The sequence below is a fragment of the Neobacillus mesonae genome (genome assembly GCF_023715155.1).
GTDB lineage: Bacteria > Bacillota > Bacilli > Bacillales > Cytobacillaceae > Neobacillus > Neobacillus mesonae_A.
Genome location: NZ_JAMBNQ010000037.1, coordinates 1 through 52,924, shown reverse-complemented (window position 1 = coordinate 52,924; position 52,924 = coordinate 1). Strand labels below are relative to the sequence as shown.

The following is a 52,924-nucleotide window of genomic DNA, read 5'->3' as shown; positions in this document are numbered from 1 at the left end:
TTCCTACAATAAGATGTTTGATCGAAATTCTTTCAATTAGTTGATTTTGTTTGTCTTGCATTTTAAACTTCATAATAGAGCTTCCTCCTAAGATTGATTTTGTGTTGTGTGTGTATAATCATCTTACAGAGGGGCTCTATTTTTATCAAACGGTAAAAAGAGCTATCTACAGGAATTCTTAATTTTGCAAATAACGGGAAAACTTCCGCTTATTCTTTACTTCCAAGGGGCTGTAATCCAGCTTTTTCGCAGAGTCCGCTTATTCCTAAATAGAATAAACCACCAACATAGTTTACGAGAATAGCCTTAAAAAAATAATCAATTAACAAAATGTCGTTATTTTTTATTACGTATTCTTTTAATTTTTGAATACTATCTATATCATCTAAAGATTTCAATTCGATTTATTCGGAATATCCGCCGGCTTTACTATAATCAAACTGATTTGTATATTGGGAGTAACGGTCATCGTTAATAAAAATATTACCTAAGGTATATACGGCTTGATTTAAGGATTTATTTATTATTCTTAATAGCAGGTAAAGCAGAATATAATTTTTGAAAGTCCTGGTCAACCATTGTAATGCTATTAGGCTTAAATAAGTAAAGTTCCACTTCCTCTAAGGAGCCTTCTTTACTCCGGCGGTTTTCACTATGTAATATGCGCTGTAAATGTGAATGAGTAAAACCTATATGCGTTAATTGCTTAACAAAGGAAGAGTTTAAGTAATATTGATTCGGTTCATAAAACTTTTTGCTTTCTTCATACTTATCTCAGTTGAACTTTTTTGTAAAAACCCCTTTTAATTTGACTTGGAATGTAAAGCCAGGCAAATCTTTTCGTTCCACCGTAACGTTAATGTTTCTCAAATTGTTTTCGTTACTAACAGGCCGGTTTATGATATTAATATCAAATCCGTACTTTTCCTTTACATACTTTTGAACGTCATGATTAGGATTAGCGGTAGATTTACCACAAGCAGTCAATCACATAAGAAAACAGCAGCCTAACAATAATTGAATATTTTTCTTTTCATACGATTCTCCATTGGGAATTTTCTAAAGTAATTATCCAATAGCTTTTTTCAAACCTCAATACAAAAACATTGAAATTGTCCAGAATAAAAAGAAAACCCAAAATATTTGAACCTTATACAGAGTCCATATATTCAATAAAAGAGACCCATAACCACAGAAGAACCTTTTCAGCTCCTTTAAAACAGTATATCTCGTTTATATTTGAGAAAAACTAATTTTGTCTTTAGTGCAGCGACAAAGTCAACTTTCTTCATTATTGATATAGAAGGAATCTGTGCGCTACCATTAAGTGTGTATTATTAAGATGAAGGGATGAGAGCAATGGCTCAATCTAATATAAAAGTAGCTGTTCAGAAGTTTGGGAACTTCCTTAGTTCCATGGTATTGCCGAATATAGCTGCTTTCATTGCATGGGGGTTAATAACTGCACTCTTTATTCCAACTGGCTTCTTTCCGAATGAAAGCCTTGCCAAATTAGTTGGACCAATACTTACCTACCTGCTCCCGCTATTAATCGGTTATACAGGAGGTACGCTTGTTTACGCTCAGCGCGGTGGTGTCGTCGGTGCCATCACAACAATGGGTGTAATTGTTGGGGCAGATATCCCAATGTTCCTCGGCGCTATGATTATGGGACCGCTTGGCGGTTATATCATTAAAAAGTTTGACCAAGCGATTGAAGGAAAAGTAAAAGCCGGATTTGAAATGCTGGTGAATAACTTTTCAGCAGGTATTCTTGGCGGATTTGTTGCAATTTTAGCGTATTTAGCCGTTGGACCTGCTGTTACTGTGTTTACTGGCTGGCTTGTTAAAGGGGTCGATTGGTTATTAGCAACCGGGCTCTTACCATTAACAAGTATCATTATCGAACCTGCAAAGATCTTGTTTTTAAATAACGCCATTAACCATGGTGTACTTTCACCAATTGGGCTGGAACAGGCAAAGCAAACAGGTAAATCAGTACTATTCCTGCTTGAAGCTAACCCTGGGCCAGGTATCGGGGTTCTCCTAGCTTATTGTTTCTTTGGAAAAGGAAATGCCAAAAAGTCAGCACCAGGCGCAGCCATCATTCACTTTTTTGGCGGGATTCATGAAATTTACTTTCCATATATTTTAATGCGTCCAATGTTATTCTTTGCGGTCATTATAGGCGGAATGAGCGGTGTATTTACATTAGTACTATTAGGCGGAGGATTAGTTTCTCCTGCATCACCGGGTAGTATTATTGCAATTTTAGCTGTTACTCCACCGCATGCAAGCACCTATCTTGCCAATATTGCCGGTGTCCTTGTAGCTGGAATTGTTTCCTTTGTTTTATCTTCATTAATATTAAAAACAAGCAAGCAGCAGGATGAGGATATTGAAGAGGCTGCAAGAAAAATGCAGGAAATGAAAGGGAAGAAAAGTTCTGTTGCCAATGTTTTTGCAGCTGATTCAGGCGAAATGCCAGAAAACGTAAGCAAAATAATCTTTGCCTGTGATGCTGGAATGGGTTCCAGTGCAATGGGCGCATCACTTCTTCGTAAAAAAGTGAAAGAGGCTGGACTAGATATCTCTGTTACTAATACGGCAATCAGCAATCTGCCTGCAGATGCCCAGATTGTCATTACACAGGAAGAACTGACGCCAAGAGCACAGAAACAGGTTCCAAATGCCTATCATATTTCGGTTGATAATTTCCTTTCAAGTCCGGAATACGATAATTTAGTGAACCGGTTGAAAAACCCGGAAACAGCCGCACAGCAGGAAATTGTTGAAGAAGCAGAAGCCGTTGTTCCAGGTCCTTCTCAGCAGGACGATGATGCGTTATTGCGAGAGGAAAATATCTTCCTAAATCAAGAATTTTCATCAAAAGAGGAAGCAATCCGCTTTGCCGGCCGTGTATTGGCTGATGCCGGATATGTAAAAGAAAGCTATATTGAAGCCATGATTGAGCGGGATAAAATGACATCTACCTATATGGGGAATGATGTGGCAATCCCGCATGGAACGGAAGAAGCGAAAAAGGATGTTCTTGAATCCGGATTTACTGTTTTACAAGTTCCTAATGGTGTGGACTTTGACGGGAATAAGGTACGATTGATTTTCGGTATTGCCGGTAAAGATGGTACCCATTTAGAGATTTTATCTGGTATTGCAGTTACTTGCTCAGATATGGCTAATATTGAAAAATTAGTTGCAGCTAAGTCAGCGAAGGAAATCATGGATATCTTAAATGATAAATAGAAATGCGAAAGCGCCGCGTCAACATAAGGGTATAGTACAAGACGAGCCGGCAGAAGGCTGTTCTTTAACTTTCTAAGGATGCGTTTGTGACCTTGAGGGGCGTGGCTGCTTGCGCCGGATAGTTTTTCAAAGTTGAAAATTTCATTTATACACTTTCTTCTCTATCGAATAAATGGATGGAATAGAAAAGCCGCAGTCTGCTGTTTTTCTATTCCCTTTTTGCATATTAACTAACCCTGAAATGAGCTGGTAGCATGTATATAACGGCTAGGGAAAAGGCCATTATTGAATTGATCCTTAAAACATCAGGGAAACAGACAGCAGCGTCGATTGCTAATTATTTAAATGTAAGTCCCAGAACCGTACAGCGGGATTTAAAAGCAGTTGAAAAAGTTTTAAATACATTTGATTTGCACTTGGAACGTAATGGGGAAAAGGGCTTATTGATTGAAGGAAAGAATGAACGGATTTTTCGCCTAAGCCAGTATTTAGCCGGCAGCAGTCCGATTAATGAGACACCAAAGGAAAAGAAACTGCAGCTTTTGGTCGCATTAGTTCAGGAGGAGGCTTATAAGATTCAGGCTCTTTCAAGTGATATCGGAGTAAGTGTTACGACATTAACCACCTATTTGGATGAACTGACAGATTGGCTGGACCATTTTAATGTCAAGATCGTAAAAAAACGAGGTGTAGGGATTGATATCGCCGGCTCGGAGTCAGCCAGGCGAAACGCCCTAGCCAATTATATTCTGCTTCACTTTTATGATGAGCTATTTGAAAATCTATTTTTACTGGAAAAGGGAAAATTCCATCAAGAACTGGTGCTGCATTATTTTAAACCTGATTATCTTCTTGCCATCGATCGGTTAGTTAATACTATATTTGGCGGTTCAAGGCTTAGGCTTGCTGATAGCGATTATATTGGATTTGTCGTACATATTTGCATAACGATGCAAAGGACTGAAGACTTCCCGCTTGCTAAAGGGGAGGCAGCATTTTCTGATGAGCTGCAAGATGAATATCAGCTAATGATGGAAATAGAGCGGGACCTTGAAGGAATGTTTCCAATCCAATTGGTCAAAGAAGATATCATCTATTTAGCTGTAATTTTAAAAGGGTCAAAGTTACAGGAAGCGGATGAGATCTCCTATGACAGTATTGTTCTTAGCAAATTGGTTAAAAGCCTGATTGAGGATGTCTCCTCTCAGCTGCACATGGATTTAACTAATGATTTTTCCTTATATCAAGGTCTTTTGGCACATCTGGAACCAGCTATATATCGGATTAAACAACAAATAGGTTTCTTCAATCCCTTAAAAGAGGAAATCATTCAAAAATATCCGATATTATTTATGGCGGTAAAAAACAGTATGGAAAAGGTGCTGCAAGAGATTGGGGATTTTCCAGATGATGAACTTGCGTATATTGTCCTGCATTTTGGATCGGCTCTTGTTATGCGGGAAGAAAAATTATCCATTGATGCCCTGGTGGTATGTCCAACTGGGATTGGAACCTCCAAGATGCTTGCCAGCCGGATTAAAAAGGAAATCCCCGGAATTGACCATATTGATATTAAATCATTTAAAGAGGTCCAGCGGAAAAACTATCTAAAGGATTATGATTTAATTATTTCGACCGTAAAGCTTCCGTTTTTGGACGTCCATTATATTTTGGTATCTCCTCTCTTGACGGAAGAAAATATTCAAATGATTAAGAGCTTTTTAAGAAATAACTTGGAGACATTAACGGAGCATAAGCGGTACGCGGCAATACCAGAGGAAAAACCTCGTTCAAAAACAGGGATTGTTGAAGTACTGCAGGAGTTGAAAGTTGTACAGGAAAGCATTGAAGAATTACTGGGGAATTTTCGTTTCAGCAGGATATCCGCGGTACAGGATCATGAACAAATTGTCCAAAGAATGGTATATGCAGCAGAGAAAGAAGGGCTGCTGTCAAATATAGAGGATGTCTTAGCCTCCTTAAGAGACAGGGGAAAAAAAGGGGGGCTGGGGATTCCCGGAACAGGAATGGCTCTTTTTCACTGCAGGAATCGAAATGTTCATAAGCTTGTATTTCAAATCACCCATTTTGAACATCCTATTTTTGTAAGGGGCATGGACGGTAATGACATGCCTATAAAAAATTTATTACTTATGCTGGCTCCTGAGGAATTAGCAGTCAGACAGCAGGAAATAGTAAGTTTAATTAGCACAAGTTTAATTGAAAGCAATGAAGCAATCCTGGTGTTTTCCTCCGCAAATGAGGAGATGATCCGGGAAAGGCTGGAGACCATTTTTTTGGAATATCTTCATACAAATATTATAAAGGAATGATTGAAATGAAATTAGCCGTCCATTTTGGAGCAGGGAATATTGGAAGAGGATTTATTGGTGCACTTTTTTCACAGTCGGGATATCATGTTACTTTTGTGGATATTGCCGATCAAGTTATTAACCAGTTAAACCAAGAAAAGCAATATCAAGTAAAATTAGCAACCGACGCAAAAGAGAGCATGAAGATTAGTAATGTGTCAGGATTAAATAATGCAACACAGGAACAGGAAGTAGTGGAGGCCATTGGTAAAGCCACTTACCTTACAACAGCTATTGGGCCAAATATTTTGCCCTATATCGCTCCGCTGATGGCAAAGGGGATTACGGAAAGGGTAAAGAAAACGGACGAAAAGCTATATGTCATTGCCTGCGAAAATCAAATCTCAGCGACAGATTTGTTAAAAGGTTATATTTTCGAACATTTAGATGAAGAAACGAAGGCAGCATTAGCGGGAAAAGTCTATTTCTTTAATTCTGCCGTTGACCGGATTGTTCCTGTGCAAAATAATAAAGGCACACTGGACGTATTGGTTGAAACCTATTATGAGTGGGTTGTAGAAGCAAATGAAGAGATCCCGCATGTTGAAGGGATGAAGATTGTACCAGACCTTGCTCCATTTATTGAAAGAAAGCTTTTCACTGTTAATACCGGCCATGCCGTCATTGCATATTTGGGATACTTACAGAATAAAGAAACTATTGACCAGGCTTTAGCGGATGAGGAAATTGTAAAGCAGGTCCGGGCAACACTTGGTGAGACGGGAGCTTATTTGATTAAACAATATGGGTTAAATGCAGACGAACACCAGCAGTATATTGAAAAAATTATTACCCGTTTTAAAAATGCCCATTTACATGATGCCGTGACAAGAGTCGGCCGGTCACCATTAAGAAAACTGGGTCCAAATGACCGTCTTGTAAGGCCGTCCGTAGAAGCAGCAAAGGCAGGACTTTCTTACGAAAATCTTGCAAAGGCTATTGCTTCAGCGCTTTGTTTTGATTATCAGGAAGATTCGGAAGCCGTCAAGCTCCAAGCAATGATCAATGAAAAGGGTGTTGAGGCTGTCCTTCAAGAAGTATCAGGATTAGAAGCAAACAGCGAAATCACTAAAGAGGTTATAAAACAATACGAAGTGATTAAGAAATAATACTTGAAAAGCGGGCGGTTTTCGCCCCTTTTTTTTAAAAAGGGTATTTGTGCACCTTGGGTTTATTCTCAAGGTGTTTACTTATGGGGAGCGAATCACTGGTAATCGGAAAGTTGAAGATAATATTGGCGGCTGAAACAGGTTGGCAGGAGCACTTTGGGTAGCCAAATAAGGTTATTGGCGACTGAAGTTGGTTGGCGGGAGCACTTTGGATAGCCAATCCGAGTTATTGGCGACTGAAACAGGCTGGTGGGAGCACTTTGGGTAGCCAATGAAGGCTATTGGCGACTGAAGCTGGTTGGTGGGAGCACTTTGGGTAGCCAATCCGAGTTATTGGTGACTGAAACAGGCTGGTGGGAGCACTTTGGGTAGCTAATGAAAGTTATTAGCGACTGAAGTTGGTTGGCAGGAGCATCTTGGGTAGCCAATGAAAGCTATTGGCGACTGAAGTTGGTTGGCAGGAGCATCTTGGGTAGCCAATGAAAGCTATTGGCGACTGAAACAGGCTGGCAGGAGCACTTTGGGTAGCCAATCCGAGCTATTGGCGACTGAAACAGGCTGGTGGGAGCACTTTGGGTAGCTAATGAAAGTTATTAGCGACTGAAGTTGGTTGGCAGGAGCATCTTGGGTAGCCAATGAAAGCTATTGGCGACTGAAACAGGCTGGTGGTAGCACTTTGGGTAGCCAATCCAAGTTATTGGCGACTGAAGCTGGTTGGTGGTAGCACTTTGGGTAGCCAATCCAAGTTATTGGCGACTGAAGTTGGTTGAAAGGAGTACCCTGAGTAGCTAATGAGATTATTAGTTGACCAAATTTATTTGAAAGAACAAAACCTCATAACTATAACAATTCTCGCTTGAATCCACACTATAAATCACATCTAATTTACATCCCCCCCATAAAACTTTTTTTATTGTGATTTACTCCAAGATTTCTTTTGTAAAAAAACAATAAAAACACTATTAAACCTTGGTAATATAATAAAAATTACACACTATTTAAAAATCGTATGCATTGCATTGTTAATCCATTGTTAGCACTTCTGAGGTCGCGTGGGCAATATCAAGGTCGAAAAATACTTCAATGGCAAATGTCTTTTGGTCTCTTTCTGCAAGACGAGGTAAGAAAAAAGCTTTACAGGCTATAGCACACAAAGTTCTCAGGATTATTTATACTTTGTTTCTTAATAAGCAACACTCCTCTGAGCCACGTCAAGCTGGTTAGACGATCTGAAGACTTTCCACAACTATACTCAGTCAAGGTTGTGATTTTTTTAAAAATTGAAGTCACACACTTTATTTACTATTGTCTTTTTTCAAAAATGCCACGTTTAAAAGGGTTTCATCCCCATGATCTCAGGACCATCCATTTAAATAGCACACGTTTCGGAACTAAATTAAAACCCTTTATCAAGTGCTCGTCCAATCTATTTTCACAGAAAAGCGTAGCGCCTTGGTCAGCCTCAGGCATAGCATAAGACGCTCCTGAATAGAAGGCGTTCTTTGCCTTCAATTTAGGAGTGGCTGTAGACCATCGAGTGACGTGGCTGCTTGCGCTGGACAATTCTCAAAGTCGGAAACATATAAATTCTGATATTATAAAAAAATTTAACTAACAGCTTAACTCACATAGAGCTGATTTTATATGTGGGTTTCCCGGAACGCTTTTGGTACTTTTTTTACCAGCACTTTCATTGTTTCCGGGTGACACACCAGCCCATGAAGCTAAATGCCTAGATGTAGGAAACTGATTCATATCCCTTCCAATTTCCGCAATAATACAGGCTGCAGTATGGTCTTTTACTCCCGGTATGGATAATAGAATCTCCTTTTCTTCCTGATAAGAAGTAAGAATTGCCTCAATTCGTGTTTCTAGCTCTTGAATTGATTTTTCCAAGTACTCTATGTGGTTCCATGAGCTTTTGATCATGAACATTTGATGTGCATTTAATGTTCCAAAAAGAGATTCAGAAATGGTTTCAGCCTTCTTACGAAGTGAATGGTGTATATTTGCATCGACATCAGCTTTATCAAGATACCCTTGTTTTACTAGTTGATTTAACAGGTTGCGTCCTGAAACACCGAAAATATCAGAGATAACAGAACCAAGTTTAATGTTAGAACACTCAAGTACTTTCGAAATTCTATTTTTTTCCGAAGTTAAGTTACCAATCCATTTCTTCCGTAATCGAGTTAAATCACGTAATTCTCGGAGGTCTTGAGAGGGAACAAAGCTCTTTTCAATTAAACCATAACGAAGAAGTTTGGCAATCCATTCTGCATCAGAAACATCAGTCTTACGACCCGGAACATTTTTGATTCGTTGGGCATTGGCAATCGTAATGTCAAAATATCCTTCAAGGATATTATAGACTGGTTTCCAATAGATGCCTGTACTTTCCATGGCAATGTGGGTGATTTCCTTTTCCTCTAACCATTTCAACAAATCAAAAAGGCTTTTGGTTAAGGTTGAAAAAGACTTGATTTCTTTTTGGGTGACTTCATCACTAGAGCCAGTTAAAGCACAGACCACAATCTCCTTCTGATGAACATCCATTCCAGCACAATGAGTTAATAAAATATCCATATATAACAACCTCCATGATAGTTGTCTATGGAAAGTGGAATAGGCTTGGTCAAACAGCATTTTTCTGTACGTGATCATCTTCAAGAATGGAAGAGTCGACATAGGGGTGTACACAAGGCAAATTCTAAACAGTTTCTTATACAGGGTAGAGCCACCACAAAAGCGCACGTAAAAGTTACTTTCCATAGCATTTATCAGTATGGAAAAATGGACAAAAAAGTAAAACCCCGGTATAGATTAATTTTCATGCTGGGGTGTGAGTGTACAAATCATGTGAGTTTCTTATTAGCTATGGGAAGGAATCAGATAGAGGAGAAAAATAGATCTAGATATCAATGGCTGCATTGGATTATTTGCTGGGTATATCGATAAGCAGTATAGATTTCCTCTTTTGCGAAGAAAATAAACCAAATTACCAAATTTTTAAGGGTACAAGCAATCTATTTAACAGGTTATGATTAATTTCGTTGAAAACATTATATGAAAATATCAATCTGTTAAATAGGAGCTGATGTAATTGAAAAAATACTTCGTCACAACTGTTGCAGCTTTAGGGATTTTCGCTGCACATCATTCTCATCATGCAAATGCCGAGGGGACTACATATAAGGTCCAGCCGGGAGATTCACTTTGGAAAATCGCAGCAGCAAATCATCTGTCTGTTCAAAATCTTATGCAATATAATCATTTGTCATCATCGACAATCTTTGCTGGTCAAGAACTTTCCTTAACCAGTCCTCAATCAGTGAACAAACAGTCATCTGCATACACTGTAAAATCCGGCGACAGCCTGTCCTTAATTGCAAAAAAATATCATACAACGACAGCTGAATTAAAATCTGCTAACCATTTGGCTTCTGATTTAATTTTTGTCGGGCAGGTTTTAGAAATACCAAATAAAACCGTGGATCAGGCTCCAGACACAATGGCGTCCAGCAGAGAATATACAGTAAAGTCTGGTGACAGTTTATCGGTTATCGCAAAAGTTTATCGTACAACCGTAGAAGATATTAAAACGGTAAACCATTTAACTTCTGATTTAATCAAGGTTGGCCAGGTGTTAAAAATTCCAAATGCCTCTTCTTCCGGCCACCAGCCAATCACCAGCCAAACACCTAAATCCTACACCGTAAAATCAGGGGATTCCTTATCTGTCATTGCGAAAATCTATGGACTTACTGTCACACAATTAAAGGCCTATAACCAATTATCAGGTGATACCATTTATGTTGGACAAGTTCTAAAGCTGACTTCTGATGGTCCGTCAGTTTCAGAGCCAAAGGCACCGAAAGCTGCCTCTTCATTTAATGCAGATGCATTAATTACAGAGGCAAAGAAATACATTGGGGTCCCATATGTATGGGGCGGCAGTACACCATCAGGCTTTGACTGTTCAGGCTTTTTGAATTATGTATATACGAAACTAGGAATATCTGTTCCAAGAACTGTTGCGGCATTTTGGGCTGCAGGAACCTCTGTTTCAATACCGCAAAAGGGTGATATTGTCTATTTTAATACTACTGGCGGTCCTTCACATGCGGGTATTTATATAGGAGGCAATCAATTTATTCATGCTGGTACAAGCACAGGTGTAACTATTTCAGACATGAATAATTCATACTGGAAACCTCGTTATTTAGGGGCGAAATCTGTCAGGTAAAATGGAAGGACGGCCACCATCTTTAATCAAGAAAGATGGTGGCCGTCCTTATTTCTTTATACAATCAGAATGTTGAAATGCCCAGCCCAAGCAGCTGCGCCCCTTGAGGTCAAGTAACCTTCTGCCCTTAAAGTCAAAAACCAGACTTTTAGGACAGAAGATCATTTGCTATGCCGAAGGCTGACCACTTAGGAATGCTGCTAAGAATAATCATCGCAGCACAAGCTGTACTTGTTCCGAGGCCGTCTTGCCTTGCGCTTTTTTCATTAAAATGCCCAGTCACCGTTGCGGAAGATTGGGACAACCGTGCCATCTTGTTTAATACCGTCAATGTTCATTTTGTCAGAGCCAATCATGAAGTCGACGTGTACGGTGGACGTGTTCATACCGTTTTTTAATAATTCCTCTTCACTCATTTTGGTACCACCTTGGATAGTGGTTGGATAGGCTGCACCGATTGCTAAGTGATTGGATGCATTCTCGTCAAATAGGGTGTTGAAGAAAATGATACCAGATTGAGAAATGGGTGATGGGTCTGGCACAAGTGCGACTTCACCCAAGCCTGTGCCGCCTTCATTGTCAAACACCAGCTTCTTAATCGCTTCATCGCCTTTTTCAGCGGAAATATCAACAATCTTTCCATCTTTAAAGTGTACTTCAATGCCTTCAATTAATGTGCCGGCATAGCTTAATGGCTTCGTGCTGCGTACAACACCGTCCATCCGGTGTGTATCAGGAGCGCTGAATACTTCTTCTGTCGGCATATTCGCAATGAACTCTTCACCCTTTGGATTATAACTTTCTGCACAAGCCCAAATATGATTTTTCGGAAGCCCTAAAGTTAAATCTGTTCCAGGTGCCGTATAGTGCAGGGCATCAAATTGGATTTCATTTAATTTTGCCGCTTTTTCATTTAATGTCTTTTTATGTTCATCCCAAGCAGCAATTGGGTCATCCTCATAAACCCGGCAGGTTTTAAAAATTTGATCCCATAAGGCATCAACTTGTTCTTCAGAAGTAGAGAGATTCGGGAATACCTTCGCTGCCCATCCGGCACCTGCTGCTGCAGCGACCGTCCATTTCAGATCATCATTTTGGGTTGCGGTTCGCTGTGCTTTAAAAGCCTTACCAGCAATATTTTGATATGCAGCAACCTTTGCGGGATCTGCTTCATTAAGCAGCCCCGGGTCACTGGAGATGATGGACAATCGGCTGACGCGGTGATTTAAGACATGATCTTCAGATTCTTGAATTTCATAATCAGGAATATTGGTTAATACTTCTGTAGGCTGATGCAGGTAATGCATCTTTGTAATTTCATCATCAGACCATTTCACGATCACCTTTTCTGCACCTAAGGCATATGCTTCCTTAGTGACTAAGCGGGCTAAGGGAGCTTGATCAACATTAATGGTCATTTTTACCCAATCACCAGGCTGGACATTAATTCCTTTTGCTGCTAAGAGTTTTGCGTATTTTTTTAAGTTTTCTTCAAAATGAGGTAACACCATTTTTCATGCCTCCAAAATTTGTCTTTACCATATTATAGTAGCATAGTTCTCTATAGATACGCTTTTATCCCGCATTAACGGGGGGAGTAAAACACCTGCTTCAAGAGCAAACAGGATGTATAAGCGGAGGATGGAGGAAAACCCCAAAACCTTGCTGATTTACCATCACTTAATTCCTCACAGACTTTCTCTAACATTAGTTAATCGCTTCTAAAAAGGCCGAAACACTTTTGGTCATATTTATCGCTTCTTCGGAATTGCTTTTTGCCCCAAGAAGTTTGGTAATTTCCCGATGGGTTAATGTTTTACTTGTAAATGTTTGTACTATATTGCCGGCCTTTTCTGCCATTGTTACATATTTAGCAGTGGAATTCTTTTTAGGGCCTACTAGAAGCACTGGCGGCAAATGCTGTTGATTGCTATAGGTGATCGGGGATGCTGCTGCCCACCCTTGTCGATTATATCCAAAGACAGGTTTATATTTCTTGTTTCTCGGAATAAATTCCTCTAGATCAATCGGTCCATCTAGATTTACAACCGATTTTACCGCTGCCTGAGAAAGGCCGGCTTGGTTTAAAAAGTTCGGGTTCGTGGTAATAAGTGTGACCAAATGGCCTCCAGCGGAATGGCCCATTAAATTAATTCTAGTTTTATCTATATGATATTGTTCTGCGTGATCATAGACCCATTTAACGGCAGAGGAGACATCTTGGGCCATTTGAGTGTATGGTACTTTAGGAGAGAGGCGGTAATTGACCGAAACAAAGACATATCCTTTATTGGTGAAAAAGGAAGGCTTACCAGCAACATTACTTTTATCTCCCCTCATCCATCCTCCGCCATGTACATAAACAATAACAGGATACACTCTGCCGCTCTCAATATGAGGTGAATAGATATCCAGCTTTTGTTTAGAACCATCCCCATATGAAAGATTCATCTGTTTGAATTCTTTACCCAAAGCCTGTGGATGGCCGGATAAAATAGTGATAAGAAGAATGGACAGTAACATAATAAATCGAAAAAATCCCATCTTAATATACTTCAAACATATCACCCTTTCTTTTCTTTTAGAATGTCCTAAAAAGGAATGTTTATCCTGTATTAACGGGCAGTAAGATAACGCTGATTGGGACTCCGATTTATCAGAAATTTCTTTCCTTAGTCCCAAATCCATAATTGTCAAATAAATTCCCCTATGTTAAAATAAAGAGTAGCTATTAATCTATGATTTGATAATTTCATATTTTTATTTTATAGGAGGAGTCTGTCACCAAGGGATACCTATGTCCCTTGGTGACAGGCTCCTTTTTTATATTTTTTTAAAATTAAAAGGGGGAAATTGCATAATGATCATTGGTTTATCTATCATCTTGCTGCTCGTACTACTCTTGCCATTTACAAAATTTGTCGAGCGTAACTTGGAAGTATTTTTATTTATCATGGGAATTTCTGCTGTATTGGTAAGCCAGGTGTTTTCTTGGCCGCTTGTGAAGGAAGCTCTTGTTCACCCAATCAGCATTACGCTGGCTGTGTTATTTGCGGGTCTCTTGTTCCGCTGGTTCCAAAGTCCTATTGAAAAAGGAATTGTATGGATTAGCAATGTTATGCCTTATCGCTTGTTCATCGCACTGTTTGTCATTATCCTTGGGCTGCTTTCAAGTATAATTACCGCTATTATTGCAGCGATTATTCTTGTGGCTGTAGTCAGTGTTTTACGGCTTGATCGAAAGTCTGAGATTAAATTAATTGTCTTAGCCTGTTTTGCCATCGGTTTGGGTGCTGTGTTAACGCCAATTGGTGAACCTCTCTCCACTATTGTGGTAAGCAAATTAAATGAGGATTTCTTTTATCTATTTAAATTAGTAGGTATGTCTGTCGTCCCTGCTGTCATTATTTTTGGGATTGTTGCCGCATTTGTAGTAAAGCCTCGAAATAAATTCGATACTAGTAAGGCAGAAATTGCTGCTGGGATGGAGCTTGAGGAGTCATCTGCAGAAATCCAGGAAGCGGATACAAATAAGGAAGTTCATTCAGAGAAAGAGTCTTACGGAGAAATTGTGATCCGCAGTTTAAAGATTTACTTGTTTGTTATGGCTTTGACGTTCTTAGGTGCAGGATTCGAGCCGTTTATTGAAGCCTATTTACTTGATTTGAGTCCACTGGTGATGTATTGGATTAACATGGTTTCAGCCATATTGGATAATGCCACATTGGCGGCCGCAGAAATCAGCCCTGCTATGAATGATGAAACCATTAAAGATATTTTGATGGGACTTCTGATCAGCGGCGGTATGTTAATACCTGGAAATATACCAAACATTATTGCTGCAGGTAAATTAAAAATTACCAGCGGTGAATATGCACGCTTTGCCTTCCCAATTGGTTTAGCTGCGATGGTCATCTACTTTGCTATCATTCTTGTCATCTAAAAAAAAGGTTCTATTTCTCCTTAATGGGAGGAATAGAACCTTTTTTTAAGTGAATTTTTTAACCTGTATTAATCTTCAGTACGCTCACTCAAGGTACATCATTTTCCGCGTCATACCGCCGTCCACCACAAGATTAATGCCTGTTACAAAGTTATTTTCCCTAGCGGTCAAATAAAGACAAGCCCGTGCAATATCATCTGGTCTGCCGACACGCCCTGATAGATGCTGTTCATGATCCGCTTTACTTAACGTTGAATAATCTCCTGTTTCAATCCACCCCGGGGAGATGGCATTAACCGTAATCTGATCTTGACTAAAAGAAGCTGCCAGTGCATGAGTGATTGCGACAATTCCACCTTTTGTTGCTGCATAGGATTCAGAATGCGGCTCTGACATAATGGCTCTTGTTGAAGCAATATTCACTATGGAGCCGCCATCCTTGTTTTGACGCATATATTTCGCAGCTTCTCTAGATCCAAGGAAGACGCTTCGTAAATTGGTGTTCATCACATCATCCCATTCCTCGATTCCCAGTTCAAAAGGCGATTTAAACACTGCCTTCCCAGCATTATTGATTAAAATATCAATCTGGCCATAGGTGTGATGCGCTGTTTCCATTAGATTGACGATATCTTCTTCCTTTCTTACATCTGTTTTCACAAAAACAGCCTTGCCGTTTTGCTCATTAATCAGTTTGGCAGTTTGAGCGCCTGCCTTTTCATCAATATCTGCCGCAATGATATTGGCTCCCTTTTTACCATAAAGAAGTGCAATTCCTTTCCCGATTCCGTTGCCGGCACCTGTGATAATCACCGTTTTATTTATAAAATCCATTGCATTTTACACATCCTTCCTGTTTTATAAAATAACATATCGGTGGATTTCCCATCCAGTTTCCGTTCATGAAAAAGGGTTAGTCGTGGCTGAAAATTCTATCTAGCCATGCTAACCCTTTTAGCTTTATCTGTTTTTACTTACCTTTTTATCTTTTTCTACTAATACAATCAATCCAGGCAGCAGGATGCCTCTAATTAAGAAGGTGTCAAGCAGGATTCCAACCGCCACAATAAAGCCGAAGACAAACAATAACTGGATCGGCTGTGTCATTAAGACGGCAAAAGTGGCTGCCAGGATTAGGCCGGCAGAGGAGATAACCCCGCCTGTATTCTTAACGGCAATTTCCACTGCTTCTCTGACGGGATGATTTGCTCTTTCCTCCTGAAACCTTGAGATGAGCATGATATTGTAGTCAATTCCCAAAGCAACGAGAAAGACAAAGGCATAAAGGGGAACGCGGTCACTGATGGTATCAATGCCGAAAAATAGATTACTTAGGAAAGTTCCCAATCCCAATGCAGCAAAAAATGAAATCAGAATCGTTCCCATCATATAAATTGGCATTTTAATCGATTTTGTTAAAACAATTAACAAAATGAAGATCAAAATGGTCTCCAGCGTCACAATGACTTTCACATCCCGGTTGTTGACAATGCGGTCATCTACCAAAGATGCAGTTTCACCTGAAAAATAAAGGCTGCCATTAATCTGGCTGTCCGAGATAATCTGCCCCTCATGATTGATTATTTTTCCAAGCGCATCAATGGTCTTAATCGAGTAGGGGTTATCGTTAAACGTCAAGGTATAATGAAGTACCATATTGTCTTCCGTTTTGCCGCCTAAGCGGACATTGCTGACATGCGGCTGTTTTGCGAGTATTTTTCTTAATTGTTCCTGCTGGCTGGCAGAAACGGCGCTTTTAGATTCAAATACAACCGTTGTCGGAGCGAGATCACCGCTTTCAAACCTTTGTGCTAAAATTTCATATCCTTGACGGGATGGCATATCTTTAGGAAATGACTTCATCGTGTCATATTCATATTGCAAATTAAATAGATTGCTTGCCGATAGTAATAGGAAAATACCAATAATCACGACGGAAAGTCCCGGTTTTTTGGCAACGAATCGGCCAATATTCCCCCAAAAGACATGCTTGCTGGCATATTCCTGGCCAACATGCGGTACTTTCGGCCAAAAGGATTTCCTGCCAAACAGGGTAAATAAAGCAGGAATAAGCGTAATCGATGCAGCCATGATGACGAGCATGGCAGTGGCAAACGTTGGTGCAAAGTTTCGATAGTCGCCAAATTGAGCAAAAAATAAGACCAGCATAGCGGCTAAAACTGTTCCGCCTGAAAAGAAGACAGGCATTCCTGTTTCCCGCATTGCTTCTTTCATGGCATGGAACTTATTCTCATGATTGGTAAGCTCTTCACGATACCTTGAAAAGACAAATAAGGAATAATCAATCATAGCAGCAAATAATAAAATCGACATAATCGATAATGTCTGATTACTTAATGCAAGTCCCGCTTTACCCATGATACCGAGAATTTGATTCACTGCTTCATAGACAAATACAGCTGAAAGAAGTGGAATCAAAGCTAACAAAGGTGATCGGTAAATCACAATTAATAAGATTAAAATTAAACCGACTGTGGATAAAATAAGGACGACATCTGCCCTAGAGAAAAGATCAAGGGAGTCCGTGGCAATCCCAGCAGGTCCGGTAACATGTAATTTATAATCCGTCACGTCCGCCGCCGTTTTCTTAATCTTGTCTAAAGAATTCTTCAGTTCCTTCGTTTCAAGAGAAGCATCAAAGGTTAACGGAATTAGGGCCGTTGATTTATCATCTGACAAAAACCCTGCGGCTGCCTGAGGAGGGAGAGAGGCAATCGGGATGATTTGATCAATCCCTTTGACAGCCTTCACTTTTTCTAAAACCTCGCCAATCTTGTTTAATTCCACTTCTCCATCTTTAGATTGAAAAACTAAGATAGCAGGCGTTCCTTCATTATTAGGAAAGTAATGGTCCATCTTTTTTTGCGCAATAACAGACTTTGCATCATCCGGCAGGGAATCAATCCGGGAAACTTCATAGTCCTTTGCACTTGGAGCAAATACAGCTAATACGATTGTGACCACGAGCCAGGCGCAAAGCGTCAGCCACATTCCCTTTCTAGTGGAAACACGGTCGGTAATAGTTTGCAAGAATGATTTCATCTTTGCTATACCCCTTTCTTTTATAGAAAATCCAAAGTAACACATCCGTCACTTTAGGGAAAATAAAATGACACTGTTGTCACTATTATTATCTTTTAAAGTAACACAAGTGTCAATTTACTAATCTGTGAACATCCCGTGGCAAATAATCTCTTTAATAGAGCTGGCCCACTCAGAATGTGGTATACCGGAATGATTGGGAATGGCAACAGATTGAAAAATATATCCTAAAATTAAATTATTCGGAAGGTGGCGTTTTAATTTCCCTTCTTTTTTTCCTAATTCAATGAATCCCTGTAAGTACTGGTACATATCGGAATGGAGCGTTTTAAATTTATCCTGGTAGCCTGGCAGCTGCTGGCCGATTTTAATCAGTTTTTGAATATCAGAATAGCTGAATATAAGATTTAATAAGAAATGAAATTGCGCTTCAAATCCCTGATGCTGATTGATTTTTTTTAATTTAAGAAGAAATTGATCCATTTCATAAAAGATAAAGTTTGTGATGAGCTCTTCCTTATTTTCATAATATTTATAGATTGCACCGCGGGATACCTTTAGATTGTCAGCCAAAAGACCAAATGTAAATCCTTCATAGCCTTGGTGTAGAAGCAGCTGTTTTGTTGCCTCGAATAATTCATCAGTGGTAAATTTACGTTCACGAGCCATACTCTCACCTCCATTCCATTATAAATGAAGATACTTAAGAAAAACACTTGAGTTATTTTTTTGCCCATTTGTTGGGATTTATATGGAAATAGCTGTTATTATATTTAAAAGAGTTAAAAGCAGGTCAAAGTATTAAGGGGGGAGGGCATTGTCGAATTACAGGGGGAGGCCCAAATTAAACATACCCAAGTCTAAGAGAGAATGGATTTGGGACATTTCAGGATACTTATGTTACATTGGATCCATTATTCTCCTGCTGGCTGTATGGAGAATGCTTCCGGATGAAGTACCTGGACATTATAATGCAGCTGGAGAAGTGGACCGTTGGGGATCAAAATGGGAGCTTCTTCTTTTTCCGTTCATTAGTGCTTTTATCCTGATATTAATGTCCGTTCTAGAAAAATTCCCCGAAGCACACAATTATCCACAGCGACTAAATGAATCTAATGCGGAACAATTCTATATTCACAGCCGCAAAGTGCTGAATCAAATTAAAAACATCTGCCTCATTATCTTCTCGTTGGTTGAATATGAATCTATTTCTATTGCATTAGGCTGGGGAAGCGGCTTTGGTCAATGGTTTTTGCCAATCATAATTATTGGAACGGGTATTCCGATTGTATTAGGAATGATAAATCAAAGGCGAATCAGATAGTTTCGTTGTTTAGTATTGAAAGCGGGGATTGAATTTTGCTTTTTATAAAAGGGGACCGGAGGTGAGAGGAAATGAATAAGAAAATAGATAAACTTCAAATATATATGGACCATTTGGCTTCTCACAATTATTTTAATGGATCTGTACTTGTCGCACATAAAGGAGAAGTTTTACTAAAAAAGGGATATGGGATGGCATCGTTTCAGTATGGCGTTCCCAATACATCCTCTATCAAATTCCGCATCGGTTCATTAACAAAGGCCTTTACGGCGATGGCTATTATGGTTCTTCATGGACAGGGGAAATTGGATATAGATGATTCAATTGAAAGGATCCTTCCTGATTATCCAAACGGCGCAATCATGACAGTGCGGCATTTATTAAACCATGCCTCAGGGATTCCAAGCTTTACTTCAACACCAGACTATTGGCAGACGGCCATGAGATTACCCTGGGCGCTAACAAAAGTCATTCTCTCCTTTAAAGACCTTCCGCTTGAATTTGAACCAGGCACAAAGATGGACTATAGTAACTCTGGCTATTTGCTGCTAACGGCTATTGTTGAACAGGTATCCGGCTGTTCCTATGCTGATTTTTTAAAAAAGGCCATTCTTGATCCACTGGGATTAGAAGAAACTGGAGTAGACAACGGCCGGACAATCATCAGGGAACTGGCTTCAGGCCACACGGTATGGGGTGATGTAATTCATACTGAATTTGTTGATATGTCCTTTCCACTCGGTGCCTATGGGATGTATTCAACGGTGGAAGATTTATATACATGGTGTCAGGCACTCATGAATGGCACCTTGGTTAGTGATGTGTTGATGAAGCAAATGTTTACCGGAGTGAATGGGTATGGGTTTGGCTGGTTTATAGAAAATCGTGTTCCAAAGGCGATCAGTCATTTTGGCGATATCAATGGTTTTGTTCATCACCTGATGATGATACCTGATGAGGAACTTGTGGTGATGGCGTTAAGTAATATCAATATCACTCCGGTTAACCAAATAACAAGCGATCTGATGAAGATTGCTTTAGGGAAAGAGATGGCGGGATTTGAGCCGTTTAAAGTGTTGGAGCTCCAAGCTGACAACCTTGCCGGCCGTTATCAAAATGGGGATGTCATCATTACGATTGGGGTTGATCAGGGGCTGTATACGATTGTTCCAAAAATGTACGGGGTTCCTTATAAGTTCAGACTGTTTCCTGTGAAGGCTGATATGGATACAGTTATTTGTAAGAGTGACTACATTCATGATACGTACTGTTTTAAAATGGACCAGATGAGGCGACCGCTTTCGGTTGAATTGACAGATGCCGAGGGTGTTACAGCAGTGTACAAAAGGTGTACGGAAAAGGTGCTTTAAGCGCGCTTTCAAGTACACCTTTTTTGGCTTTTATTTGTCCTTCTCCATATATTTTTTAATCTTTTTTTCCTCCCACTCCGCTCCAAAATGTCCATAGGCAAAAGTGGTAATCCCATGCACCAATAGCCCGATTCCCCAGCCGCTGAGCGGATAAATAAACCACCAATTATCAGCACCGGAAGTTAGGTTGATGACAAATAGCATAATGTTGACTAACACATAAACCGTTAAATGAAGATAAAAGGACTTTAAATTTTGCACTCTTTTTTTGGCTCTTAGGTATTTTTCATTGTCTTCCATTCTCGATCGCCCCCTAATTGGCCTATTTAATCCAATTTATGCTGTTTTGTTGGGAAAAAGAATGAGGGGCTTATGTGGAGTCGTGTCTAGGTGTTCGAACGGTCAAGTATTTTCTGGTTTCGGTAAAGTAGGGGACGTCTAGGTGCCCGAACGGTCATGGAATTTCAGAATTCGGTAAAGTAGAGGCTGTCTAGGTGCCCGAACGGTCATGGAATTTCAGAATTCGGTAAAGTAGAGGCTGTCTAGGTGCCCGAACGGTCATGAAATTTCAGAATTCGGTAAAGTAGTAGGCATCTAGGTGACCGACCGGCTGAGTATTTTCCGTTTTCGGTAAAGTAGAAGACGTCTAGCTGCCCGAACAGCATTGATTAACCCGATTTCAGTAACATAGAACCCCAGTACGTGCCTGTCATCAACTTTCCTTTTACAATCTCAGCTTCATAACTTAAAAGTCACATCGTAATAACAATAAATCCGCAATTCATTGACTTGAGAACACACCAAAATAAATAGTAGTATAAGATAAACAAGTTAGAAAGGCAGGGATAGACATGTTAGCTGTAATTGAAAAAGCAGAAGGTGGTTACACTGCACGCTTTGAGCGTCATCTGAAACATTCCGTTGAAGAAGTTTGGTCCTGGCTGACTGAAAACGAAAAGCTTGCTCAATGGTTTAATGAACTCCGCGTTGGAGACCTTCAAAAAGGCGGTTATATGAAGTTCAACATGCCGGATGGTACATTTGAGGAACTTTCCATTTATGAACTGGAAGCGAATGCAGTGCTGGAGTTTTCCTGGTGGGCGGACACGGTTTGTTTTGAGTTATCACAAGAGTCAGCAGGCTGCCAATTGATCATGTTTGAAAAGCTTGCAGAAATAACGGACCACACGCCAAAAGACCTGGCTGGATGGCATGTTTGCCTTGATGTGATTGAAGCCTTAATGGATGGCCGGACCATCGAGAGGATGGAAGAGTGGAAAAAGTGGTATGAAAAATATAAGGAAGCAGCCGGCCGATTAACACAAAGCCAATGAACCCGCTCGTAAAACCATTTCAATTAAACGTTTGTTTGAAAAATTAAGTTCCCCAAAAAAGTGGTCATTCTTTCATTAATCCCGCAGCACCTTTATAATAGAATCAATCCGATTTAGAAGGGAGCCCCTTTAATGCGGTATTTATTTCTATTGATCGTCGTTATACCTGCAGCGGAAATAGCAGTTTTACTTTTATCAGGAAAAACAATAGGTATTTGGCCGACAATATTGCTTATTTTAGCAACGGGAGTCATTGGCGCTTACCTAGCAAAGAGGGAAGGATTGCAAACAATCCGCAGAGCACAGGAGCAAATGAGCCATGGACAAATTCCCGGCGAGGCAGTTTTAGACGGAATCTGTATTTTAGTTGGCGGTGTCTTGCTATTGACACCTGGTTTTATAACAGATATAACCGGCTTTTTATTACTTTTTCCGCCAACCAGAAAAGTCTTCAAACTATTGATGATGAATTCCATCAGAAAAAGAATTGAGCAGGGAAATATAAAAATTATAAAGTAAAAACACGTACCAGCCTTCTACATAGAAAGTTGGTATTTTTTGTGAACAGAAAGGGATTTATCGGGAATCTCAAGAATATATAAAAAAGGGGCAGCTATGCCCAATTTTGAGAGGAGGTTTTACATAATGTCTAAAAAGGTATTAATGATCACAGGGGATGCTGTTGAGGCACTGGAAGTTTATTATCCGTATTATCGCTGCCTGGAAGAAGGTTATGAAGTAACTATTGCAGCACCATCAAAAAAGAAACTGCAAACCGTTGTTCACGATTTCATCGGCTGGGATACGTATACCGAAAGCAAAGGATATTTAATCGATTCTCAAGCAGCCTTCGAGGACATCAATCCAGAGGAATATGATGGCTTGATTATTCCTGGGGGAAGAGCACCAGAATACATTCGTTTAAATGAAAATGTACCAAGAATAGTGGCACATTTCTTTGAAGCTAATAAACCAGTCGGGGCAATCTGCCATGCCAGCCTCGTATTCACAACGGTCCGCCAATATTTAGAAGGCCGTGAGCTGACCGCCTATATCGCCTGCAAACCAGATGTGGAAGCATGTGGTGCAACTTATATTGAAAATCCGCTGCATGTTGAAGGGAACCTAATCTCAGGCCATGCTTGGCCAGATCTGCCTGGGTTTATGAGAGAATTTATAAAACAGCTAAATCAATAGGATGTTAGGAAGCATACTGCTAATCTGATAGCAGTATGCTTTTTTTTCACAAAGGGGCCTTTTGGGCAAAACAACTTTTTGAGATTAAGTATTTAAAAAAGGTCCTCCGCAAATTGTTCTTCTGATATCACTTGAAATCCATTTCTTTTTAGTAAAGATGAAGTAACTCCGTTTCCCGCGATTTTCTTACCATTGAATTCACCATTATAAATCATCGAACTCCCGCAGGATGGACTATTCTCTTTTAGAACAACTAGTGTTGCATTCATATTTTTAGCCATTTCTAAAGCGGCATAAGCTCCTTTAAGATATAGTTCAGTTACATCTTCTCCAGATTTCTCTATAACCTTAGCCCTTCCTTCCAGTACATCTTCTCCGTCTCCTCCAATTATTTCGGCAGGTTCCCTTGGGGTTGGAAATCCTCCGAGCAATTCTGGGCAGACTGTAACAGCTTTATTTTCCTCAATTAATTTTAAAATCCTATCATCTAAACTATGTGTACCGTTATATCTTACTTTTAAACCTGCTAAACAAGAACTGACTAAAATCATGAGCTCCCTCCAAAATAATTAAGTCGAAACTCTCTATCTATAAATTTTAACATAAATATCCAGCCAGTCATTCCGTAAAATGAATGGCACTTATCCTTGAAATAATTGGTAATGTCTATTGACGTGCAGCTTTGTATTAGTGTACTATCTAACTAGAACACTAATACAAAGTAATAGGAGGCTGTGATATGTCAGCTTTTAAAGGTTTGTTGAAAAAGGACTTTGGCATTTCAAAGTTTTGGTTCCTTTTTTGGCTTATTTTCCTTTTAACATTATTGATCATACCGCTTGGAATGGAGATCTACTTTCATATGCCGCTGTCCTTTCTTCCTATGGCTGTCATTCTTTTACTTGGAGGACACGTATTTTTCCTGCCGGCCATGTTATTGTCCTTACTCCATTTGGAAGGGAAGACACAGTTATGGCTGTATAATCCGCAAACGAGTAAAGTATTATTTTTATCGAAAATCACGGTTAGTTTCGTTTACCAAGTGATTTCCCAAGTGTTGTTAACCGGAGTCGGTTTAACTATTTATCAATTTTACAAAAATCAATTTTTTATTGAGGTCTCTACCTTATTTAAAGGAATACTGGTATTAAATGCCGGCCTGCTTTTGATTGCTTTATACATGTCCTGCTGGGCATTGTTTTATTGGACTATTTACCACTCTTTAGGAAAGTTCCCGGCAGTTAAAAATTGGCGCTGGCTTGTGGTCCTCATTTTATTTTTTGTCTTAAATACGATTTCAACCCTTATAGCCAAGGTGGAATTCATAAAGGAAATCGTAAATAAATGGACGATACCGGTACTAATGAATACAAATTTTAATTACAAACAGGGAGGATGGGAAATCAATCTGAATGCTGCAGAAATACCACTGGCCGGAATCATTGTGTATGTCATTACAGCATTTTGTTTATTTCTGATTTCTTGTTGGCTGCTCGACAGAAAAGTTGAGGTGTAACTTCGATGGCAAAGGACTTTCAATCATCTAAACCAATATATATCCAAATAGCTGATCATCTATCTTCTCAAATTGTAAGAGGAGAAATGAGGGCAGGAGAAAAACTGCCATCTGTCCGTGAAATGGCAATCCAATCAGGTGTTAATCCGAATACAATTCAAAGGACCTACAGTGAGATGGAAAGGATGGGAATCGTGGAAACAAGGCGGGGGCAGGGAACTTTCGTAACGGAAAATGAACAGGTGCTAAAAGATTTAAAAAGCCGTTTGCAAACAGATATTATTCACAGTTTTGTACAAAACATGAAAGATCTTGGCTATTCCCAAGAGGAAATGATTACTGGCTTAGAACAGTACCTTAGGAGGGAGCAAGAGTGACCGTTCAGTTAAGCAATGTAACGAAACGATATGGAAGAGATTTTTCCTTGAAAAATGTTTCCCTTTCATTTGAGAAAGGGAAGATTTATGGACTGCTCGGTCCAAATGGCAGCGGGAAGTCAACGACATTAAAAATGATAGCAGGATTGGTCTATCCAAGCTCCGGCAAGGTTGAGGTGGATACCGAGGAGGTTTCAAGGCAAACTTGCAAAAAAGTGGCTTATTTAACGGAACTTGATATGTTTTATCCATCATTTACTGTTGGAAAAATGATTGACTTCTATGCATCACAATTTGAAGACTTTAATTCCAAGAAGGCAGGGCAGCTTTTACTGGATATGAAACTTGACCGGAACAAAAAAATTAAACAATTGTCTAAAGGAAACCGCGGCAGGTTAAAGCTGGTTCTGGCATTATCAAGGGAATCGCCGGTTTTGCTATTAGATGAACCCTTTTCCGGACTTGACCCGATGGTTCGCGATTCGATTGTGAAAAGCCTATTATCGTACATTAATTTTGAAGAACAAACTGTCATTATTGCTACGCATGAAATTGATGAAATTGAACCGCTCTTAGATGAAGCCATTGTGATTTTCCATGGGGATATCATCGGGCAGAAAAATGTAGAAACTCTTAGAGAGGAAGAAGGGCTGTCTGTACTAGAATGGTTAAAATCTGCTATGGCAGAAAGGGAGAGGATTGAAAATGAGTAGTCCAGTAGTGGAATTAAAAAATGTAACAAAAGTCATTAAGGGGAAAAAAATCATTGATGATTTGAGCTTCACGATTGAAGAAGGAGAAGTATTTGGCTTTTTAGGACCAAATGGGGCAGGAAAAACAACGACCATCCGGATGATGGTTGGCTTAATGGGAATCAGTTCCGGGGAGATCTTGATTTGCGGTAAGAATGTGAAAAAGGAATTTGAGGATGCTCTTCAAAATATTGGCGGGATTGTTGAAAATCCCGAGTTATATAAATTTTTAACCGGGTATCAAAATTTAATGCAATATGCCCGGATGGTAAAAGGGATTTCAAAACAAAAAATAGATGAAGTTGTGGAATTCGTAGGTTTAAAGGATCGGATTCACGATAAAGTTAAGACCTATTCACTTGGAATGAGGCAGCGCTTAGGATTGGCCCAAAGTCTGCTTCATGATCCAAAGGTGATGATTCTGGATGAGCCAACCAATGGTTTGGACCCTGCTGGAATCAGAGAGATTCGGGACCATTTGAAAAAGCTGACGAAAGAAAAAGGAATGTCTGTCATCGTTTCAAGCCACTTACTGTCTGAAATGGAAATGATGTGTGACCGTATCGCGATTATCCAGAATGGAAGACTCGTTGATATTCAAAAGGTACATGATTATGTGCAGGAAAGTAAGCAGAAATATTTCTTCGAAGTGGAGATGAAGAACATTGCTTCTCTCCAAACCAGCGGCATAGACTTTGAAAAGGTGGAAAATGGGATAGAAATAGAGATGGAAAAAGATGAGGTGCCAAATATGATTCAATTATTAATAGAAAAAGGGATCCGTATTTTTGAAGTAAAACCAATTTCCAAAACATTGGAGGACCGTTTTATAGAAGTCACAACACAGGGAGAAAAGCTCCATGCATAAACTTATTATGAATGAATGGATTAAAATATTTAAACGTCCGGGTACTTTTGTAATGATTGGACTGCTTATTCTCAGTGTTCTTGCCACAGGGGTTTTAACAAAGATGTATGGTAATCATCCTAAAACTGATCATACTCAGTGGGAACAACAGGTAAGCCAGGAAATAAAACAGGACCAAAAACAAATAAGTGAACTGCCGCCAACGGCCGTAAATGTTAAGAAAAATTTAGAAAGAAAAGCGGCGGTTAATCAATACCGTTTAGATCATAAAATCCCACCCGTTAATGGGACAACAGGGTGGACATTTATTAATGACAGCTCTGGTCTTATTTCGTTTGCCGGTTTATTTACGATTATCATTGCGGCCGGTATTGTGGCAAGTGAATTTGGCTGGGGGACGGTTAAGCTGCTGTTAATCCGGCCAATCAAAAGATATAAAATACTATTCTCTAAATATATGACAGTTATTTTATTTGACCTTTTCATGCTGGCTGTCTTATTTGTCAGTGCAGCAGTTTTAGGATTTGCGTTATTTGGAACAGGTGATGGAAATAATGTACATCTTGCTTATTCAAATGGGACTGTCGTTGAACAAAATATGCTCCTTTATTTAATAAAGACCTATTTATTAACGTCCATTGATGTCATTATGATTACCACTATGGCTTTTATGATTTCCGCTGTTTTTAGAAATAGTTCCTTGGCAGTTGGGTTATCCATTTTCCTTTTATTAATGGGGGGAACGGTGACATCGCTGATTGCATCCCGATATGATTGGGCAAAGTATATTTTATTTGCCAACACCGACTTAACCCAATACTTTGATGGAGTGCCATTAGTAGAAGGGATGACAGCAGGATTTTCTATTGTCATGTTATTGATTTACTTTTTCGTCTTTCAACTCTTGGCCTTTGGGATTTTTACAAAAAGGGATGTGGCGGCGTGAATGGAGGGGTATTCCTTAGGGAATGCCTCTTTTTTTAAAATCGCTTTGTTATTAATGTCTATGACCGTAGTCCTAAGTCTTCTAATCTTTAATATTTAAATATCCCCAGCATACATTTAGAGTAATAAGAATATGAACATCAGGAGGAGCTCAGAGTGGATATTGTTGTGAGGCGAGGGGATACATTAACCTATTACAGCGGGTTGTTTCAAATTCATCAGCAGCTGATTGTCGATTCAAATCCGGGGATTCAACCGGAAAAGCTGCCGATTGGGGAAATAATCAAAATACCTGGCTATGAATCTAGAGGATATTTCATAAAGCATGGGGATTCATTCTGGGCAATCGCGCAAAAAGTAAAGGTCCCGCTTGATGCACTGCAGTTGCTGAATCATGATGTAAATCCCAATAAGCCGCAGGCCGGTCAGATGATAAAAGTACCGCAGCGAATTACCCAGAGAGTCGTTCAAGGAAAGCAAAATTATGATTACGATGTATTAAAAAGGGACCTTAGAAGACTTCAATACATCTATCCATTTTTAGGCTCAGCCTCAATTGGAAAGACAGTTTTAGAGAATAATATTCCTGAAATAAAGGTAGGACACGGTCCTAAGAAGATTCACTTTAATGGTTCATTTCATGCAAATGAGTGGATTACCACCGCTGTCATCATGACATTTTTGAATGATTATCTTTTGTCCTTAACTAACCAGACGCTGCTTCGCGGGACGGAGACTTTACCATTGTACCAAGAAACCTGCCTATCGATTGTGCCCATGGTTAATCCTGACGGAGTGAATCTTGTTTTAAAGGGGCCTCCTGATGATTGGAAAAAAGAGCTGGTTGAATTAAATAATGGTGTATTGGATTTTTCCGGCTGGAAGGCCAATATCAGAGGGGTCGACCTGAACGATCAATTCCCCGCAAAATGGGAGGAAGAAAGGATGGAACACCCGAAGCAGCCTGGGCCAAGGGATTTCGGCGGTGAACAGCCTTTAACAGAACCGGAAGCCATTGCGATGGCAGAGCTTACGAAAGTGCGAGACTTTTCCAGAGTTCTTGCCTTTCACACACAGGGAGAAGAGATGTACTGGGGATTTGATCAGCGTGAACCGCCTGAATCAGAGGCCATTGTAAATGAGTTTAGCCGGGTGAGCGGATATGAGCCGGTTAGAAATATTAAAAGCTATGCTGGATATAAAGACTGGTTTATTCAAGAGTGGCGCCGGCCAGGCTTTACCATTGAGCTCGGAAACGGTGTGAATCCCCTACCGATTGAGCAATTTGATAAAATATACCATGATACAGTTGGAATCTTTTTGGCTGGACTTTATATGTAGAGAGTATTTAGCTTTAGGAAGTAATAACTTTAGAGATAATTTTAAAAGTATACATTCCTGAATTACTCTAAATATGGGATACAGTAACTTATTTAATCATTGTAAGTGGCATATTAGGTGGATTTTATTTTTTTAACTAAAAAAGCAAAAATAGAACGTGAAAAAGGAAAAGAATTGTTTTTTAATGCTTCTCAAATTCAAAAGTAATATGAAATCCTGAAAAGATCCTGAAAAAAACACCTTTAAAAGCAGTTTGGCGAGAACATCCAAATTGAAGATATTCGTGCAAATCTGCCTTTTCCATCCTGCTTTCTGAAAAAGGTTATCGGAAGATTGATGAAAGAGCAAAGTGAATATAGCCGTAGTCTATTCCACAAGGTAATGGAGCAATTCCTTAAGGGTTTTAATGGGGAATGGAGGTAAAAAAAGAAGTGTTGCAATTAATTGGCAGCACTTCTTTATAGTAAGGAATTTCCACTTGTTAAATATGGAAATTATGCTTCATGCACTTCATTCCTTTTAACGTCTTTCGTTTCAACTTTTTTTCGATTGGAGATAAAGTACGAAAAAACAACTAAAATAGCGATTAGCATGGTCAGGAAGAACTGAGACCGCATAGAATCAATGAATGCCATGGCAACGAGGATGGCAACCATTACGGCAATGGTAATGTAGGTCAAATATGGGAACAGCCACATTTTCATTTTCAATACTTCCGGATTTTCTTTTTCAATTCTTATTCTTAGTCTAAGGTGTGATACAGCGATGACGATGTACACTAGCAGGGCGATTGCGCCTGATGCATTGACTAAAAAGAGGAAGAGCTTGTCCGGAGACACGAAATTAAAGATTGCACATACGTAGGCTGCGATGGTGCTAAGTAAAACAGCAGGAATCGGTACGCCATTTTTACTCACTTTTAATAGAAATTTTGGGGCATCTCCCCGTTTAGCAAGAGAAAACAACATACGTGAATTTGTATAAAGGGCCGAGTTTAAGCAAGACAGTACAGAGATTAAAACAACTATATTCATGATTTGTGCAGCACTGTTTATTCCAACCATATCCAGCATGGTTACATAAGGGCTTTTTAATAAATCAGCGGAATTCCATGGAAGGAGCGTAACGAGAATCGCAACCGAACCAATATAGAATAATAAAATTCGAATGACAACACTGTTTATGGCTTTGACGACTGACTTTTCGGGATTTGTTGACTCCCCTGCGGCGATTGCAGCAATTTCCGAACCGAAAAATGAGAAGATAACCGTAATGATTCCAACAAAGATAGAAGGGATGCCTTTCGGTAAAAACCCGCCATGTTGCGTTAGATTGGATAAGCCTGGAGATTTAATTCCAGGGAAAAATCCAAAGAGGATTGCCAATCCAATACACATAAATATAATAATGGATACAACTTTGATCATTGAGAACCAATATTCAAATTCACCGAAGGATTTTACTGAGTAAACGTTTGTTAAGGTTAGCAGCAAGGTCAAAAATAAACTAATTGCCCATATTGGCAGCGACGGAAACCATCCATGAACAATAGCCCCTCCAGCTGTTGCTTCGATGGCAATAACGATGACCCAGAAAAACCAGTACAGCCATCCGATTGTATATCCTGCCCACGGACCAATTGCTTCCCTTGCATAGGTGGCGAAAGAGCCGCTGTCTGGATTGACAATTGCCATTTCGCCAAGCATACGCATTAATAAAATGACCAGAAGACCTGCTATTGCATAAGAGAGTACAGCTCCAGGACCTGTCGTATTGATAACGGCCCCGCTTCCAACGAAAAGGCCGGCTCCAATAATTCCGCCGATTGAAATCATCGTAATATGTCGTGTTTTTAATGTTTTTTGAAGTTCATTTCCTTTTTGTTCCACACAAGTACCTCCATGACAGAAATTTTTATTCTATTTATTTTCGATCGTATTTATCTAGGATTTTATCCCCATCCATTGGAATCGCTTACCAAACCAAGCTGGTAAACTCTGAAGATTTGAAGCCAAAATTGAAACCACCTCCAAAGGAAAAAAACTAAACTTGGTAAAAGTGCTCTGTAAAAGTAAGACTATTCTATATATTGTATATTATAATAATATTCCAGTATAAGAAAAGTACCAGAAGAGAAAAAAGTTTGGTACCAGTTGATCACAACTCTAAATAGTGTTGGGGGATCAACTGATGACTCCGCAAGCTGCCCTGAACAGCCTAACTCAAAGAAAAAACGCCAGATTTATTCTGAGCTCTCCCCGTCATGGGCAAAAATTTGGTGGTTAATGTCCGCGCAGGTTTGACAGCAGAAATGTTAGTCAATAGCAAGGATTCCACCGTTAGGCCCAGAATCTAAAGAAAGCAGGAGGAAAAATCCCAAATTGGCAGATAGATATATGAAGGGTAACTTGTAATGGCTGATTTTTACAGGCCAGGACCCGTTTGAACTGGATCGCCAGCTGTAGGATTGCAATATGCTGGTTTACGAGAATCCGGGTCCAGAAAATATTGAGGATATGTATTTTTCGAATCGGAAGGATGGGTTACATGCCTTTGATCATTTTCATTTTGCCCATTTGGCTGTCAGTCAGGAAATAGCCACTTGCCTTTTTGAGCCTTATTAGACAAATGGTTAGTGTAGTGCTATCTTACTAATAGGGTGAAAAAAGTTATGTTTTCGCGTATTTATTATATAGAACCGCTAGTCATGATTGCCACACTGATGAGGTGGCTTATTTTATCGGTTATAACCGGAGCTATTGTAGGAACAGGGACTAGTTTATTTTTGCATTTATTATATTTTTCAACAGATCAAACAGCCCACATCCCCCTGTGGCTGCAAATGCTGCTGCTGCCAATCGGCGGTCTTTTGAATGGCCTTATTTTACATTATGGATATGCCTCAAAAGCAAATAACGATTCAACGATTGCTGCGGTTAATGAGCAGTCTGGGATTATGCCTTATAAAACGATATGGGTAAAGCCGCTAACAGCCATTATTACCCTCAGTTTTGGAGGATCTGCCGGTAAGGAGGGGCCTTGCTCACATATCGGCGGATCATTGGCATCCGTGGTTGGCCGTTTGTTTCACTTAAATCCGGAAATTCAGAGACGGCTTGTGGCCTGCGGGGTTAGTGCAGGCTTTGCCAGCGTATTCGGCACCCCTATTGCAGGGGCTATTTACGGAATAGAAGTCTTAACAATTGGGCGGCTCCGCCATGATGTTATTTTTCCAGCCGTAATCTCAGGTGTGACCTCCTTCGAAATCAGCAAGATGTGGGGGCTTACTTATGATTATTACCCATTAAAGATGTCCACCCAATTTTCGGAGGGGCTTTTTATAAAAATCATTATTTTGGGTATCCTTTGCGGATTGGTATCATGGTTATTTATTGAGTTATTTGTGCAGGCTAAAACATTTTTTAGTTTTGTCCAGAAACGATTTCATATTTGGAAACCGTTTATGCCCTTCATGGGCGGCCTGGTTCTGGCTGTGCTGATTTTAGTGCTGCCGACGGATTATTTAGGTTTAAGTTTGCCGATGATGGAGCAGGCGTTGAGCGGTGAACAGGTTCCTATTATGGGCTTTCTGTGGAAATCGCTGTTTGTCGCGATAACATTAGGCTCTGGCTTTTACGGCGGGATTGTGACGCCTCAGTTTGTCATTGGCGCTTTGTCAGGAAATGTGTTTGCACATATGCTTGGAATTCATCCGGTGTTAGGGGCTGCGATTGGCATGGTTGCTGTAGTAGCTGCTGCCTCCAATACCCCGATTGCCGCGGTTTTCATGGGATATGAATTATTCGGCAGCCAATCGGGACTTTATGTTGTGGCTGCTTGTATCACCGCATATGTCGTCATAGGTCATAGAAGTGTCTATCCAGACCAGCTTGTGGCTTATCCAAAATCATTATGGATGCATCTCCAGCCGGGGATCTCGTTAGAAAAAGAAAAAATCCATATTTCCTACAGTCTTCTGCGGAAAATCAGGCGCTGGCGGCATCGGCGGTCTGGGATAGGAATGAGACATAGGGGAAAATAAACGGCAGCCGTTTTTGCGGCTGCTTTACGTTTATAAAAAGAACAATATTTGTATTAGGGTTATAGCGGCTGTTCCTGCAATAGGTACAATGACGAGAGCAGATCCATTTGCTGTGGTAATAAGAGGTTCGAGCGGGTTTTTTGCAGGTGATGCCAGCAAATTAATGAATCGTTCCCATCTTTTAGCCTTAGGTTTCATCGGAAAATCTGGCACTTCTACATGATATTCATCCAATTTTGAGCGCAGATAGTGGTCCTTTTTAAAGGGATCCATTTTCATAATAGTCTCCCTCCAGTTCGTCTTTTAATAGCTGAATGGCTCTGTGTAATCTTGACTTAACGGTCCCTTTAGGAATGCCGAGAATGCTGGCAATTTCATCATGTGTCATATCATGATAGTAGAACAGCAATATAACGGCCCGGTGGATTTCCGGAAGCTTTGCCACTGCATCCCTAATCGTTATTCGATCAGCATGGTGTAATTCTTCTGCTGCGATTGGAAAAAGGAAGGGAAGAAAAGTCCGCCACTTGTTCCGTCGGTTTAATTTTGTAATCATCAATCGGTAGGCTATTTGAAAAAGGTAAGATTTCAATTTTCCATTTTTGGGATTGTAATGATGTTTATAGCGCTGCAACTTGATGAACGAATCTTGAACGATATCAATGCTGAATTGCTCATCCCTTGTATAACGAAAAATAAACGAATAAAGAGACGGTTTCAATAGAGTATAAATTCGATCCAATGCCGCGGCATCTCCATTTTGATAAGCAATCATTAATTCATCCTCACGTTCAATCAATTTCATCTCCCCAACGTTCTTTAATTGCCTTTAGCGTGTTTGTCACCCTTGTAATCAAGTACATAATTGATATAAGTGTCCAGACTTGTGACTGATTGGTAAAAAATTGAACATATACATTCTCGACAGTTTTCCCATTCGTCACTAACACATTGAGAATTTGTATGCAAATGATGGAATAAATAGCTAAACAAAGTGTAAGGGTATCAAATACATTCCATCTTAAAAAGATTTTGGTTTTCTTATAATTGATTTTACCATTTTCCCGCACCACATGTTTTCGTTCCATAGGAAACACAATAGCCAATATTAATACCACTAAAACCCCAGCAACAATCAATGAAACAATCCATCCAGTATCCAATATAAGAACCTCCATTCACTGTCTTTACTAACTATACAAATGTGAGGGTGAAAAAGTTCAGTTAAAAATAAATTTTTTCCAAAAGATGCAACATTTTGCTATTCTGAAACGTGGCTATAGTGAAAGGGGGAGCAAGGGTGGAGCTTGACCAAGCTTATCGAGAAAACGTAAATGACCTATATAGATATTTGTACTCCCTTGCAAAAAATCACCATATTGCCGAGGATCTTGTGCAGGAAGCATTTTACCGAGCTTACGTGCATCTTGAGGACTATGAAATTTACAATATCCGTGCCTGGTTATTTAAAGTAGCTTACCATGCCTTTATTGATTTTCAGCGAAAAAATAAACGATTAATCATACAGGACCCGTTGAAAGAAAATGGCCCTGTTGAAGAATCCCCGGAGAAAAGGCTGCTGGAAAAAGAGGGATTTAAGAGATTGTTGAAGGATATTGATTCATTGAAGGAGCAGGAAAAACATGTACTGTTGTTATGTGACTTGCACCAGCTTACATATTACCAGGCTTCAGAGGTTCTGGAAATGAATGTAAATACACTGAAAAGCCATTTACATAGAGGGAGAAAAAAGGTAATGAAAAGAGTGAAGGAAAGGATGAGGGCAGATGAAGGATAACGAAAATGAAGACTATCAACAGTTTTTACAGGAATCACTTCATGAAAGAGATGAAATTCAGCCATATACAGAAAATGCCCAAATTGAAATTGTAAAGACCGGTAAAAGCCAGGCCCGGAGAACGAACATTATGATTAGTTTGGCCATCCTGCTGCTGATTGTTCCGGTTATGACGCTGGCCACCTACCTGTATTATTCCATAGGCAGCAGAGCAGACAAACTGATAGATATTGTAACCAATACGATTTATATAACGGAACCAAATATGAGCGTAAGAAAATTAGATTTGGAAGAGGATATCGGGCTTTTTTCAATGAATATTACATTTGATGTTTTTAAACGAATTGGAAAAGAAGATTATAAGATGGGAAACTATGATGTGGATTTTTTGTTGGATCAGCCAAGTTTTCCAAAGAAGGATTTGTACTTAGATCGGCCGCTTGCTGAAAATCCTGATAAAGAATCAGAATTCATCTTCCATCCAAAGGCCAATCCGCCATTTTCTATTACGAGGGGAATGGATATTTTAAACAAACTCCCAGACGGAACGGTTGCTGAGGCATATATTTCTCTTTATCAAGTAATGAAACCCAAAGATTTGCAGAACATCCTGCCTAAAAATATAGAAATCCGCTGGCTTGCTGTAGATACGGGACTTGAGGCTTCTCAGGAAGACAAAGAGGGATATCCGATTACACCAATTGGGTATCCCCCTCAATATGACCCAACAACCTGGTCCCCATTTAAAACGGACGACAACGAAAAGGCATTTATGGATATTTTAACGGAGCTTGAAAAAAATGAATCAGTTGCCACGAAAGTAGCCCGAGCTAAATCTCTTTCCCTAAGCAGCCGAATTGCTTATATCAAAAAACACGGAATTCATATATATGGAGCAGTACTCACTGGTCCAACGGAAGAACTAAGGAAATTACAAGATATAAAGGAAATACGAGCAGTAAAAGCAGGGGAGGTTAAACTATGGAATTGGGAATAAAGAAAAAACACAGATCCAACCGGCTGCAAACCATCTCAGGTTTTTTATCCTTTGTCATTGGATTGATCTCGTTGGCCGGGTTAAATGTGGCGCTATTAATGAAGGAAAAAGTTTTCCCAGGCATGTTTATCATTCAACTGCCAATGCTGGGTTTCGTCCTGGGCATGATTGGACTTTTTACAAGGAGAAGATCAAGATTACACGCTGTTTGGGGTCTATCTATCAGCCTATTTTTATTTATTTTTACCTTTCTCATGATCATCTCATCACTTGGGATTAATTATAAGCCATAAAGCTGGCAAATTTTATTGAGAAGGTTCGTTTCTAAAAAATCACCGCTGGACATACTGTGTAATAAGAATATCCAGCGGGAGGATGAAAATGGGAAAAATCGCAGACCTATGTTGGCAGGGATTAACCTTACAGCATGTTTCACACAAAAAAGTGGTCATTCCCTATCTGTTATTTGTATTCATGACATTATTATTCGAGCTATTTTTGATGGTATTTTTTATAGGAGCCTGGTATTGGAGTTACTCTTTTGAGTACAGACCAGGTTTAGGGTTTTTTATAAGCGGCGGGGTGCTGGTTTTGATGATGGTTGGAAGCGTCGGGGTTTTGGCGAGGGTTTGGAGAGATAAACTACAAAAATAGGCGGGTGAAAGGAAACCCGCCTAACTTAGAAATACAGATTTTATGGTAAATGAGGGGCAAAATCCAAGTGAAACCAGGAAAAAGAGTCCTTCATAAAGCAGATGAAGGACAAAATCCAAGTGAAAACGTGAAAAGAGTCTTTCATAAGGCGGATGAAGGACAAAATCTAAGCGAAACTAGAAAAAGAGTCTTTCATAAGGTGGATGAAGGACAAAAACCAAGCGAAAACGTGAAAAGAGTCTTTCATAAAGCAGATGAAAGACAAAATCCCAGCGAAACCAGTAAAAAGAGTCTTTCATAAGGCAGATGAAAGACAAAACCCAAGCGAAACTAGAAAAAGAGTCTTTCATAAAGCAGATGAAAGACAAAAACCAAGCGAAACCAGGAAAAGAGTCTATCATAAAGCAGATGAAAGACAAAACCCAAGCGAAACCAGGAAAAGAGTCTTTCATAAAGCAGATGAAAGACAAAATCCAAGCGAAACCAGTAAAAAGAGTCTTTCATAAAGCAGATGAAGGACAAAATCCAAGCGAAAAAGGGAAAAAAGTCTTTCATAAGGCAGATGAAAGACAAAACCCAAGCGAAACCAGTAAAAAGAGTCTATCATAAAGCAGATGAAGGACAAAATCCAAGCGAAAAAGGGAAAAAAGTCTTTCATAAGGCAGATGAAAGACAAAACCCAAGCGAAACCAGGAAAAAAGTCTTTCATAAAGATGAAAGACAAAATCCCAGCGAAACCAGTAAAAAGAGTCTTTCATAAAGCAGATGAAGGACAAAATCCAAGCGAAACTAGAAAAAGAGTCTATCATAAAGCAGATGAAAGACAAAATCCAAGCGAAACCGGGAAAAAAGTCTTTCATAAAGCAGATGAAGGACAAAATTCAAGCGAAAAAGGGAAAAAAGTCTTTCATAAGGCAGATGAAAGACAAAATTCAAGCGAAACCAGAAAAAGAGTCTTTCATAAAGCAGATGAAAGACAAAATCCCAGCGAAACCAGAAAAAAGAGTCTTTCATAAAGCGAATTTCTTTGAAACAACTTTAATTTCTTATTATTAATTATTATTCAAAATAGGACCATTGATGAACCCCAACCAACCTAAAATACCTCCCAAGTATCCGGCTAATCGTCTTCTTGGAAACCCTTAGCCGGCACCAATCAAAAACGAGATTAGTAGTGATTTTCACCCCGGGGAAAAGCAGCTTTAATTCCCAAACTCCCCGCAGTACCGCTGCTTCAATACTTTCAACATGTCCACAGTCACCACACACGCAATTCTTCCCATGTACCGTAATAGAAAACGAATCACATAGCTCGCAAGTATTCCCTTTCCTCAGCCCATCATACGAATATGACGGCAGCCTTACATAGGGATCTTCTTCGACATGAAGCGAAATTAATTTCTCAGCCAAATGCTCATGTTTGCTATTAAGTTTGGAGGGAATCACATTTAAGTTAGTCATATAACGTTTAACTTGTGTTGGGAAAATAATCGGTGCATCGAGGGGTGCTTGATATAAGGTGAATTCGGGATTTATATGAACAACATAAGGTACGAGTTTTATATCGGAACCAAGACTTCGGAGCATTTGCCGGAGCTGGGATGAGCTTCGTTCTAATTGAATGAGCGGGTCTTTACGTTCTAAACCATCCCGCGAGTAAAACCTTCCATTTTTATAAAAATAATCGCCATCAAAGTTTTTTACTTCATGCATATACAGGGTTTGTGATGTTTCAATCATGGAATCAATTTGAAACGTAGTGTTGTTAAATTCAAATCGCAGGTCGTTTAGTATGTAACAGTCACAGGCAAGTTTTTCAGTCAAAGAATGAAACATCAACTCGCCTTCATAGCCTTTTTTTAGGTTAAAAAAATAGTACTTGTCTTCTTTGGGTAAATCCATGCGTTTGTTGAGGAATTCTAGGAGAGTTAATTTTCGAGGTTTCGTAAGAGGTCTTTTAAGCATAGGACACATCCTTTCATTTTAACTCTATTTTACAAAAAGGATCGGCTAAAGGCGAGAACTTTTTAGGACTTTATAACTATAAAAAAATACTAATTTTCCAGTGAATCCGCCCATACCAAATCGGGAATAGGTAAACAAACGTTTGAATAGTATACGCTATTAATGACTGACACCAAAAAAAGTACCTTATTTATGGCCCCCAGTTAATTAAACAAACGTTTGAGTAGTAAAGCACATTGAAAGCCAAAAATTAAACAAACGTTTGAATAGTATACGCTATTAATGACTGACACCAAAAAGTACCTTATTTATGGCCCCCAGTTAATTAAACAAACGTTTGAGTAGTAAAGCACATTGAAAGTCAAAATTTAAACAAACGTTTGAATAGCATAGCACATTGCCTCATTTCTCCATTTTTATAAAAAATAATTCCAATACCTTTTTAGATATCTGCTTAGATGGTATAATTTTTGGTATTGTGTTTTACTGTATATGGAAGTTAAAAACAAGATGAGGAGAAATGTAGATGTCCATTTCGCAATTAAATATAGATGTATTTCGTTCCATTAATGATGTCGGGAAAGCCCATCATTCATTAGAACCGGTTGCAGTCTTTATGGCGGAATATATGCTATATGTGTTGATTTTGGGGATGATTGTTTATTGGTTTACGCGTACGAACCAAAATCGGATGATGATGATTCAGAGTGTCTTAGCTGTTGTTCTTGCAGAAGTGTTTGGAAAAATTGCCGGTACCCTTTATTCGCATAATCAGCCGTTTGCCGAGCTGCCTAATGTAAATAAGCTGGTGGAACATGGAGTCGATAATGCGTTTCCGAGTGATCACTCCATTATCTTTTTTACAGTCTGTGTTACCATTTGGCTTGTTCGTAAAAAAGAAGGCTGGATTTGGCTGGCAGTCGCAGCCGCTGTAGCAATCTCACGCGTTATGGTTGGGGTCCACTATCCAGGTGATGTTCTGACAGGTGCTTTATTAGGATTCATCTCAGCACTCGTTATGCACTGGCTGGTACCTAAACTCGCCTTTTTAAAAGGTATGCTTGCTCAATATGAAAAAATTGAACAAAAAATACTGCCTTTGAAACCAAAATCAGAAGGCAGGTACAAAAACTTTTAAAACAAATAGGTGTAAGGGCTATGTGAAATTCCGCATGGTGCCTTACACCTATTTTTTTGAAATAATTTACCAAAAATCCCTTCCTATTATGACATCAAAATGATATCATAATGATATAAAGTGGAAATGGTTTACAAAGGAGAGTGGCGGGGATGAAAGAGAAAGAAATGTTTAAGATTAATGGATTTATTGGGGTTGTCCTGTTTCTAATACTGGGGGCGGCAGCGGTTCTTGGGATTAGACAATTTACTGTAAATGAAAATATTGCATTTTTAGTCCTTGGTGTTTTATGCGGCGTGGTCATGTTTCTTCTGCTTTCGGGTTTTACGGTAATCCAGCCCAATCAGGCAAAAGTATTTACCTTATTCGGACGTTATCTTGGCGTCATTAAGCATGAAGGGTTTTATCTGACCCTTCCTTTAACAGTAAGAAGAACGGTATCCTTACGGGTAATTAACTTTAACAGTGATAAATTAAAAGTAAATGATTTAGAAGGAAATCCGATTGAAATCGCGGCGGTTGTGGTTTATAAGGTATTTGATTCTGCTAAGGCTGTTTTTGATGTGGAAGATTATAAAGAATTTGTGCATACTCAAAGTGAAACAGGGCTCCGCCATATTGCCAGCCAATATCCTTACGATAATGTGAATAATGATTTTGAAATCTCCCTGCGTCAGCATTCAGATGAGGTGGGGGATGAATTGACAAAAGACCTGCAAAAAAGGCTGGAACTTGCTGGTGTTGAGATTATCGAAGCCCGTATCATGCACCTCGCATATTCAAGCGAAATAGCTTCTGCCATGTTACAGAGACAGCAGGCCAAAGCTGTTTTAGCTGCCAGAAAAGTAATTGTTGACGGGGCCGTAACAATGGTCAAATCAGCTATTGATCAGCTGAAGGAAGAAGGAATTGTGGAGCTTGACGAAGAAAAGAAAGCACAAATGGTGAATAATTTGATGGTTGCGATTGTATCTGAAAAGGGGACCCAGCCAGTCATCAATACAGGAACGATTTACTAAGGTTGTGATGTTGTGGCCGAGAAAAAGCGATTTCTGCTGCGTGTGGATCAAAAAATATACGATGCATTGGAAAAGTGGGCAGACGATGAATTCCGCAGTGTAAATGCGCAAATTGAGCTGATTATAAAAAAAGCATTAAAGGAATCAGGAAGATTAAACAAAATTGATAAAGAGAAGCGGGATTAATTACGGCGAATTGGTGTCAGGAATCATGCGGATCATATGGTTCCTGACACCTTTTTGAATCTTCGGCGGATACTTCCGACAACCCAGAGCAGCAGGGGGATTCCTACCATATTGATAGGAAGAGCGTAGTGAATCCAATATGTTTTCATATAGCCAAAGGAATAGAATTGTCCTGGAAAGAATATGGCTAAGGCGAAGAAAAAGATGGCAGCAATCCAAATCATTTTCCGCCAGTCTTTCATCTTGAATAATTGTGCAGTGCCATAGCAGGACAAGAAGAAATACAGTGATAACTTAATAAACACACTTAGAATCCAAACTAATACAGCAACGATTTCAAGGTTTTGAATAAAATTCATGACCGAAATATAACTGACTAAATCGAATGAGGGATGGCGCAGTTTTCCGGATATCTCGGGTCCAAAAGTCAGCACCACACATAGTGCTACAATGAGCACTGTAACCGCCGACAATGCAATCCCCCAAACGACACTTTTTACCGCCTTCTGTGGTTCGGCCATAAAAGGGACAAGCATTAAGATGATGACAGACTCTCCAAAAAATGCAAGCGGCGTTAAGGCACCTTTCCAAATTTGATGAAAACCAGTATCAGCGAAAATAGGCATCAAATTAATAACCTCAAAATCCTTTGTTGACAGAATGATTAAGATTATTTCGGAAAGGATGATAATCGGACCAAATACCTCACTGCACCGCCCAATTCCTTCAATCCCGCCGATAAAGGTTACATAAATAAGCAACAAAAGAATCGTTGAAAAAAAGGCCCAGGCTGGAGTCAAAGGGAGCAGAATGGTAATCGAAAAGTCAGCGAATTCTCTTAAAATATTGCCTACCACTGAATACCATTGAACAAGATAGATGAGTACGACAATTGTTCCGAGCCACTTTCCCAAAATGAGCTTACTTAACTGGACTAATGTATGTTTCGGATGAAGCAGAGCCGTTTTGGCGGCCATATATACAATCAGGACCCCTAAAATAGTGGCTATTAGATAAGCAATCCATATATCTTGTTTGGCTTCTTCCATAACAGGGCCAATTGTTAACAGGATCATATTTCCTGTCTCGAATGTGAAAATCAGCCAAAATATTTGCAGTCCTGATAGTTTCATTTTTTGACCTCACTTTCTTTAAATAATAAAGATGGCCCTTCCATTCCAATGCGTTTAATCTTGATTGCAGCCTTCACTGAAATATCTGCTTTTGCAAATGTTTGATCCCAATTCTTTTTTAATGACTTCCACTTAGTGGGATGGTTTCGATGAAGGACTTCGCCAAATCCGAAAATATCCATGCCGTATTCCTTTTGCACTTTTGAAATGGTTCGTTGAACTTGTTTTTGTACCTCTATCTCAAATTTCTTTTCTAAAAGCTCTAAATTATTTGTGTACTCCATATCTAATCCTGAGTTGTTTTCTGCCAGTGCTCCCTCTCCCTTCAATTTGACAGTAAAACTGACCCGGTTATTTGAACTAAAACTTGGTTCGACATTACAATTGATTTTTGTTAATTGTATACTTGCATTTCCATTGCCTTGAGTAACGCTGATGGTCATTCTTTTTAGAAGCCCCAAGACCCAAAGCAGGTCCCTGTTTTCTTCGTTATTTAGAAACCCAAGCATTTTTAGATTTTGATTAAACACACTTACACCCGCTAAACGCAGTACCTTTGGGTTTGGCGAATTTTCTTTTCCACTCTTCAGGCCTTCAATAGAGTTTGCAATTTCGATTGCAGGGATAGATGGGCGGATACCCTCGCGGTTTGCGGCAATAAGAAACTTTAAATAGGCTGTATCCCCTCTGCCGCCGCTTTGTCTGTGTTCTTTTAATGCAGAAATGGCAGGAGACTTTTCTAATGGATTTGCTTGAGTAAGGGCTTTTTTTGCAGTACCTCCCTTAACTACAAACACATCCGCCCGAAAGCTGATTTCAGCACCTCGCTGATTGGAATCAAGCTCTTTTTTTAGACCGCGTCTAGCAAATTCTTCACTAAAGAGGATCACACGCCGCTGGCCAAAGAAGGCCTCTCTTGGCAGTTTTACATGCATGTTTTGCAGGGCATCTTGTACATTTCTTCCTGTGGCGGAAATGGTGAAATACCCCTGTTGGGCTGCTCCGCCCACACCTCCTTGGGTTTGCACATTGGCGGGAATGACAATTTGTCCGCTTATTTCAACACCGCCATTTTCAGCCACATCATAACCTGTTGCCAGCCAAATTGCGCGGTCATTCAATTCCTTGCGATCCCAGCAGCCGGATAAAAAAAGGATGATAATCCATATCCCAATATAATTAACTAAAATTTTTTTCATGGTTCACGCCCACCCTTTTGAGGTCCCGGGGTCTGGCCAGGGGGAATCCGCTGTTTACTCCGCCCAAATGTAAAGAGAGGACCATACTGGCTGGCCCATCTGGGTGCTCTCGTTAATACGTCCTTTAAATCAGACGGAATCTGAGGAGCTACAGGAGTAAAATAGGGGACCCCAAAGGAACGCAGATTCACAAGATGGATTGTCAGGGCAATAAAGCCAATAACAATTCCGTACAAGCCAAACATTCCCGCTAAAAGCAACATCGGAAATCGTATTAGCCGAATGGCAGTTCCGATATTGTATCTAGGAATGGAAAATGAAGCAATTCCCGTCGTGGCCCATTGGAGCTGAGACAATCCCAGCTTGTACTGCCGCTTGACCAATCACGAGGGCTCCAACAATACTGACCGCTGACCCAACTGCTTTTGGCAGCCGAATCCCTGCTTCCCGCAGCCCTTCAAATACAAGCTCCATCATCAGTGCCTCGATAATAGCGGGGAACGGAACACCTTCCCGGGCAGCAGCAATACTAATAAGGAGCGTTGTTGGGATGAGCTTGGGATGGAAGGTAGATAAGGCAACATAAATAGATGGTAAATAAATAGCTATATTAAATGAAATAAAACGAACGAAACGAATAAAAGAGGTATAGATAAATCGCTCATAGTAATCTTCAACAGCCTGCAATCCATTCCAAAAGGTCATGGGCACAATGAGTGCAAACGGAGTGTTATCAACGAGGATAGCAACCCTGCCTTCCAACAAATTCGCTGTAACAATATCTGGCCTTTCCGTATTTTGAATTTGCGGGAATGGTGTGAAGGGTACATCCTCGATAAACTCTTCGATAAACTCTGATTCAAGGATCCCATCAATTTCAATGCGTTGCAGCCGTTTCCGGACCTCTTGCAAAATAGTCTCAGGGGCAATTCCTTCAATATAGACAATGGCTACGTCTGTCTGTGAAAGCTCTCCAATTGTTAATGCCTCTAGTTTCAGCCGTGTGCTGCGGATTCTTTTTCTTATGAGCGTTGTATTGGTTCGCAATGATTCGGTAAATCCATCCCTGGGGCCGCGAATTGCAACTTCAGTAGCCGGCTCATCGACACTCCTTTGTTCCGCTCCTGCCAGATCAGCAATTAAAGCTTTTGTTTCACCTTCGACTAAAACGGCGAGCTCACCCTTTAAAATGTTGTTTACTAGTTTGCCAATATCTGAAACGGTATGAACCGGAGTGAAGGCTAGAAGCTCATGTTCAACTACTTGGCTAAGCGACCCCACCTTGTTTAAACCATTTGGCAATCCTTGAAACATCAATGGCTTTAACAATATAGAGTCAAGTGTCTTCGTATCAGTAAATCCTTCGATATAGAACAAAATTATCTTAGGTTTACCGTTTATTTGAATGTGCCGGCAGGTGAAATCTGAACAGTTTGTAAAGAGCCCTTTTAATGTCTGTTCATTTGCGGCCAAATCTGCACTTAACTGTTGATTCTGAATATCAGAAGGCATCGCAGCAGCGGCTGGCATTTTTTTTTGTAATTTTCGTTTACGGGACTTGAACACGATGAGGACACTCCTCTTTTATACTATTGATTATCATTCCAATTAGTGGGAAGTGTATGCATCTAAACGGATGATAGGATAAAAATAAATAAACAGCAAAAATGGATGGTTGAGGCTTTTCTTTTTCCAAAAAGTTTACATAAAAAGGGGGCTATGCTATAGTGAAATTTGAATTTGACTAAAAAACTAAATAAGTCAAAAAGGGGGAAGGCTATGTGGCAACTGATCGAAGAAAAATGATTGTGGAGGCAGCAACAAAGTCTTTTTCACTATTTGGATATAAAGCAACAACAATGGATCAGGTAGCGAAGCTTGCCAATGTAGGCAAGGGGACGATTTATACCTTTTTTAAAAATAAAGAAGAACTGTTTGAGGAAATCATTTCATCCATGGTGAAGGAAATGATTGCGGAAGCAGATGCTGTAATTCAGCCAGGATTGCCTATCACAGAAAATGTCCATCATGCACTATACCGGCTGCTGGAGTTTCGTTCCAAGCATCAGCTGATGATTAAGCTTGTTCAAGAAGAAAAGGAAATGGGAACTTTGGCAGTTTCCGAGATGCTGCAGCATGTGGAAAATGAGATTATTGCCTATTTAAAAAGTAAGCTGGACACCGCGGTTGAAAAAAGTGCGATCCCGCCTATAAATACAGAATTAATGAGCTTTTTGCTGTTAAAGATGTACATTGTTTTAGTATATGATTGGGAGAAAAATCACAAGCCGCTAACTTCAGACGAAATTGCCCAAATCATGAACGTGTATTTGCTGCAAGGAATTCCGGAACAGTGATTGTTTTATGGGATGTTCGGGACTTGCGGAGTACGCGATAGAAAGGGTTTATGGGGAAAGCGTACGAGCGTTGTGGAGAGTCCCATAAGAAGAGCCTATGGGACAGTGGCAAGTAAAGAGTCCCAAAAAGAGAGCCTATGGGACAGAAAAAATGTTTGGGCCAAGTAAAGCGATCCAAAGAGAGGGCCTATGGGACAAAACCATCAAACATTTGTCCCTAGACAGTCCCATAACACTTAGTTCTAATAATAATTACTGTTTGTTCTGCAGGTTTTGCTGTGCCATTTTGACAAGTTCGCGGACCATGCTGCCGCCTAGCCGGCCGCCAACTTTTCCTGCCTGCTCGGAAGTGAGCTGCCCATTGTACCCTTTTTTCAGCGGCACACCTACTTCTTCTGCAGCTTCAAACTTGGCATTCTCAGGGTTCTGAGAATGAACAACTTTTGCTTTTAACTCATCTAAGCTCCTTCGAGCCTCTGGTACTAATATTTTATTTCTTCTTGCCATCAAAATCCCTCCTTTTTATCCCTCTTTAAGAGGCAGTAAGACTCCTATCTAAAGAATGTGAGCTAGGTGGGAGATCGACTGCCCGTAAAGGTCAGATTGGTGAAATACAGCGAAACTTACCGATGTGTAAAGCAGCGGCTAGCCTGAGCCAATCGGTTTGTACTAACTCTTTATCAGTGAGATAGCCATGATATTAAAGTCAAAAAAACGGAACTAACTATCCGTGTGTGATGAAGAACTTGCTGCTGGAATGGAAGTTTCACTTTATTTAGGATGACCAGACGCCGAAAAATCATCACCAAGACTGGATAAATTGTTTGACTTTCAGTATAATAACTGGTAATTGAGTTTTTTTATGAAAAGAAAGTAAAATTTTTAGACTTTGAAAATGGTCTAGCTCAAGTGCTTAGGAGCTTGAGGTCACAAGGTTTTTTCCAGAAGGTTTGAAAGCAGCCTTCTCGCTAAGCTTGCCTTGTGCCTATCGCCGCTGACCTAGCTGCTTGCGCTTTTCTAGTAAAAATCAATGAAAAAGAGAGTAATTATCATGGACGTTTTAGCGAGTCAGGGACGGTGAAAGCCTGATACGGAAACGATAATGAAACGCACTTTTGAGATGCATGCCTGAAAAAAGTAGGGTTACGCCGGAGAATACTCCGTTACCAAAATAAAGTTGGTTCATTTTGAACAATTAGAGTGGTACCGCGGGAAATTTATACTCTCGTCTCTTTTTAGAGGCGGGGGTTTTTTGCTTTACAGAATAAGGAGGTCAATGAAGACTATGAATTTTAAGAAAGAACTTGCAGAGATACTAACTGGTGTGCTGGATGGCGAAAAAACAGCCGCCGATCTTGAACTATTAATTGAGAAACCAAAAAACGCTGCCCATGGTGACTTAGCTTTCCCTTGTTTTTCACTTGCAAAAATAAAACGCAAAGCCCCCAACTTAATTGCACAGGAGCTTGCTGAAAAGATTCAATCCCCGACATTTGAAAAAGTCGAAGTAGTAGGCGCTTATCTAAATGTGTTTTTAAACAAGAGGCTTGTTTCTGAAAAAGTTATCGGCCAAATCATTTCGCAAAAAGGGGAGTTTGCTTCCCAAGAATTTGGACAGGGCGGCAATGTAACGATTGATATGTCTTCCCCAAATATTGCAAAACCTTTTTCCATGGGTCACTTACGCTCCACTGTTATTGGTAATGCTATTGCCATGATTATGGAAAAATGCGGATACAAGCCCATTAAAATTAACCATCTTGGCGATTGGGGCACACAGTTCGGCAAACTCATCACTGCCTATAAACTATGGGGTGATGAAGAAAAAGTTAAGGCTAACCCAATCAAAGAATTATTAAAACTATATGTCAGGTTCCACGAAGAAGCGGAATCCAATCCTTCATTGGAAGATGACGGACGTGCCTGGTTTAAAAAATTGGAAGACGGCGACCAGGAAGCATTATCCTTATGGCAATGGTTCCGCGATGAATCATTGAAGGAATTTTCCCGGATTTATGACCTGATGAATGTCCAATTTGATTCTTATAATGGCGAAGCTTTCTATAATGATAAAATGGACCGGGTTGTAGAACTGCTTGAAGAAAAAGGACTGCTGGTTGAATCAGATAATGCCATGGTTGTCGAGCTGACAGAAGAGGAACTGCCGCCATGCCTGATAAAGAAATCAGACGGAGCCACCCTTTACGCCACACGGGACTTAGCTGCAGCGCTTTACCGTAAAGAAAACTATGACTTTGTTAAATCTTTATATGTAGTCGGAAACGAGCAAAGCCTGCACTTTAAACAATTAATCTCTGTTCTGAAAAAGATGGGTTATGACTGGGCTGACAACATGGTCCACATTCCATTTGGCATGATGCTGAAAGACGGTAAAAAGATGTCAACGCGTAAAGGCAAGGTCGTTTTACTTGAAGAGGTATTAAATGAATCAATTGCTATGGCACGCCACAATATTGAAGAGAAAAATCCAAACCTTGCCAACAAAGATGAAGTAGCAAACCAAGTCGGTGTTGGTGCGGTTATTTTCCATGATTTGAAAAACTTCCGGATGAACGATATTGAGTTTTCGTTAGAAGAAATGCTCCGCTTTGAAGGAGAAACCGGCCCATATGTTCAATATACTGTTGCAAGAGCCTGCTCTATTTTAAGAAAAGGGAATTGGCAGGCAGATGCCGCAGCTCAAGAATTTAACACTTCATGGGAAAAAGAATGGAAGGTCGTTAGTTTCTTAATGGAATTCCCGAATGCAATCAAACGTGCCTGTGAAAACTTTGACCCATCCCTTGTAGCAAAATATATTGTGGATCTTGCACAAGTCTTCAATAAATATTATGCCGAAGTAAGAATTCTCGAAGAAAGCGTAGAACAGCCGGCAAGACTTGCACTAGTATACAGTGTAACGGAAGTTCTAAAAGAAGGTTTAAGGCTGCTGGGAATTCAATCACCTGAGGAAATGTAAGCCAAATCATTTAATTTTTGGCAGTTAATCATATAGAATAAAGCTATGTGATATCTAAGGGAGGCTGAAGAAATGAGTGAACTGCTGTTTAAGAGTTTTGAATTAACCAGAAGCTTTTTTATCAAGAATGTTGAGGAAATGGATGAGGAGATTCTGCATGTCCAGCCAGAAGGTTTCAACAACTCCATTCACTGGCATGTCGGTCATGTGTTAACAGTGGCAGAACAATTTATGTTTGGTTTTCCGAAAAATTCATCTAACTTGCCAGCGGGTTATATGGAGCTTTTTGCAACAGGTACGAAACCGGCTGATTGGAAAGGTGATGTTCCGTCCGTTAAGGAACTAACTGCTCAATTAAGAGAACAGCTTGCAAGAATTAAAGAAATTCCAGCTGAACATTTAAATGAAAAACTTCCAAAGCCATTTTTAGGACAAGAAACTTATGGCGAGCTTGCCAACTTTGGTATTTTTCATGAGGCCATTCATTTAGGAAAAATGCAGGAAATGAAGCGTGTCATCGAGTATACCAGCAAGAAATAAAAACAATAAAGGAAAATTCGTTTCTCTAACAGATGAGAAACGAATTTTCTTTATTTTTAAGAGAGGAATTTGAACGTCTTTATGGAAAAACCACTAAGTAAAGAAAAGATTTGGACAAAGGACTTTGTGTTGATTGTTTGTGCAAACTTTTTTATCTTTCTCGGCTTTCAAATGACGCTGCCAACAATTCCGCTATATGTGGAAGATTTGGGGGGCAATGATCAATTAATTGGATTTGTCGTCGGGATCTTCACGTTTTCCGCCCTTTTTCTCCGCCCATTTGCAGGAAAATGGCTGGAATCAAAGGGACGCGGTTTTGTTTATTTAACAGGCTTAGTTATTTTTGTACTGTCTGTGGGATCCTATGGTTTCATTGCAAGCATTGGTATGTTATTTTTTATGCGGGTGATTCAAGGAGCAGGCTGGGGGCTGTCCACGACAGCATCCGGAACAATCGCAACTGATTTAATTCCGGCATCAAGACGCGGAGAAGGGATGGGCTTTTATGGTCTTTCTGGGAATGTTGCCATGGCATTCGGTCCATCAATCGGTCTGATTTTAACCGGAACGTTATCATTTCATATTTTCTTTCTTATTTGTGCAGGCATGGGATTGGCCGCTTTATTGCTATCATCAAGAATTACTTATCGAAAAGTTGATCCAAGACCTGAAAAGAAGGAATCCAAATTTGATGTTTATGAAAAGAGTGCCTTAAAACCGGCAATGCTGATGTTTTTTATAACGGTTACCTTCGGCGGCATTGCTTCTTTCCTGCCATTATATACCGTTCAAAAGGATATTGCAGGGATTCAGTGGTACTTCTTGCTATTTGCTATTTCACTTATGCTGACAAGAACATTTGCCGGCCAGCTGTATGATAGAAAAGGACACCAGGCTGTATATATCCCAGGAACCTTGTTAATTTTAACAGCAATGGTTTTAATAGCATGGCTGCCAAATACAGCCATGCTATTTACAGCGGCCATTCTTTACGGCTTCGGCTTTGGAACGGTTCAGCCGGCCTTGCAGGCATGGTCAATTGAAAAAACACCAATCAACCGCCGAGGGATGGCGAATGCGACCTTTTTTTCATTTTTTGACTTAGGGGTTGGGATTGGTGCCATGGTATTCGGGCAAATCAGCCACTTATACGGTTATAGGGCTATCTATGAAACAGCTGCTGTATCTGTATTTCTGTCAATACTGCTCTATTTATTTTTCCTTTACAAAGAAAAGACCATCCGGACTGAGCAGGTGTAATTTTATATAATAGCAAGGCGTGGGGAGAAAATCCCATGCCTTTTTGTTTTGTAAAAATTGTGATGAAGGACAGTATTTGTAAAGGGGCTAAGGATTTAGTCTTTCATAGTAGGGATGAAGGACAGTTTTGGCAAAGGGCGCAAGGATTTAGTCTTTCATAGAGAGGATGAAGGACAGTTTTGGCAAAGGGCGCAAGGATTTAGTCCTTCATCGAGTGAATGAAGGACAGTTTTGGTAAAGGGCGCAAGCATCTAGTCTTTCATAGAGAGGATGAAGGACAGTTTTGGTAAAGGGCGCAAGGATTTAGTCCTTCATCGAGTGAATGAAGGACAGTTTTGGTAAAGGGCGCAAGGATCTAGTCTTTCATCGAAAGGATGAAGGACAGTTTTAGCAAAGAAACCAGGATTTTGTCCTTAATCGAGTGAATGAAGTACAGTTTTAGAAAAATGCGCAAGGATTTAGTCTTTCATCGAAGGGATGAAGGACAGTTTTAATAAAGGGCGCAAGGATCTAGTCTTTCATCGAAAGGATGAAGGACAGTTTTGGCAAAGGGCGCAAGGATTTAGTCTTTCATAGAGAGGATGAAGGACAGTTTTGGTAAAGGGGGCAAGGATTTAGTCTTTCATAGAAGGGATGAAGTACAGTTTTAGAAAAGTGCGCAAGGATTTAGTCTTTCATCGAAAGGATGAAGTACAGTTTTGGCAAAGAAACCCAGGATTTAGTCCTTCATCGAGTGAATGAAGGACAGTTTTGGCAAAGAAGCTCAGGAATTAGTCTTTCATAGAGAGGATGAAGGACAGTATTAGTAAAGGGCGCAAGGATTTAGTCTTTCATGGAAGGGATGAAGGACAGTTTTGGTAAAGGGGGCAAGGATTTAGTCTTTCATAGAAGGGATGAAGTACAGTTTTAGAAAAGTGCGCAAGGATTTAGTCTTTCATGGAAGGGATGAAGGACAGTTTTGGCAAAGGGCGCAAGGATTTAGTCTTTCATGGAAGGGATGAAGGACAGTTTTGGCAAAGGGCGCAAGCATCTAGTCTTTCATCGAGAGGATGAAGGACAGTATTAGTAAAGGGCGCAAGGATTTAGTCTTTCATCGAGAGGATGAAGGACAGTTTTGGCAAAGAAGCTCAGGATTTAGTCCTTCATCGAGTGAATGAAGGACAGTTTTGGCAAAGGGCGCAAGGATTTAGTCTTTCATGGAAGGGATGAAGGACAGTTTTGGTAAAGGGCGCAAGGATTTAGTCTTTCATCGAGAGGAAAGTATTAGCAAAGGGACCAATGATACGAAGGATTCACTATAATCTATTAAGTAAATGACGCTGGCGACTTTCTATATAAGAGTATAGTGTTTTGGTAAAAAAAGGGCGTGCTGTAAAAGCTGTTGTGTGCTAAAATGGCATTAAATTGGAATATAAAGAGTTTTCTAGGGTTCCGTGGCTTTATAAGGTCAGTCTGGACCGAGAGAAAACGCACAGGACTATAAACTGTCGCAGGGAATTCAAGGTCATAAGATAATCTGTCAAGAAGGCATGTCTTATGCTTGCAGCCCTGGTCACTAAGAGAAGCATGGCAGGAACAAGCTGTGATTTGTTCCGATGCGCTTCAGATTTTCTACCTGTGTACACGGAAGGATAAAAGCCTGGGAGATACTGATAAACAGTAATCTCTTAGGCTTTTTATTTTGTAAGGAGGATCAGAATGAATTTACAATGGGCGAAGGTGTTTTTTGCAGCATTTTTTGAAGTGTTTTGGGTAATTGGATTAAAGCACGCCTATAATTTTTGGTCATGGGCCGGAACGGTGATATCTATTATTATCAGTTTTTACGTATTAATTGCTGCTGGGAGGAAACTGCCTGTCGGGACGGTATATGCTGTATTCGTTGGGCTGGGTACTACCGGAACCGTGCTTTCAGATATTATTTTCTTTGGGGAACCATTTGAAATAAAAAAAATGCTTTTAATTCTTATTTTATTAATAGGGGTAATAGGCTTGAAGCTGGTTACCGATGACCAGGCAGAGAAAGGGGCAGATTCATAATGGCATGGATTTCTTTAGTCTTGGCTGGTTTATTTGAAATGTTTGGGGTAGCAATGATGAATAAAGTAAATAAGGACAAAAACCTGCAGTCTATTTTCTTATTATTAATTGGGTTTGGGGGCAGTTTCCTGCTTCTGTCCATCGCGATGGAATCTTTGCCGATGGGAACAGCGTATGCCATATGGACTGGTATCGGTGCTTCCGGCGGGGCGCTATTAGGGATGCTTTTATATGGTGAATCAAAGGATTGGAAGAGGCTATTATTCATCTTCATGATTTTGGGGGCGGCTATTGGGTTAAAGCTTGTTTCGTAGAGTAAAATATTTTCCCTTTTGATGAAAATCTTTGAATACAAAAATCTTTTCAAAAAAGCTTAAAGACAAACCACACAGAAAAAGCCCAGCAAATGTCTTTAATGCCAACCAAGAAAAGCCCCCCTAAGACTAAATCGAGGCCACTGAAAAAGTTCTCCTAAATAATGTAAAAAAGGTATAATACCTCATTATCTGAGGGAATTATACCTTTTTTGCTGTATAATTATAGTATCAATTTTGAACGGGTGTGTACTATGATACAAAATCAACAATCAATGATT

The 52,924-nt window shown here is 39.8% G+C and carries 49 protein-coding genes, 1 pseudogene and 1 other annotated feature; of the genes and pseudogenes, 33 read left to right on the top strand and 17 right to left on the bottom strand.

The features are described 5' to 3' along the window. Positions 1 to 1,359: 1,359 nt before the first annotated feature. The 3 genes from M3183_RS21700 (at position 1,360) to M3183_RS21690 (ending at position 6,745) form a co-directional block, all read left to right on the top strand. A complete protein-coding gene (locus M3183_RS21700; RefSeq protein WP_251472907.1) occupies positions 1,360 to 3,264 on the top strand; it encodes a PTS mannitol transporter subunit IICBA in 1,905 nt (634 codons plus the stop codon). A 254-nt stretch (positions 3,265 to 3,518) separates the two neighbouring features. After that, the gene (locus M3183_RS21695; RefSeq protein ID WP_251472905.1) at positions 3,519 to 5,597 is read left to right on the top strand and encodes a BglG family transcription antiterminator; all 2,079 of its coding nucleotides are present in this window, start codon (positions 3,519 to 3,521) and stop codon (positions 5,595 to 5,597) included. A gap of 5 nt (positions 5,598 to 5,602) precedes the next feature. Further along, entirely contained in the window at positions 5,603 to 6,745 is a 1,143-nt protein-coding gene (locus tag M3183_RS21690) for a mannitol-1-phosphate 5-dehydrogenase (RefSeq protein ID WP_251472902.1), read from the top strand. 1,611 nt (positions 6,746 to 8,356) lie between these two features. Here M3183_RS21690 and M3183_RS21685 read toward each other — a convergent pair. Next, the gene (locus M3183_RS21685) at positions 8,357 to 9,331 is read right to left on the bottom strand and encodes an IS110 family RNA-guided transposase (protein WP_251472899.1); all 975 of its coding nucleotides are present in this window, start codon (positions 9,329 to 9,331) and stop codon (positions 8,357 to 8,359) included. Between the two features lie 673 nt (positions 9,332 to 10,004). Between M3183_RS21685 and M3183_RS21680 the strand changes: the two genes are divergently transcribed. Further along, on the top strand, positions 10,005 to 10,991 hold the full coding sequence (locus M3183_RS21680) for a C40 family peptidase (protein WP_464514143.1): 987 nt from the start codon (positions 10,005 to 10,007) through the stop codon (positions 10,989 to 10,991). Positions 10,992 to 11,257: 266 nt separating this feature from the next. Here M3183_RS21680 and M3183_RS21675 read toward each other — a convergent pair whose 3' ends face one another. Then, entirely contained in the window at positions 11,258 to 12,502 is a 1,245-nt protein-coding gene (locus M3183_RS21675) for an aminopeptidase (RefSeq protein ID WP_251472894.1), read from the bottom strand. Positions 12,503 to 12,698: 196 nt separating this feature from the next. After that, on the bottom strand, positions 12,699 to 13,550 hold the full coding sequence (locus M3183_RS21670; RefSeq protein ID WP_251472891.1) for an alpha/beta hydrolase: 852 nt from the start codon (positions 13,548 to 13,550) through the stop codon (positions 12,699 to 12,701). 301 nt (positions 13,551 to 13,851) lie between these two features. On the opposite strand from M3183_RS21670, the gene M3183_RS21665 reads away from it, so the two are divergent. Beyond that, positions 13,852 to 14,934 (top strand): DUF1646 family protein, encoded by a 1,083-nt coding sequence (locus M3183_RS21665; protein WP_251472889.1) that lies wholly within the window; start codon positions 13,852 to 13,854, stop codon positions 14,932 to 14,934. 84 nt (positions 14,935 to 15,018) lie between these two features. On the opposite strand, the gene M3183_RS21660 is transcribed toward M3183_RS21665, so the two are convergent. From M3183_RS21660 to M3183_RS21650, 3 genes are all read right to left on the bottom strand, one after another. Further along, a complete protein-coding gene (locus M3183_RS21660; RefSeq protein ID WP_251472887.1) occupies positions 15,019 to 15,768 on the bottom strand; it encodes a glucose 1-dehydrogenase in 750 nt (249 codons plus the stop codon). 126 nt (positions 15,769 to 15,894) lie between these two features. Beyond that, complete coding sequence (locus M3183_RS21655) at positions 15,895 to 17,997, bottom strand: MMPL family transporter (protein WP_251472885.1); 2,103 nt, start codon at positions 17,995 to 17,997, stop codon at positions 15,895 to 15,897. A 120-nt stretch (positions 17,998 to 18,117) separates the two neighbouring features. Further along, positions 18,118 to 18,666 carry a TetR/AcrR family transcriptional regulator gene (locus M3183_RS21650; RefSeq protein ID WP_251472883.1) on the bottom strand — a complete coding sequence of 183 codons (549 nt, stop codon included), beginning with the start codon at positions 18,664 to 18,666 and terminating at the stop codon, positions 18,118 to 18,120. A 148-nt stretch (positions 18,667 to 18,814) separates the two neighbouring features. Between M3183_RS21650 and M3183_RS21645 the strand changes: the two genes are divergently transcribed. Together M3183_RS21645 and M3183_RS21640 are read left to right on the top strand one after the other, a co-directional pair. Continuing rightward, complete coding sequence (locus M3183_RS21645; RefSeq protein WP_251472882.1) at positions 18,815 to 19,321, top strand: DUF1648 domain-containing protein; 507 nt, start codon at positions 18,815 to 18,817, stop codon at positions 19,319 to 19,321. Positions 19,322 to 19,392: 71 nt separating this feature from the next. Next, complete coding sequence (locus M3183_RS21640) at positions 19,393 to 20,691, top strand: serine hydrolase domain-containing protein (RefSeq protein WP_251472881.1); 1,299 nt, start codon at positions 19,393 to 19,395, stop codon at positions 20,689 to 20,691. Between the two features lie 30 nt (positions 20,692 to 20,721). On the opposite strand, the gene M3183_RS21635 is transcribed toward M3183_RS21640, so the two are convergent. Continuing rightward, complete coding sequence (locus tag M3183_RS21635) at positions 20,722 to 20,991, bottom strand: 2TM domain-containing protein (protein WP_251472880.1); 270 nt, start codon at positions 20,989 to 20,991, stop codon at positions 20,722 to 20,724. 551 nt (positions 20,992 to 21,542) lie between these two features. Here M3183_RS21635 and M3183_RS21630 point away from each other — a divergent pair. The 3 genes from M3183_RS21630 to M3183_RS21620 all read left to right on the top strand — a co-directional run bounded on the left by M3183_RS21630 (position 21,543) and on the right by M3183_RS21620 (position 23,222). After that, complete coding sequence (locus M3183_RS21630; protein ID WP_251472879.1) at positions 21,543 to 22,025, top strand: SRPBCC family protein; 483 nt, start codon at positions 21,543 to 21,545, stop codon at positions 22,023 to 22,025. Between the two features lie 132 nt (positions 22,026 to 22,157). Continuing rightward, positions 22,158 to 22,544 carry an FxsA family protein gene (locus tag M3183_RS21625; RefSeq protein ID WP_251472878.1) on the top strand — a complete coding sequence of 129 codons (387 nt, stop codon included), beginning with the start codon at positions 22,158 to 22,160 and terminating at the stop codon, positions 22,542 to 22,544. 126 nt (positions 22,545 to 22,670) lie between these two features. Beyond that, a complete protein-coding gene (locus M3183_RS21620; protein WP_251472876.1) occupies positions 22,671 to 23,222 on the top strand; it encodes a DJ-1/PfpI family protein in 552 nt (183 codons plus the stop codon). A 92-nt stretch (positions 23,223 to 23,314) separates the two neighbouring features. On the opposite strand, the gene M3183_RS21615 is transcribed toward M3183_RS21620, so the two are convergent. After that, entirely contained in the window at positions 23,315 to 23,773 is a 459-nt protein-coding gene (locus M3183_RS21615) for a 2-thiouracil desulfurase family protein (protein WP_251472875.1), read from the bottom strand. A gap of 188 nt (positions 23,774 to 23,961) precedes the next feature. Here M3183_RS21615 and M3183_RS21610 point away from each other — a divergent pair, with 188 nt between their 5' ends. From M3183_RS21610 to M3183_RS21585, 6 genes are all read left to right on the top strand, one after another. Continuing rightward, a complete protein-coding gene (locus tag M3183_RS21610) occupies positions 23,962 to 24,738 on the top strand; it encodes a hypothetical protein (protein WP_251472872.1) in 777 nt (258 codons plus the stop codon). A 5-nt stretch (positions 24,739 to 24,743) separates the two neighbouring features. Next, a complete protein-coding gene (locus M3183_RS21605; protein WP_251472869.1) occupies positions 24,744 to 25,115 on the top strand; it encodes a GntR family transcriptional regulator in 372 nt (123 codons plus the stop codon). Next, complete coding sequence (locus M3183_RS21600) at positions 25,112 to 25,828, top strand: ABC transporter ATP-binding protein (RefSeq protein ID WP_251472866.1); 717 nt, start codon at positions 25,112 to 25,114, stop codon at positions 25,826 to 25,828. The genes M3183_RS21605 and M3183_RS21600 overlap by 4 nt, the downstream gene beginning before the upstream one ends. After that, positions 25,821 to 26,735: an ABC transporter ATP-binding protein gene (locus M3183_RS21595; RefSeq protein WP_251472864.1), complete on the top strand. Its 915-nt coding sequence runs from the start codon at positions 25,821 to 25,823 to the stop codon at positions 26,733 to 26,735. The genes M3183_RS21600 and M3183_RS21595 overlap by 8 nt, the downstream gene beginning before the upstream one ends. Then, complete coding sequence (locus M3183_RS21590; protein WP_251472862.1) at positions 26,728 to 27,681, top strand: ABC transporter permease; 954 nt, start codon at positions 26,728 to 26,730, stop codon at positions 27,679 to 27,681. Before M3183_RS21595 ends, M3183_RS21590 begins: the two co-directional genes overlap by 8 nt. Before the next feature lie 155 nt (positions 27,682 to 27,836). After that, a complete protein-coding gene (locus M3183_RS21585) occupies positions 27,837 to 29,021 on the top strand; it encodes a M14 family metallopeptidase (RefSeq protein WP_251472861.1) in 1,185 nt (394 codons plus the stop codon). 494 nt (positions 29,022 to 29,515) lie between these two features. Here the strand turns inward: M3183_RS21585 and M3183_RS21580 are convergent, their stop codons facing one another. Next, positions 29,516 to 30,910 carry an amino acid permease gene (locus M3183_RS21580; protein WP_311315397.1) on the bottom strand — a complete coding sequence of 465 codons (1,395 nt, stop codon included), beginning with the start codon at positions 30,908 to 30,910 and terminating at the stop codon, positions 29,516 to 29,518. A 782-nt stretch (positions 30,911 to 31,692) separates the two neighbouring features. Between M3183_RS21580 and M3183_RS21575 the strand changes: the two genes are divergently transcribed. Next, complete coding sequence (locus M3183_RS21575) at positions 31,693 to 33,063, top strand: chloride channel protein (protein ID WP_251472860.1); 1,371 nt, start codon at positions 31,693 to 31,695, stop codon at positions 33,061 to 33,063. Between the two features lie 30 nt (positions 33,064 to 33,093). Here the strand turns inward: M3183_RS21575 and M3183_RS21570 are convergent, their stop codons facing one another. From M3183_RS21570 to M3183_RS21560, 3 genes are read right to left on the bottom strand one after another with little or no spacing between them, the layout of a single operon-like run. Further along, on the bottom strand, positions 33,094 to 33,342 hold the full coding sequence (locus M3183_RS21570) for a hypothetical protein (RefSeq protein WP_251472859.1): 249 nt from the start codon (positions 33,340 to 33,342) through the stop codon (positions 33,094 to 33,096). Next, on the bottom strand, positions 33,323 to 33,868 hold the full coding sequence (locus M3183_RS21565; protein WP_396953749.1) for an RNA polymerase sigma factor: 546 nt from the start codon (positions 33,866 to 33,868) through the stop codon (positions 33,323 to 33,325). The genes M3183_RS21570 and M3183_RS21565 overlap by 20 nt, the downstream gene beginning before the upstream one ends. Further along, a complete protein-coding gene (locus M3183_RS21560; protein ID WP_251472858.1) occupies positions 33,855 to 34,226 on the bottom strand; it encodes a group-specific protein in 372 nt (123 codons plus the stop codon). Before M3183_RS21560 ends, M3183_RS21565 begins: the two co-directional genes overlap by 14 nt. Before the next feature lie 137 nt (positions 34,227 to 34,363). Between M3183_RS21560 and M3183_RS21555 the strand changes: the two genes are divergently transcribed. The 7 genes from M3183_RS21555 to M3183_RS21525 all read left to right on the top strand — a co-directional run bounded on the left by M3183_RS21555 (position 34,364) and on the right by M3183_RS21525 (position 37,528). Then, a complete protein-coding gene (locus tag M3183_RS21555) occupies positions 34,364 to 34,861 on the top strand; it encodes a sigma-70 family RNA polymerase sigma factor (RefSeq protein WP_251472857.1) in 498 nt (165 codons plus the stop codon). Beyond that, positions 34,851 to 35,858 (top strand): anti-sigma factor, encoded by a 1,008-nt coding sequence (locus M3183_RS21550; RefSeq protein WP_251472856.1) that lies wholly within the window; start codon positions 34,851 to 34,853, stop codon positions 35,856 to 35,858. The genes M3183_RS21555 and M3183_RS21550 overlap by 11 nt, the downstream gene beginning before the upstream one ends. Next, positions 35,843 to 36,151 (top strand): hypothetical protein, encoded by a 309-nt coding sequence (locus tag M3183_RS21545; RefSeq protein ID WP_251472855.1) that lies wholly within the window; start codon positions 35,843 to 35,845, stop codon positions 36,149 to 36,151. Before M3183_RS21550 ends, M3183_RS21545 begins: the two co-directional genes overlap by 16 nt. Before the next feature lie 88 nt (positions 36,152 to 36,239). Then, positions 36,240 to 36,512 (top strand): hypothetical protein, encoded by a 273-nt coding sequence (locus M3183_RS21540; RefSeq protein WP_251472853.1) that lies wholly within the window; start codon positions 36,240 to 36,242, stop codon positions 36,510 to 36,512. 67 nt (positions 36,513 to 36,579) lie between these two features. After that, entirely contained in the window at positions 36,580 to 36,813 is a 234-nt protein-coding gene (locus M3183_RS21535; protein ID WP_251472851.1) for a hypothetical protein, read from the top strand. Positions 36,814 to 36,818: 5 nt separating this feature from the next. Continuing rightward, complete coding sequence (locus M3183_RS21530) at positions 36,819 to 37,121, top strand: hypothetical protein (RefSeq protein ID WP_251472849.1); 303 nt, start codon at positions 36,819 to 36,821, stop codon at positions 37,119 to 37,121. Positions 37,122 to 37,126: 5 nt separating this feature from the next. Next, the gene (locus M3183_RS21525) at positions 37,127 to 37,528 is read left to right on the top strand and encodes a hypothetical protein (protein WP_251472847.1); all 402 of its coding nucleotides are present in this window, start codon (positions 37,127 to 37,129) and stop codon (positions 37,526 to 37,528) included. Between the two features lie 43 nt (positions 37,529 to 37,571). Here the strand turns inward: M3183_RS21525 and M3183_RS21520 are convergent, their stop codons facing one another. Then, positions 37,572 to 38,477: a nuclease-related domain-containing protein gene (locus tag M3183_RS21520; protein WP_251472845.1), complete on the bottom strand. Its 906-nt coding sequence runs from the start codon at positions 38,475 to 38,477 to the stop codon at positions 37,572 to 37,574. A 526-nt stretch (positions 38,478 to 39,003) separates the two neighbouring features. On the opposite strand from M3183_RS21520, the gene M3183_RS21515 reads away from it, so the two are divergent. The 3 genes from M3183_RS21515 to M3183_RS21505 all read left to right on the top strand — a co-directional run bounded on the left by M3183_RS21515 (position 39,004) and on the right by M3183_RS21505 (position 40,820). Continuing rightward, positions 39,004 to 39,615: an undecaprenyl-diphosphatase gene (locus tag M3183_RS21515; RefSeq protein ID WP_251472843.1), complete on the top strand. Its 612-nt coding sequence runs from the start codon at positions 39,004 to 39,006 to the stop codon at positions 39,613 to 39,615. Positions 39,616 to 39,767: 152 nt separating this feature from the next. Continuing rightward, on the top strand, positions 39,768 to 40,634 hold the full coding sequence (locus tag M3183_RS21510) for an SPFH domain-containing protein (RefSeq protein ID WP_251472841.1): 867 nt from the start codon (positions 39,768 to 39,770) through the stop codon (positions 40,632 to 40,634). Positions 40,635 to 40,646: 12 nt separating this feature from the next. After that, positions 40,647 to 40,820, top strand: coding sequence for a type II toxin-antitoxin system antitoxin (locus tag M3183_RS21505; RefSeq protein ID WP_251472839.1), 174 nt, complete (start codon positions 40,647 to 40,649; stop codon positions 40,818 to 40,820). A gap of 32 nt (positions 40,821 to 40,852) precedes the next feature. On the opposite strand, the gene M3183_RS21500 is transcribed toward M3183_RS21505, so the two are convergent. From M3183_RS21500 to M3183_RS21490, 3 genes and pseudogenes are all read right to left on the bottom strand, one after another. Further along, positions 40,853 to 41,953 (bottom strand): GerAB/ArcD/ProY family transporter, encoded by a 1,101-nt coding sequence (locus M3183_RS21500; RefSeq protein ID WP_251472837.1) that lies wholly within the window; start codon positions 41,951 to 41,953, stop codon positions 40,853 to 40,855. Further along, on the bottom strand, positions 41,950 to 43,152 hold the full coding sequence (locus tag M3183_RS21495) for a Ger(x)C family spore germination protein (protein WP_251472836.1): 1,203 nt from the start codon (positions 43,150 to 43,152) through the stop codon (positions 41,950 to 41,952). Before M3183_RS21495 ends, M3183_RS21500 begins: the two co-directional genes overlap by 4 nt. After that, positions 43,149 to 44,682 (bottom strand): annotated as a pseudogene (locus tag M3183_RS21490) (spore germination protein). The gene M3183_RS21495 and the pseudogene M3183_RS21490 overlap by 4 nt, the downstream one beginning before the upstream one ends. A gap of 251 nt (positions 44,683 to 44,933) precedes the next feature. Here M3183_RS21490 and M3183_RS21485 point away from each other — a divergent pair. After that, positions 44,934 to 45,509: a TetR/AcrR family transcriptional regulator gene (locus M3183_RS21485; RefSeq protein ID WP_251472834.1), complete on the top strand. Its 576-nt coding sequence runs from the start codon at positions 44,934 to 44,936 to the stop codon at positions 45,507 to 45,509. Between the two features lie 252 nt (positions 45,510 to 45,761). On the opposite strand, the gene M3183_RS21480 is transcribed toward M3183_RS21485, so the two are convergent. Continuing rightward, complete coding sequence (locus tag M3183_RS21480; protein WP_251472832.1) at positions 45,762 to 46,016, bottom strand: alpha/beta-type small acid-soluble spore protein; 255 nt, start codon at positions 46,014 to 46,016, stop codon at positions 45,762 to 45,764. A gap of 514 nt (positions 46,017 to 46,530) precedes the next feature. Continuing rightward, positions 46,531 to 46,745 (top strand) — a binding site (T-box leader). A gap of 49 nt (positions 46,746 to 46,794) precedes the next feature. Between M3183_RS21480 and argS the strand changes: the two genes are divergently transcribed. From argS to M3183_RS21455, 5 genes are all read left to right on the top strand, one after another. Next, positions 46,795 to 48,489 (top strand): arginine--tRNA ligase, encoded by a 1,695-nt coding sequence (gene argS, locus M3183_RS21475; RefSeq protein ID WP_251472829.1) that lies wholly within the window; start codon positions 46,795 to 46,797, stop codon positions 48,487 to 48,489. Between the two features lie 72 nt (positions 48,490 to 48,561). Beyond that, a complete protein-coding gene (locus M3183_RS21470; RefSeq protein WP_251472826.1) occupies positions 48,562 to 49,029 on the top strand; it encodes a DinB family protein in 468 nt (155 codons plus the stop codon). An 81-nt stretch (positions 49,030 to 49,110) separates the two neighbouring features. Further along, positions 49,111 to 50,289, top strand: a complete 1,179-nt coding sequence (locus M3183_RS21465; RefSeq protein WP_251472823.1) for an MFS transporter — start codon at positions 49,111 to 49,113, stop codon at positions 50,287 to 50,289. A gap of 1,698 nt (positions 50,290 to 51,987) precedes the next feature. Then, complete coding sequence (locus tag M3183_RS21460; RefSeq protein WP_251472821.1) at positions 51,988 to 52,329, top strand: DMT family transporter; 342 nt, start codon at positions 51,988 to 51,990, stop codon at positions 52,327 to 52,329. Continuing rightward, positions 52,329 to 52,643, top strand: a complete 315-nt coding sequence (locus M3183_RS21455) for a DMT family transporter (RefSeq protein WP_251472818.1) — start codon at positions 52,329 to 52,331, stop codon at positions 52,641 to 52,643. Before M3183_RS21460 ends, M3183_RS21455 begins: the two co-directional genes overlap by 1 nt. Positions 52,644 to 52,924: the final 281 nt, after the last annotated feature.

Bases quoted from the DNA above. Each gene is read 5' to 3' on its own strand.
- M3183_RS21700 (WP_251472907.1), top strand. From the start codon at position 1,360: ATGGCTCAATCTAATATAAAAGTAGCTGTTCAGAAGTTTGGGAACTTC.
- M3183_RS21695 (WP_251472905.1), top strand. From the start codon at position 3,519: ATGTATATAACGGCTAGGGAAAAGGCCATTATTGAATTGATCCTTAAA.
- M3183_RS21690 (WP_251472902.1), top strand. From the start codon at position 5,603: ATGAAATTAGCCGTCCATTTTGGAGCAGGGAATATTGGAAGAGGATTT.
- M3183_RS21685 (WP_251472899.1), bottom strand. From the start codon at position 9,331: ATGGATATTTTATTAACTCATTGTGCTGGAATGGATGTTCATCAGAAG.
- M3183_RS21680 (WP_464514143.1), top strand. From the start codon at position 10,005: ATGCAATATAATCATTTGTCATCATCGACAATCTTTGCTGGTCAAGAA.
- M3183_RS21675 (WP_251472894.1), bottom strand. From the start codon at position 12,502: ATGGTGTTACCTCATTTTGAAGAAAACTTAAAAAAATACGCAAAACTC.
- M3183_RS21665 (WP_251472889.1), top strand. From the start codon at position 13,852: ATGATCATTGGTTTATCTATCATCTTGCTGCTCGTACTACTCTTGCCA.
- M3183_RS21660 (WP_251472887.1), bottom strand. From the start codon at position 15,768: ATGGATTTTATAAATAAAACGGTGATTATCACAGGTGCCGGCAACGGA.
- M3183_RS21655 (WP_251472885.1), bottom strand. From the start codon at position 17,997: ATGAAATCATTCTTGCAAACTATTACCGACCGTGTTTCCACTAGAAAG.
- M3183_RS21650 (WP_251472883.1), bottom strand. From the start codon at position 18,666: ATGGCTCGTGAACGTAAATTTACCACTGATGAATTATTCGAGGCAACA.
- M3183_RS21640 (WP_251472881.1), top strand. From the start codon at position 19,393: ATGAATAAGAAAATAGATAAACTTCAAATATATATGGACCATTTGGCT.
- M3183_RS21635 (WP_251472880.1), bottom strand. From the start codon at position 20,991: ATGGAAGACAATGAAAAATACCTAAGAGCCAAAAAAAGAGTGCAAAAT.
- M3183_RS21630 (WP_251472879.1), top strand. From the start codon at position 21,543: ATGTTAGCTGTAATTGAAAAAGCAGAAGGTGGTTACACTGCACGCTTT.
- M3183_RS21625 (WP_251472878.1), top strand. From the start codon at position 22,158: ATGCGGTATTTATTTCTATTGATCGTCGTTATACCTGCAGCGGAAATA.
- M3183_RS21620 (WP_251472876.1), top strand. From the start codon at position 22,671: ATGTCTAAAAAGGTATTAATGATCACAGGGGATGCTGTTGAGGCACTG.
- M3183_RS21615 (WP_251472875.1), bottom strand. From the start codon at position 23,773: ATGATTTTAGTCAGTTCTTGTTTAGCAGGTTTAAAAGTAAGATATAAC.
- M3183_RS21610 (WP_251472872.1), top strand. From the start codon at position 23,962: ATGTCAGCTTTTAAAGGTTTGTTGAAAAAGGACTTTGGCATTTCAAAG.
- M3183_RS21605 (WP_251472869.1), top strand. From the start codon at position 24,744: ATGGCAAAGGACTTTCAATCATCTAAACCAATATATATCCAAATAGCT.
- M3183_RS21595 (WP_251472864.1), top strand. From the start codon at position 25,821: ATGAGTAGTCCAGTAGTGGAATTAAAAAATGTAACAAAAGTCATTAAG.
- M3183_RS21590 (WP_251472862.1), top strand. From the start codon at position 26,728: ATGCATAAACTTATTATGAATGAATGGATTAAAATATTTAAACGTCCG.
- M3183_RS21575 (WP_251472860.1), top strand. From the start codon at position 31,693: ATGTTTTCGCGTATTTATTATATAGAACCGCTAGTCATGATTGCCACA.
- M3183_RS21570 (WP_251472859.1), bottom strand. From the start codon at position 33,342: ATGAAAATGGATCCCTTTAAAAAGGACCACTATCTGCGCTCAAAATTG.
- M3183_RS21565 (WP_396953749.1), bottom strand. From the start codon at position 33,868: ATGAAATTGATTGAACGTGAGGATGAATTAATGATTGCTTATCAAAAT.
- M3183_RS21550 (WP_251472856.1), top strand. From the start codon at position 34,851: ATGAAGGATAACGAAAATGAAGACTATCAACAGTTTTTACAGGAATCA.
- M3183_RS21545 (WP_251472855.1), top strand. From the start codon at position 35,843: ATGGAATTGGGAATAAAGAAAAAACACAGATCCAACCGGCTGCAAACC.
- M3183_RS21540 (WP_251472853.1), top strand. From the start codon at position 36,240: ATGGGAAAAATCGCAGACCTATGTTGGCAGGGATTAACCTTACAGCAT.
- M3183_RS21530 (WP_251472849.1), top strand. From the start codon at position 36,819: ATGAAAGACAAAACCCAAGCGAAACTAGAAAAAGAGTCTTTCATAAAG.
- M3183_RS21525 (WP_251472847.1), top strand. From the start codon at position 37,127: ATGAAGGACAAAATCCAAGCGAAAAAGGGAAAAAAGTCTTTCATAAGG.
- M3183_RS21520 (WP_251472845.1), bottom strand. From the start codon at position 38,477: ATGCTTAAAAGACCTCTTACGAAACCTCGAAAATTAACTCTCCTAGAA.
- M3183_RS21515 (WP_251472843.1), top strand. From the start codon at position 39,004: ATGTCCATTTCGCAATTAAATATAGATGTATTTCGTTCCATTAATGAT.
- M3183_RS21510 (WP_251472841.1), top strand. From the start codon at position 39,768: ATGAAAGAGAAAGAAATGTTTAAGATTAATGGATTTATTGGGGTTGTC.
- M3183_RS21500 (WP_251472837.1), bottom strand. From the start codon at position 41,953: ATGAAACTATCAGGACTGCAAATATTTTGGCTGATTTTCACATTCGAG.
- M3183_RS21495 (WP_251472836.1), bottom strand. From the start codon at position 43,152: ATGAAAAAAATTTTAGTTAATTATATTGGGATATGGATTATCATCCTT.
- M3183_RS21480 (WP_251472832.1), bottom strand. From the start codon at position 46,016: ATGGCAAGAAGAAATAAAATATTAGTACCAGAGGCTCGAAGGAGCTTA.
- argS (WP_251472829.1), top strand. From the start codon at position 46,795: ATGAATTTTAAGAAAGAACTTGCAGAGATACTAACTGGTGTGCTGGAT.
- M3183_RS21470 (WP_251472826.1), top strand. From the start codon at position 48,562: ATGAGTGAACTGCTGTTTAAGAGTTTTGAATTAACCAGAAGCTTTTTT.
- M3183_RS21465 (WP_251472823.1), top strand. From the start codon at position 49,111: ATGGAAAAACCACTAAGTAAAGAAAAGATTTGGACAAAGGACTTTGTG.
- M3183_RS21460 (WP_251472821.1), top strand. From the start codon at position 51,988: ATGAATTTACAATGGGCGAAGGTGTTTTTTGCAGCATTTTTTGAAGTG.
- M3183_RS21455 (WP_251472818.1), top strand. From the start codon at position 52,329: ATGGCATGGATTTCTTTAGTCTTGGCTGGTTTATTTGAAATGTTTGGG.